This window comes from Erythrobacter sp. (assembly GCF_039988855.1).
Taxonomy (GTDB): domain Bacteria; phylum Pseudomonadota; class Alphaproteobacteria; order Sphingomonadales; family Sphingomonadaceae; genus Erythrobacter.
In genome coordinates, this window is sequence record NZ_JBDXIY010000020.1 from 1 (window position 1) to 54150 (window position 54150).

General features: G+C 55.9%; 66 protein-coding genes, 1 tRNA gene and 2 rRNA genes (1 of these 69 only partly in view). 37 read left to right on the forward strand and 32 right to left on the reverse strand.

Annotated features, from left to right (window positions below; all coding sequences use genetic code 11):
• The 5 genes from ABJ205_RS15085 to ABJ205_RS15105 form a co-directional block, all read left to right on the forward strand.
• A 23S ribosomal RNA gene (locus ABJ205_RS15085) occupies nucleotides 1-186 on the forward strand; the annotation flags it as partial.
• Nucleotides 187-325: 139 nt separating this feature from the next.
• Nucleotides 326-440: ribosomal RNA gene (gene rrf, locus ABJ205_RS15090) — 5S ribosomal RNA — on the forward strand.
• Between the two features lie 116 nt (nucleotides 441-556).
• Nucleotides 557-633 (forward strand) — tRNA-Met (locus ABJ205_RS15095).
• 189 nt (nucleotides 634-822) lie between these two features.
• A complete protein-coding gene (locus ABJ205_RS15100; RefSeq protein ID WP_348158112.1) occupies nucleotides 823-1230 on the forward strand; it encodes an alpha/beta fold hydrolase in 408 nt (135 codons plus the stop codon).
• Entirely contained in the window at nucleotides 1231-1458 is a 228-nt protein-coding gene (locus tag ABJ205_RS15105) for a hypothetical protein (protein WP_348158114.1), read from the forward strand.
• Nucleotides 1459-1525: 67 nt separating this feature from the next.
• Here ABJ205_RS15105 and ABJ205_RS15110 read toward each other — a convergent pair whose 3' ends face one another.
• The gene (locus tag ABJ205_RS15110; protein WP_348158116.1) at nucleotides 1526-3370 is read right to left on the reverse strand and encodes an arylsulfatase; all 1845 of its coding nucleotides are present in this window, start codon (nucleotides 3368-3370) and stop codon (nucleotides 1526-1528) included.
• A 4-nt stretch (nucleotides 3371-3374) separates the two neighbouring features.
• Nucleotides 3375-3755 (reverse strand): hypothetical protein, encoded by a 381-nt coding sequence (locus tag ABJ205_RS15115; protein ID WP_348158119.1) that lies wholly within the window; start codon nucleotides 3753-3755, stop codon nucleotides 3375-3377.
• 137 nt (nucleotides 3756-3892) lie between these two features.
• Between ABJ205_RS15115 and ABJ205_RS15120 the strand changes: the two genes are divergently transcribed.
• The 7 genes from ABJ205_RS15120 (at nucleotide 3893) to ABJ205_RS15150 (ending at nucleotide 13214) form a co-directional block, all read left to right on the forward strand.
• Nucleotides 3893-5680 carry a long-chain-acyl-CoA synthetase gene (locus ABJ205_RS15120; RefSeq protein ID WP_348158121.1) on the forward strand — a complete coding sequence of 596 codons (1788 nt, stop codon included), beginning with the start codon at nucleotides 3893-3895 and terminating at the stop codon, nucleotides 5678-5680.
• A gap of 82 nt (nucleotides 5681-5762) precedes the next feature.
• The gene (locus ABJ205_RS15125) at nucleotides 5763-8321 is read left to right on the forward strand and encodes a TonB-dependent receptor (RefSeq protein ID WP_348158124.1); all 2559 of its coding nucleotides are present in this window, start codon (nucleotides 5763-5765) and stop codon (nucleotides 8319-8321) included.
• Between the two features lie 83 nt (nucleotides 8322-8404).
• Nucleotides 8405-10069 (forward strand): sulfatase-like hydrolase/transferase, encoded by a 1665-nt coding sequence (locus ABJ205_RS15130; protein ID WP_348158127.1) that lies wholly within the window; start codon nucleotides 8405-8407, stop codon nucleotides 10067-10069.
• Nucleotides 10070-10078: 9 nt separating this feature from the next.
• Entirely contained in the window at nucleotides 10079-10714 is a 636-nt protein-coding gene (locus ABJ205_RS15135) for a hypothetical protein (protein ID WP_348158130.1), read from the forward strand.
• Nucleotides 10698-11945 (forward strand): DsbA family protein, encoded by a 1248-nt coding sequence (locus ABJ205_RS15140; RefSeq protein ID WP_348158132.1) that lies wholly within the window; start codon nucleotides 10698-10700, stop codon nucleotides 11943-11945. Before ABJ205_RS15135 ends, ABJ205_RS15140 begins: the two co-directional genes overlap by 17 nt.
• A gap of 35 nt (nucleotides 11946-11980) precedes the next feature.
• Entirely contained in the window at nucleotides 11981-12604 is a 624-nt protein-coding gene (locus tag ABJ205_RS15145) for a TetR/AcrR family transcriptional regulator (protein WP_348158135.1), read from the forward strand.
• Between the two features lie 193 nt (nucleotides 12605-12797).
• Nucleotides 12798-13214, forward strand: a complete 417-nt coding sequence (locus tag ABJ205_RS15150) for a DUF1330 domain-containing protein (RefSeq protein WP_348158137.1) — start codon at nucleotides 12798-12800, stop codon at nucleotides 13212-13214.
• A gap of 15 nt (nucleotides 13215-13229) precedes the next feature.
• Here ABJ205_RS15150 and ABJ205_RS15155 read toward each other — a convergent pair whose 3' ends face one another.
• Genes ABJ205_RS15155 through ABJ205_RS15165 form a run of 3 tightly spaced genes read right to left on the reverse strand, consistent with a single transcriptional unit; the run spans nucleotide 13230 to nucleotide 15768 of the window.
• Nucleotides 13230-13694 carry a hypothetical protein gene (locus ABJ205_RS15155; protein WP_348158140.1) on the reverse strand — a complete coding sequence of 155 codons (465 nt, stop codon included), beginning with the start codon at nucleotides 13692-13694 and terminating at the stop codon, nucleotides 13230-13232.
• Entirely contained in the window at nucleotides 13691-14683 is a 993-nt protein-coding gene (locus ABJ205_RS15160) for a glutathione S-transferase family protein (protein WP_348158143.1), read from the reverse strand. The genes ABJ205_RS15155 and ABJ205_RS15160 overlap by 4 nt, the downstream gene beginning before the upstream one ends.
• 14 nt (nucleotides 14684-14697) lie before the next feature.
• Complete coding sequence (locus ABJ205_RS15165; RefSeq protein ID WP_348158146.1) at nucleotides 14698-15768, reverse strand: MBL fold metallo-hydrolase; 1071 nt, start codon at nucleotides 15766-15768, stop codon at nucleotides 14698-14700.
• A 111-nt stretch (nucleotides 15769-15879) separates the two neighbouring features.
• Between ABJ205_RS15165 and ABJ205_RS15170 the strand changes: the two genes are divergently transcribed.
• The 4 genes from ABJ205_RS15170 to ABJ205_RS15185 are packed head-to-tail and all read left to right on the forward strand — an operon-like array spanning nucleotide 15880 to nucleotide 19251.
• Complete coding sequence (locus ABJ205_RS15170; RefSeq protein WP_348158148.1) at nucleotides 15880-16887, forward strand: NADP-dependent oxidoreductase; 1008 nt, start codon at nucleotides 15880-15882, stop codon at nucleotides 16885-16887.
• On the forward strand, nucleotides 16884-17828 hold the full coding sequence (locus ABJ205_RS15175; RefSeq protein ID WP_348158150.1) for a haloalkane dehalogenase: 945 nt from the start codon (nucleotides 16884-16886) through the stop codon (nucleotides 17826-17828). Before ABJ205_RS15170 ends, ABJ205_RS15175 begins: the two co-directional genes overlap by 4 nt.
• Nucleotide 17829: 1 nt before the next feature.
• Entirely contained in the window at nucleotides 17830-18915 is a 1086-nt protein-coding gene (locus ABJ205_RS15180) for a DUF2855 family protein (RefSeq protein WP_348158152.1), read from the forward strand.
• Between the two features lie 30 nt (nucleotides 18916-18945).
• Entirely contained in the window at nucleotides 18946-19251 is a 306-nt protein-coding gene (locus tag ABJ205_RS15185) for an EF-hand domain-containing protein (protein WP_348312735.1), read from the forward strand.
• 15 nt (nucleotides 19252-19266) lie between these two features.
• Here ABJ205_RS15185 and ABJ205_RS15190 read toward each other — a convergent pair whose 3' ends face one another.
• The 12 genes from ABJ205_RS15190 to leuC form a co-directional block, all read right to left on the reverse strand.
• On the reverse strand, nucleotides 19267-20424 hold the full coding sequence (locus ABJ205_RS15190) for a glutathione S-transferase C-terminal domain-containing protein (protein WP_348157607.1): 1158 nt from the start codon (nucleotides 20422-20424) through the stop codon (nucleotides 19267-19269).
• Between the two features lie 118 nt (nucleotides 20425-20542).
• Entirely contained in the window at nucleotides 20543-21412 is an 870-nt protein-coding gene (locus ABJ205_RS15195; RefSeq protein ID WP_348157609.1) for a phytanoyl-CoA dioxygenase family protein, read from the reverse strand.
• Nucleotides 21390-22205, reverse strand: a complete 816-nt coding sequence (locus tag ABJ205_RS15200; protein ID WP_348510078.1) for an NUDIX domain-containing protein — start codon at nucleotides 22203-22205, stop codon at nucleotides 21390-21392. The genes ABJ205_RS15195 and ABJ205_RS15200 overlap by 23 nt, the downstream gene beginning before the upstream one ends.
• A 333-nt stretch (nucleotides 22206-22538) precedes the next feature.
• Nucleotides 22539-22871, reverse strand: coding sequence for a Grx4 family monothiol glutaredoxin (gene grxD, locus ABJ205_RS15205; RefSeq protein WP_348157614.1), 333 nt, complete (start codon nucleotides 22869-22871; stop codon nucleotides 22539-22541).
• Between the two features lie 39 nt (nucleotides 22872-22910).
• Nucleotides 22911-23144: a BolA/IbaG family iron-sulfur metabolism protein gene (locus tag ABJ205_RS15210; RefSeq protein WP_348157616.1), complete on the reverse strand. Its 234-nt coding sequence runs from the start codon at nucleotides 23142-23144 to the stop codon at nucleotides 22911-22913.
• A 5-nt stretch (nucleotides 23145-23149) separates the two neighbouring features.
• Complete coding sequence (locus tag ABJ205_RS15215; RefSeq protein WP_348157618.1) at nucleotides 23150-23473, reverse strand: DUF1476 domain-containing protein; 324 nt, start codon at nucleotides 23471-23473, stop codon at nucleotides 23150-23152.
• Between the two features lie 77 nt (nucleotides 23474-23550).
• On the reverse strand, nucleotides 23551-24549 hold the full coding sequence (locus ABJ205_RS15220; RefSeq protein ID WP_348157620.1) for an NADPH:quinone oxidoreductase family protein: 999 nt from the start codon (nucleotides 24547-24549) through the stop codon (nucleotides 23551-23553).
• A gap of 30 nt (nucleotides 24550-24579) precedes the next feature.
• Nucleotides 24580-25197 (reverse strand): 3-isopropylmalate dehydratase small subunit, encoded by a 618-nt coding sequence (gene leuD, locus ABJ205_RS15225; RefSeq protein WP_348157621.1) that lies wholly within the window; start codon nucleotides 25195-25197, stop codon nucleotides 24580-24582.
• Nucleotides 25197-26012 (reverse strand): N-acyl homoserine lactonase family protein, encoded by an 816-nt coding sequence (locus tag ABJ205_RS15230; protein WP_348510079.1) that lies wholly within the window; start codon nucleotides 26010-26012, stop codon nucleotides 25197-25199. The genes leuD and ABJ205_RS15230 overlap by 1 nt, the downstream gene beginning before the upstream one ends.
• A 61-nt stretch (nucleotides 26013-26073) precedes the next feature.
• A complete protein-coding gene (locus ABJ205_RS15235; RefSeq protein WP_348157627.1) occupies nucleotides 26074-26286 on the reverse strand; it encodes an isopropylmalate isomerase in 213 nt (70 codons plus the stop codon).
• A gap of 37 nt (nucleotides 26287-26323) precedes the next feature.
• The gene (locus ABJ205_RS15240) at nucleotides 26324-26728 is read right to left on the reverse strand and encodes an aldehyde-activating protein (RefSeq protein WP_348157630.1); all 405 of its coding nucleotides are present in this window, start codon (nucleotides 26726-26728) and stop codon (nucleotides 26324-26326) included.
• 2 nt (nucleotides 26729-26730) lie between these two features.
• The gene (leuC, locus tag ABJ205_RS15245) at nucleotides 26731-28158 is read right to left on the reverse strand and encodes a 3-isopropylmalate dehydratase large subunit (protein ID WP_348157632.1); all 1428 of its coding nucleotides are present in this window, start codon (nucleotides 28156-28158) and stop codon (nucleotides 26731-26733) included.
• 125 nt (nucleotides 28159-28283) lie between these two features.
• Here leuC and ABJ205_RS15250 point away from each other — a divergent pair, with 125 nt between their 5' ends.
• The 3 genes from ABJ205_RS15250 to ABJ205_RS15260 all read left to right on the forward strand — a co-directional run bounded on the left by ABJ205_RS15250 (nucleotide 28284) and on the right by ABJ205_RS15260 (nucleotide 30120).
• Entirely contained in the window at nucleotides 28284-28676 is a 393-nt protein-coding gene (locus ABJ205_RS15250) for a thioesterase family protein (protein ID WP_348157634.1), read from the forward strand.
• A gap of 131 nt (nucleotides 28677-28807) precedes the next feature.
• On the forward strand, nucleotides 28808-29587 hold the full coding sequence (locus ABJ205_RS15255) for a fatty acid desaturase (protein ID WP_348157636.1): 780 nt from the start codon (nucleotides 28808-28810) through the stop codon (nucleotides 29585-29587).
• On the forward strand, nucleotides 29584-30120 hold the full coding sequence (locus ABJ205_RS15260; protein ID WP_348157639.1) for a sterol desaturase family protein: 537 nt from the start codon (nucleotides 29584-29586) through the stop codon (nucleotides 30118-30120). The genes ABJ205_RS15255 and ABJ205_RS15260 overlap by 4 nt, the downstream gene beginning before the upstream one ends.
• Before the next feature lie 20 nt (nucleotides 30121-30140).
• On the opposite strand, the gene ABJ205_RS15265 is transcribed toward ABJ205_RS15260, so the two are convergent.
• From ABJ205_RS15265 to ABJ205_RS15325, 13 genes are all read right to left on the reverse strand, one after another.
• Complete coding sequence (locus ABJ205_RS15265) at nucleotides 30141-30512, reverse strand: YbaN family protein (protein ID WP_348157642.1); 372 nt, start codon at nucleotides 30510-30512, stop codon at nucleotides 30141-30143.
• Between the two features lie 40 nt (nucleotides 30513-30552).
• Complete coding sequence (locus tag ABJ205_RS15270) at nucleotides 30553-30972, reverse strand: SufE family protein (RefSeq protein WP_348157645.1); 420 nt, start codon at nucleotides 30970-30972, stop codon at nucleotides 30553-30555.
• Between the two features lie 58 nt (nucleotides 30973-31030).
• Nucleotides 31031-31282 carry a hypothetical protein gene (locus ABJ205_RS15275; protein WP_348158057.1) on the reverse strand — a complete coding sequence of 84 codons (252 nt, stop codon included), beginning with the start codon at nucleotides 31280-31282 and terminating at the stop codon, nucleotides 31031-31033.
• Nucleotides 31282-31662 (reverse strand): hypothetical protein, encoded by a 381-nt coding sequence (locus tag ABJ205_RS15280; RefSeq protein ID WP_348157648.1) that lies wholly within the window; start codon nucleotides 31660-31662, stop codon nucleotides 31282-31284. The genes ABJ205_RS15275 and ABJ205_RS15280 overlap by 1 nt, the downstream gene beginning before the upstream one ends.
• Nucleotides 31662-31961, reverse strand: coding sequence for a hypothetical protein (locus ABJ205_RS15285; RefSeq protein ID WP_348157650.1), 300 nt, complete (start codon nucleotides 31959-31961; stop codon nucleotides 31662-31664). Before ABJ205_RS15285 ends, ABJ205_RS15280 begins: the two co-directional genes overlap by 1 nt.
• Entirely contained in the window at nucleotides 31961-32320 is a 360-nt protein-coding gene (locus ABJ205_RS15290) for a hypothetical protein (RefSeq protein WP_348157652.1), read from the reverse strand. Before ABJ205_RS15290 ends, ABJ205_RS15285 begins: the two co-directional genes overlap by 1 nt.
• Nucleotides 32317-32628, reverse strand: a complete 312-nt coding sequence (locus ABJ205_RS15295; protein ID WP_348157653.1) for a hypothetical protein — start codon at nucleotides 32626-32628, stop codon at nucleotides 32317-32319. Before ABJ205_RS15295 ends, ABJ205_RS15290 begins: the two co-directional genes overlap by 4 nt.
• Nucleotides 32628-32984, reverse strand: coding sequence for a hypothetical protein (locus ABJ205_RS15300; RefSeq protein WP_348157656.1), 357 nt, complete (start codon nucleotides 32982-32984; stop codon nucleotides 32628-32630). Before ABJ205_RS15300 ends, ABJ205_RS15295 begins: the two co-directional genes overlap by 1 nt.
• Nucleotides 32984-33298 carry a hypothetical protein gene (locus ABJ205_RS15305; protein WP_348157659.1) on the reverse strand — a complete coding sequence of 105 codons (315 nt, stop codon included), beginning with the start codon at nucleotides 33296-33298 and terminating at the stop codon, nucleotides 32984-32986. Before ABJ205_RS15305 ends, ABJ205_RS15300 begins: the two co-directional genes overlap by 1 nt.
• A 31-nt stretch (nucleotides 33299-33329) precedes the next feature.
• A complete protein-coding gene (pspC, locus tag ABJ205_RS15310) occupies nucleotides 33330-33704 on the reverse strand; it encodes an envelope stress response membrane protein PspC (RefSeq protein WP_348157662.1) in 375 nt (124 codons plus the stop codon).
• On the reverse strand, nucleotides 33701-34000 hold the full coding sequence (gene pspB / locus ABJ205_RS15315; RefSeq protein WP_348157665.1) for an envelope stress response membrane protein PspB: 300 nt from the start codon (nucleotides 33998-34000) through the stop codon (nucleotides 33701-33703). The genes pspC and pspB overlap by 4 nt, the downstream gene beginning before the upstream one ends.
• Nucleotides 34001-34003: 3 nt before the next feature.
• Nucleotides 34004-34840 carry a phage shock protein PspA gene (pspA, locus tag ABJ205_RS15320; protein WP_348158060.1) on the reverse strand — a complete coding sequence of 279 codons (837 nt, stop codon included), beginning with the start codon at nucleotides 34838-34840 and terminating at the stop codon, nucleotides 34004-34006.
• Nucleotides 34841-35030: 190 nt separating this feature from the next.
• Nucleotides 35031-35210 carry a hypothetical protein gene (locus ABJ205_RS15325; RefSeq protein ID WP_348157667.1) on the reverse strand — a complete coding sequence of 60 codons (180 nt, stop codon included), beginning with the start codon at nucleotides 35208-35210 and terminating at the stop codon, nucleotides 35031-35033.
• Between the two features lie 196 nt (nucleotides 35211-35406).
• Here ABJ205_RS15325 and pspF point away from each other — a divergent pair, with 196 nt between their 5' ends.
• From pspF to rbfA, 11 genes are all read left to right on the forward strand, one after another.
• Nucleotides 35407-36459, forward strand: coding sequence for a phage shock protein operon transcriptional activator (gene pspF, locus ABJ205_RS15330; RefSeq protein WP_348157670.1), 1053 nt, complete (start codon nucleotides 35407-35409; stop codon nucleotides 36457-36459).
• Between the two features lie 133 nt (nucleotides 36460-36592).
• Nucleotides 36593-36916 carry a hypothetical protein gene (locus ABJ205_RS15335; protein WP_348157673.1) on the forward strand — a complete coding sequence of 108 codons (324 nt, stop codon included), beginning with the start codon at nucleotides 36593-36595 and terminating at the stop codon, nucleotides 36914-36916.
• 48 nt (nucleotides 36917-36964) lie between these two features.
• Nucleotides 36965-37360: a hypothetical protein gene (locus tag ABJ205_RS15340; protein ID WP_348157675.1), complete on the forward strand. Its 396-nt coding sequence runs from the start codon at nucleotides 36965-36967 to the stop codon at nucleotides 37358-37360.
• Nucleotides 37361-37448: 88 nt separating this feature from the next.
• On the forward strand, nucleotides 37449-37904 hold the full coding sequence (locus ABJ205_RS15345; RefSeq protein WP_348157678.1) for a PilZ domain-containing protein: 456 nt from the start codon (nucleotides 37449-37451) through the stop codon (nucleotides 37902-37904).
• A 180-nt stretch (nucleotides 37905-38084) separates the two neighbouring features.
• On the forward strand, nucleotides 38085-38663 hold the full coding sequence (gene rimP / locus ABJ205_RS15350; protein WP_348157680.1) for a ribosome maturation protein RimP: 579 nt from the start codon (nucleotides 38085-38087) through the stop codon (nucleotides 38661-38663).
• A complete protein-coding gene (gene nusA, locus ABJ205_RS15355; RefSeq protein WP_348157683.1) occupies nucleotides 38663-40315 on the forward strand; it encodes a transcription termination factor NusA in 1653 nt (550 codons plus the stop codon). Before rimP ends, nusA begins: the two co-directional genes overlap by 1 nt.
• Nucleotides 40296-41054 (forward strand): DUF448 domain-containing protein, encoded by a 759-nt coding sequence (locus ABJ205_RS15360; protein ID WP_348157685.1) that lies wholly within the window; start codon nucleotides 40296-40298, stop codon nucleotides 41052-41054. The genes nusA and ABJ205_RS15360 overlap by 20 nt, the downstream gene beginning before the upstream one ends.
• A 76-nt stretch (nucleotides 41055-41130) precedes the next feature.
• Nucleotides 41131-43686, forward strand: a complete 2556-nt coding sequence (infB, locus tag ABJ205_RS15365) for a translation initiation factor IF-2 (RefSeq protein WP_348157688.1) — start codon at nucleotides 41131-41133, stop codon at nucleotides 43684-43686.
• Between the two features lie 45 nt (nucleotides 43687-43731).
• Nucleotides 43732-44178, forward strand: a complete 447-nt coding sequence (locus ABJ205_RS15370; RefSeq protein ID WP_348157691.1) for a PaaI family thioesterase — start codon at nucleotides 43732-43734, stop codon at nucleotides 44176-44178.
• Nucleotides 44175-44723, forward strand: a complete 549-nt coding sequence (locus ABJ205_RS15375; RefSeq protein WP_348157694.1) for a DUF1697 domain-containing protein — start codon at nucleotides 44175-44177, stop codon at nucleotides 44721-44723. The genes ABJ205_RS15370 and ABJ205_RS15375 overlap by 4 nt, the downstream gene beginning before the upstream one ends.
• Before the next feature lie 18 nt (nucleotides 44724-44741).
• Complete coding sequence (gene rbfA / locus ABJ205_RS15380) at nucleotides 44742-45155, forward strand: 30S ribosome-binding factor RbfA (protein WP_348157696.1); 414 nt, start codon at nucleotides 44742-44744, stop codon at nucleotides 45153-45155.
• Between the two features lie 18 nt (nucleotides 45156-45173).
• Here the strand turns inward: rbfA and ABJ205_RS15385 are convergent, their stop codons facing one another.
• Both ABJ205_RS15385 and ABJ205_RS15390 read right to left on the reverse strand, forming a co-directional pair.
• Nucleotides 45174-45752, reverse strand: coding sequence for a YceI family protein (locus ABJ205_RS15385; protein ID WP_348157697.1), 579 nt, complete (start codon nucleotides 45750-45752; stop codon nucleotides 45174-45176).
• 60 nt (nucleotides 45753-45812) lie between these two features.
• Nucleotides 45813-47453 carry an AbgT family transporter gene (locus ABJ205_RS15390; protein WP_348157698.1) on the reverse strand — a complete coding sequence of 547 codons (1641 nt, stop codon included), beginning with the start codon at nucleotides 47451-47453 and terminating at the stop codon, nucleotides 45813-45815.
• Nucleotides 47454-47585: 132 nt separating this feature from the next.
• On the opposite strand from ABJ205_RS15390, the gene ABJ205_RS15395 reads away from it, so the two are divergent.
• The 7 genes from ABJ205_RS15395 to ABJ205_RS15425 form a co-directional block, all read left to right on the forward strand.
• Complete coding sequence (locus tag ABJ205_RS15395) at nucleotides 47586-48179, forward strand: thymidine kinase (protein WP_348157700.1); 594 nt, start codon at nucleotides 47586-47588, stop codon at nucleotides 48177-48179.
• A gap of 33 nt (nucleotides 48180-48212) precedes the next feature.
• On the forward strand, nucleotides 48213-48929 hold the full coding sequence (locus tag ABJ205_RS15400) for a site-2 protease family protein (protein ID WP_348157702.1): 717 nt from the start codon (nucleotides 48213-48215) through the stop codon (nucleotides 48927-48929).
• A gap of 11 nt (nucleotides 48930-48940) precedes the next feature.
• Complete coding sequence (locus tag ABJ205_RS15405) at nucleotides 48941-49474, forward strand: GNAT family protein (RefSeq protein WP_348157705.1); 534 nt, start codon at nucleotides 48941-48943, stop codon at nucleotides 49472-49474.
• Complete coding sequence (gene truB / locus ABJ205_RS15410) at nucleotides 49467-50417, forward strand: tRNA pseudouridine(55) synthase TruB (protein WP_348157708.1); 951 nt, start codon at nucleotides 49467-49469, stop codon at nucleotides 50415-50417. The genes ABJ205_RS15405 and truB overlap by 8 nt, the downstream gene beginning before the upstream one ends.
• Nucleotides 50418-50429: 12 nt before the next feature.
• Entirely contained in the window at nucleotides 50430-50699 is a 270-nt protein-coding gene (rpsO, locus tag ABJ205_RS15415; protein ID WP_348157710.1) for a 30S ribosomal protein S15, read from the forward strand.
• A 215-nt stretch (nucleotides 50700-50914) separates the two neighbouring features.
• Nucleotides 50915-53212, forward strand: a complete 2298-nt coding sequence (gene pnp, locus ABJ205_RS15420) for a polyribonucleotide nucleotidyltransferase (protein ID WP_348157713.1) — start codon at nucleotides 50915-50917, stop codon at nucleotides 53210-53212.
• Nucleotides 53213-53532: 320 nt separating this feature from the next.
• Nucleotides 53533-54150, forward strand: the 5' portion of a protein-coding gene (locus ABJ205_RS15425) for a spermidine synthase (protein ID WP_348157716.1). It continues 69 nt past the right edge of the window; the window shows 618 of its 687 coding nt (coding positions 1-618); its start codon is at nucleotides 53533-53535; its stop codon lies off the right edge, out of view.

Genomic DNA, 54150 nt, shown 5'->3' on the forward strand with positions numbered 1-54150 from the left:
CATTCCGCCAGGAGTGCCGCAGAGTAGCTATGTATGGACGGGATAACCGCTGAAAGCATCTAAGCGGGAAGCCTCCCTTAAGATAAGGTATTTTAGATCCGTCAGAGACCATGACGTTGATAGGCCAGGTGTGGAAGCGCAGTAATGCGTGTAGCTAACTGGTACTAATGATTTATTCGTGCTTGAGAATTCGCACTGTCAATGACAGGCCTGCTTACGCAGACCCGTCTTGCGGTGGAGAAACCTCTAGCCAGACGCCTCAATTACGACACTTCTCTTGAAGTGATCATCGATTTAAAACCCGCATAATTCACAAGCTTCATTGCTTGGTGGTCCTAGCGACTGTGACCCACCCGATCCCATCTCGAACTCGGCCGTGAAACCAGTTAGCGCCGATGGTACTATGTCTTAAGGCATGGAAGAGTAGGTCGCCGCCAGGCATTGTAGCTTGTGAATTGCGCGGGAAATAACCCATTCACTTGTCAAAGGGCTTTCCTCCGGGTTAAGCCCTTTTGGCGTCTCTATGGACTGAGTCCCAGACGCCTAAGCTAGGTAGCGCGGGATGGAGCAGTCCGGTAGCTCGTCAGGCTCATAACCTGAAGGTCGTTGGTTCAAATCCAACTCCCGCAACCAGCATCATATTGAAAACCCATGATTAATCAGCCTCACTGTCACCAGTGGGGCTTTTTTTCGTTTGGACGCAGACCGCTAATGATACGATCGAGGCACCAATGATAGTGAGAGTGCCAAGACCTAGTGCGGGTCCTAGCTGGCTGTCCTTGCTTCGGTCACTATTGCGGCCACAAGAGGTCAATCCTATTCATGAAAGAACATCGCGTCACGTTAGGTGATATCGAGCTCGCCGTCTTTGCTGCTTGCGCTGGTCCACCAGTGTTGCTTCTACATGGCTTTCCGGATGACGGCGAGGTTCGGGAAAATCAGCTCTCTGCGCTGGCTGTCGAAGTTTACCGTGTAATCACGCCAGACACGCGGGGCTGTGGGCAATCCACGATTCCAGCCGGAGTTTCCGATTATCGCCTCAAGTTTCTCCTCGATGGCATAATCTCGGTTCTCGATCATTTTGAGTTGGAGAGAGTGTCTTTGGTCGCACACGATTGGGGCGCAATGATTGCCTGGCGTCTGGTGATTGCTCGTCCCGAACGGTTCGAACGCTTCGCTGCGCTGGCCGTCGGCCATCCCGCGCCCCTTGGCGCAGGGGGCACGATGTAGATGCTCAAGAGCTACTACATCTTCTTGTTCCAATATCGCAGGTTGAGGGAATGGCTGAGGCGCGGGCCAGGTTGGCGCATGGTCAGGCGCATGTACCGAAGTCAGCAGGAAGTTGACCGGGCCATCGCTAGGCTTTCGCAGACGCGTTACCTAACAGCCGGGAACAATTATTACCGCGCCAATATGCGCATGTTCGCCCAGCGGCTCGAGCCACTGGTTGCAAAATGACGCGCCTGATCGGGTAAACGCGCTGCTGCTGGAATTTTTGGGCTCAGACGGCGCGGCCAACTAGGTGCTAATCGGATGGCAAAGTTCTTGTCGCTCTGGTGCTCTTGTAAGCGACATAGAATGGCACGAGCACCAGGAGTGTCAGCAAGAAGGCGATGACATTTTTCCGGCTTTGCAGCAGCGCGTTGAGGACTATTTGTCGCATCTGGCTGTAGCCCTCGGGCACAGGTGCCACCTTGTTGTCCCGGCGGTATTGTTCATAGTGGCCGAGCATTCTCTGAAAGCGCTGCGGCTCTGATGCAGCCAGGTCCTTGGTCTCGCCGGGGTCTTTGACGATGTTGAACAAGCGCCATTGGCCATCCCCTACCGGTGGTTGGTTCACGACCAATTTGTAGTCGGCTTGGAAGAGCACACCGTGGTCAGTCAATTCATAGCCGATCCAGTCATCAGGACCGTAGGCTCGGTCAGAGACCCCGGAAATCAAGGGCGTTAAGTTACGTCCGGTGATGGGTTGAACAGGGCGCCCGGCATAGCGCTCTGCTGGCTGCGATACCCCGGTCAGCGATAGAATGGTCGGAGTGACATCAGTCGCCCAGGCGAACGCGTTCGTCAGTCGCTGCTTAGGATCAACTGGTTCGCCCGCAATAATGAGGGGGACGCGCATTCCTCCTTCGCCAGCGTAAAACTTGTAATAGGCTAAAGGGCTTGCGGATGCACTAGCGAAGCTGGGACCGATTGTGCTGAAGCTCCCTTTCAGCCCCAGAGTCTCATAATCCAGATTATAGCCAAGATTTGCCGGGCCCAGCCTTTTGGGGAAACCCCGCGGGTCAGTAGGCCCACTGGCCTCACTGCCATTGTCCGAGGTGACGATGAAGATCGTGTTGGCGTATTGTCCGGTCTGCTTGAGGTGATCGATCAGGCGGCCGATATGGAAATCCATCGCCTCGATCATGCCGGCATAAACCGCCATGCGTTTGGCTTGGTAACGCCTTTCCTCGTCGCTCAGCGTGTCCCAGTCGTCGGTTGTTTCCATACGCACCATTGGCGTGTCCGCTGGCACAATTCCGATGGCCGCTGCGCGCTCCAGACGTTGCTCGCGTAGATCGTCCCAGCCCGTGTCGTAGACGCCCATGTAGCGGTCGATGAATTCCTGCGGAGCCTGCACGGGCGTGTGCACGGCCATGAAAGGAAGGTATGCGAAAAAGGGCTCCCCTTCGCTCGAACCGCTATCGATAAAGTCAATCATGCTATCGACTAGAAAACGCGAGGAGTAGAAATCGTCGGGAAGTGTGTATCGCTCACCATCTGCGAACCAGTTGGCTTGGTCGTATATGGGCAGGTAGGGCCGCTGTTCCCAATTGTCCGCGCCTGAATCCATCATGGCAACGGTCCGCTTAAACCCGCGGCGGCTAGGCAGCTTGTTCGGCTCCATGCCCAAGTGCCACTTGCCTGCCATGTAAGTGTTGTAACCTGCGTCCTCGAGCAAGGTCGCCACGGTCACTACATCATCGCCAAGCACACCTTGGTAATTGGGATGAGCGCGCTGCTCAGGGGCAATCATTTCAGGGATGTTGGGGACGCCAGCCAGATGACTGTCCACCCCTGTCAGGAGCATCGCTCTGGAAGGCGCGCAGTTGGGTCCGGTATGATAATTTGTGAAGACCAAACCCTGATCGGCCAGCACGCTGAGATTGGGAGTGCTTATCTCGCTTCCGTATGGAGCCAGATCGGAGTAGCCGAGGTCGTCAGCGAGAATGAAGACGATATTGGGACGGACGGGGTTTGCCGAAACTTGCCTTAAAGGTGCGCCTTGGGCGTCCACTGGTGAAGAGCTGCCAAGAAGTCCTGCGGCTATGATGCCTGCGCACAAGATGCCCATGCCGAAGATCCGATGGATAGCAGGCCGCATCATTGGCTCACCGCTCCTGCGGGAGGCGGCGCGAGGCGGCCAGCAAGATACCCGCCACGACCAGCTCAACCATGATCTGGGGAACGGCTAAGGCGGCATCATGGATGAGCCAAGCGATGGTCCGGCCCAAAGCGGTAATCCCTAGGAGCATGATCGGGGGGTAATACCAGGTACGCCGCTGCGTGATCAAAGCGATCAACATGCAGCTGCCCACAGTCAGGAAGAAGCCTGACATGTCTCCGATCAGTGAAGATCGCCCAAGGCCTTCGCCCAAATCCAGACCAAGAGTTGCAGCGACATCGCCGGGTGTTACTAGCCAGCGCACGCCAGTGAAGACGAAAAGCACCGCTGGCAGCAATACTAAGACTTTGATTATCCGATTGATCAATGCCACTCTCCCTGAATGTAATGTCCTGCATCATCACCTGTGCGGTTGCTCATGCGCATATATGATGGCAGTAATAGTGTCATAATAATGGCTGGGTCAATCTGAGACTGGCTAGAGACCCGTGGGGAGAAGATCGAATGGCAAACCCATTGAGGGCAGTTTGGCGCGATGCGAAGTTCGGTGTGCGCCTTTTGCGCGTGCTGCGTCTGTTCAGCGATCTCCAGCCAGACGATGCTAGAACCGTTGCCGATGATTTTGAGGATGTGATTGACGCCCATCCGGGCAAGGTGGCCTTCGTCTTCGAAGGCGAGGAAATGACCTATCGGCAGTTTGAAGAGCGAGCCAATCGCGTGGCGAATTGGGCTGTGTCTCAGGAATTGAAGGCCGGTGATGTTGTCGCTCTGGACTTGGAAAACTGCCCTGATTTTGCAGCGATCTGGTTTGGCCTGGCGAAAGTTGGTGTTGCCACCGCTCTCATCAACACCAACCTTGAAGGCGAAGGTCTGGCGCATTGCATCGGCATTGTGGATGCAAAAGCTGTGATCGCTGGCGGCCTTCAGGCAGAGCGCGTGAAGGCATGTATTCCCACTTTGGAGAGCAGCCTTGCGTTTTGGGACCTTGATGGTGAGCAGGGTCAAGATCTCTCACTTGCGCTCAAAGGACAAAGATCAACCCGCCCTGACCAGAGTGTAAGACAGAATCTGAAGGGCAAAGACACTGCCTTGTTCATCTACACATCTGGGACCACTGGCCTGCCCAAAGCGGCAAAGATCACAAATATGAAGATCAGAGGGACCGGCAGGACCGCTGATGGGTTGGTTCAAATCAGTTCGAACGATCGGATATACATCACCCTTCCGCTTTATCACATTACGGGTGGCGGATTGGGATTGGTCGGCGCTCTAAGCGTGGGGGCCACAATCATCTTGAGGCGCAAGTTTTCGGCCTCTGAGTTCTGGGATGACGTGGCGGACAATGACGCGTCCTTGTTCGTCTATATCGGTGAGCTTTGCCGCTATCTCCTCAGCGCACCAGACCATCCCAAACAAAACAGCCACGTTCTGCGCGCTGGGTTCGGCAATGGCCTTCGCGGTGAGGTTTGGCGGCCCTTTGTTGAGCGGTTTCATGTGCCAACAATGCGCGAACTGTATGGTTCAACTGAAGGGAATGTGACCTTCCTCAACCTCGACGGGACGATTGGGGCGATTGGTCAAATGCCGGCTTGGATGGGCTCAAAGATCGGCATGGAGCTGGTCAAGTTTGATGTCGTTGAGGAACGCCCCATTCGGGGAGCTGACGGTTTTTGCATCAGGGCAGATGTGGACGAGCCGGGCGAAGTCTTGGGCAAGATCACCGATGTTGGGCGCCAGTCGTTCAGCGGGTATCATGACAAAAAGGCGACGCAGGCCAAAATCCTGACCGATGTCTTCGAGCAAGGTGACAAATGGTTCCGCACCGGCGACCTGATCCGCCGAGACGCCGACAATTATCTCTATTTCGTCGACCGGATCGGCGACACCTACCGTTGGAAGGGAGAAAATGTCGCCACCAATGAAGTGGCAGATGTGATTTCAAAATACCCCGGTGTTGAATTGGCGAATGTCTACGGCGTCGAAGTATCGGGGTTTGAGGGCAAAGCCGGAATGGCGGCGCTGACGGTGGGAAGTGACTTCTCGATGCGCGGCTTTTCCGATCATCTGCGAGCAGGGTTGCCCGCCTATGCCGTCCCCTTGTTTCTGCGCATTCAGCCCGAAGCGGACACCACCGGCACCTTCAAGTTTCGCAAGGTCGAATTGGTCAAGCAGGGCTTCGATCCTAAGCACACGGATGACCCGATTTGGTTTTTGGAACCCGGGGCAAACGAATTCGCCGCTCTGGATGACGCCATGCACGCGCGCATCGCAAACGGAGACTATCGCCTCTAGAGCTACGCATTGACTCTCAAATCGACACTATATATGCCAATACAATATGGCACGATAGATGCTGATACATGGGAGAGAGTTTGTGGCACGTATTCAGCCGAGCGCGCTTGGTCGCGGTGGATCGAAATATGCAATGATGATCGCGCTGGGTTGGGGCCTCGCCGCTTCGCCAGCGATGGCGCAGGACCAAGCGGCAGATGATGGTCAAGCGCTAGAAGCGGACACATCTGTGATCATCGTGACGGCAACACGCCGCGCTCAGGATGTGCAGGATATTCCTATCGCTGTAACCGCAGTGGGCCCCGCTCAATTGGAGGCTCAAGCGGTTGACGATGTAACCGACCTCGGCAGCGTCGCGCCAAGCTTTAACGTATCGCGCGCGCAGGCCGCCTCCAATGGCGTAGTGCTGCGTATTCGCGGCGTTGGCACGACGTCTAACAATATCGGGTTCGAGAGCGCCGTTGGTGTTTTTATCGATGGTGCTTACCAGTCGCGCCCCGGCGTGGCTTTGTCGGAATTTGTCGATGTGGAGCGTGTCGAGGTCCTTCGCGGCCCGCAAGGGACGCTGTTTGGTCGCAACACCTCTGCTGGCGCGCTCAATGTCATCAACCGCCGTCCCGACCTTGGTGAATTTGGCGGCTTTGTGAACGCAAGTTATGGCAATTTCGACCAATTCAGCCTGCAAGGCGCGGTCAATGTTCCTGTGGTTGAGGATGCGCTCGCCCTTCGCCTCACCGGTGCTTACCGCGAACGTGAAGGTTTCATCACTGCCGTTGATGCAAGCGGGGCGGAGATTGGCGAGACCAATGATGTTGACCGTTATTTGGTGCGCGGCCAAATCGGCTTTGCAACGGACAGCGGCATCGAAGGCCGCTTGATCGCCGATTTTTCGAAAGACACCAGCTCTTGCTGCGGGGCGATTGAGCTCTTGCAGTCTCCGATTGAGGCCGCAGGACTGTTCACCCTGGTTGGCTTGGGGCCGCGTGGCGGAATGGCATCGCCAATGGTCGCAACCAGTGCCACTGACAACACGGCCGCGCGCGAAGCGCTGGGCAACCGGATTGTGTCCTTGAACCGCACGCCTTCGGCGGACGTTGAAAACTGGGGCATCACTGGCGAGATTGAAGTGCCGATTAGCGGCAATGTCGATCTGATCTATGTCGGGTCATACCGCGAGTATGATGCGAACGAGGCGTTCGATTCCGACTTTTCTGCCATCGACGTGTTCAATGTCGTGGGCAACAACACGACGATCGATACCATGACACATGAATTGCGCTTGCAAGGCGATGCCTTTGGTGGCCGTGTCGATTGGCTTGTCGGTGCGTTCTATTCAGATGAAGACATTTTGAGTGACGCCATATTGTCTCTGGGTCAGGACTTTGATGCGCTGGTCGGGGCCACATTGTTCGGTCCAACGGGCGGCATGTTTGGCGCCAGTCCTTTACGCGCGTTGTCTGGGGGCTTCGATCCGGCTGACACCATTTCAAACAATCAGTTTGGGCAGTCGGCTGAGAGTTTCTCTGTCTTCACGCACAATGTGTTTTCAGTGACGGACCGCCTCGATCTGACTCTTGGTCTAAGATATTCCGATGAAAGCAAAGACGGTTTCTTTGCGCAGCCATCCAACACCAATCCGGTCTGTACGTCGCTCGCGGCGCGCGCGGCAGCGGGGGCGATCCCTCCGGCATTGGTCGGCCCGGTCATTGGTCTTGGCTGTTTCCCTCTGACTGCGCCGGCAAACTTGCCGCAGTCGGTGGCTTTGCCATTGCCGCAAACCTTCACGGCCAACTTCGAAGATGACGAACTGATCTACACTGCCAAGCTTGGGTATGAGTTTGATACCGTGAACGTCTATGCCAGCTACACACATGGCTATAAGTCGGGCGGCATCAACCTTGACGCAACGGCGGGTGTGAATGCGTCCGATCCGACATTCGCTTCAGAAGAAGTCGATGCCTATGAAGTTGGTTTGAAGGGACGTTTCCTTGACGGGGACATCACCGCCAACCTTGCTTTCTTCTATGAAGATTTCAGTAATTTTCAGGTGCTCGAGTTTACCGGGACGCAGTTTCAGAGCTTTAACGTACCGAAAGCGAAAAGCACTGGCTTTGAGTTAGAGGCGGTTCTTCGTCCAACCGACGGTTTCACGATCAACACGTCGCTGGCTTATACCGATGCGCGTTATCCGTCCGATTGCGCGGGTGCGGCCGATGCGCTTTCGGTGCAAAACCTGTGCGGTTTCTCCCTTACGAATGCGCCTGACATCGTGGCGATTGTGGGTGCGAATTACGAGATGGCGGTCTCAGATTCGCTCGATTTCTTCGTGAACGGCCAAGTGCGCACGGTCAGCGACAGCCGGACATCAACGCAAGGGCGCGCAACGCCTGCAAGCGCCGCTGCCCTTGGTCAAACACCGCTTCTCCCGTTTGATGTGCAGGACGGGCTGACCACGGTTAACCTGCGCTTTGGTCTTAGGCAGGCGGAAAGCGGCTGGGCGATTGAAGCTTGGGCGACCAATCTGACCGATCAAACCGCACGCGGTGTTACCTTCAACACGGCACTACGCAGCGGTTCAAGATCTGCTTTCATCTCGCAGGAACCGCGCATGTATGGAGTTACCCTTAGGGGTGAATTTTGACCTTCTCTCCAGTCCGATCAAAAGGGAAGGGGCGGCCGCATGGAGGCTGCCCCTTCTTCGTTTTCGAAAACTAAGGTAAATCGATGAAAAGATGGCAAAAGGTCGTTGGCGGCGTGCTGGTACTGGTGGTGGCACTGGGAGCGCTCGCCTATACGTTCAGGACCGATCTCATCCTTTGGGGAGTCAAGAACCGCGACCTGCCGGACATTGCGGCCCAAACGCCCGATATCAATTGGGAGCAAGGGCCAGCGCAGGCTGAGCGGCCCATTGAGGAGCGCCCGCCTAACGTCATTCTGATCCTCGCCGATGACCTCGGGATCAACGACATCTCGGCCTTTGGCGGGGGCGTCGCAGACGGTCTTGTGCCAACGCCAAACATTGATCGTATCGCGGCAGAGGGCGTGAACTTCACCAATGGCTATGCCGGGAACGCGACCTGCGCGCCTTCACGCGCCATGCTGATGACGGGCCGCTATGCGACCAGCACGGGTTACGAGTTTACGCCAACGCCCGCTGGAATGGGGCGTGTCGTCAATATGGTTTCGGGCGATATCAGGCCTGATCTTCCGTCCGGCAACTATGACCCCGACAAGGACGCACAGCGCCCGGAATATGAGAGCCAAGGCCTCCCATCTGAAGAGATAACCCTGGCCGAAATGCTGAAGCCAGCGGGCTATCACAGCATTCATATCGGCAAATGGCATATGGGGGTTAGCCCCGAGCTCGATCCGCTTGGACAAGGGTTTGATGAAACCCTGACAATGAGTGAGGGGCTGTATCTGCCAGAAGATGATCCGAATGTTGTGAATGCAAAGGTCGATTTCGATCCCATTGACCGCTTCCTTTGGGCATCGCAGCGGTTTGCAGGCACATTCAATCGGTCTGAACCCTTTGCACCCGGCGGTTACCTTACCGATTGGTGGACACAAGAATCGCTCGAAGCGATCGAGGCGAATAAGAACCGGCCGTTCTTCATGTATGTCGGTCACTGGGCGCCGCATACTCCGTTGCAGGCGACCAAGGCGGATTACGAAGCTGTTGGCAATATCAAGCCCCATCGCCTGCGGGTTTATGCTGCCATGATCCGCGCGCTTGACCGCAGCGTTGGGCAAATTCTCGATAAGCTTGAGGAAGAGGGGATTGCGGACAACACCGTCGTGATCTTCTCAAGCGACAATGGCGGAGCGGGTTACATCGGCCTGCCCGAAGTCAATGCGCCCTATCGCGGGTGGAAACTCACACTGTTCGAAGGCGGCGTTCGGGTGCCTTACATGATGCGCTGGCCCGCTGGCATTCCAGCAGGGCATACGGTCGAGCAGCCGGTCACGCATATCGATATCTTCCGCACAATTGCCTCAATGACGGGAGCGCAGCTGCCTGATCGTGCAATTGACGGGGTTGACCTCTTGCCTGTTGCCACCGGCAGCGGCCCGATTGAGCGCGCTGATGATGCAATCTATTGGCAAAGCGGCTCCTATTGGGCGGTGCGCGCAGGCGATTGGAAGTTCCAGATCGATCAACACCAAGGCAAGAGCTGGCTTTTCAACTTGGCCGATGACCCGACCGAGCAAGTCAATCTGGTGGATCAAGAACCTCAGATGGCTGAGCGCCTTCTTGGTTTGCTCAATGCACATCACAAGGACCGCAAATTGCTCTATCCATCCACGACCTTGATGCCGGCAATGGTCGATAAATCGCTCGCCGAAGAGTACGAAGAGGGCGATGAGCTCATTTACTGGCCAAATTAGGGGGAATTCATGAACCGTGCGAAATGGATTTGGCTCGTCGGCCTCGGACTGATCTATGCCGGCTTTTGGATCTGGTACGGGGGCAATGGCGATCCGCTTTCTGAAGAAGAGGGATTGGCGATGTTGGCCGAGGTTGAGCGGGTTCACGGCGTCAAGCTGGAGGACACACCCGAAGGAAGCATGAGCCGGAACCTGCGCGACATGCTGCCCCATGATGACGGCAAGGAATTCTACGCCGTCAATTTGGAGACGCGTGCTGAGGGCCCGGCGGCGCTTGAGGTAGAGGCGGATTATGCCGCTATCGTGATGCCGCTCCTACTTGAACGAGGCGGCCATCCTGTGTTCGTCAGCGAACGCGTAGGTCTGATGCTTGGCAAATATGGCGGAGAGGTCGATAGAGTGGCGGTTGTTCGATATCGGAGTTTGCGCGACCTTCTCGATATGATTGCCGATGAGAAAATGCTCGAAGGCAATGCCTTCAAGACCACCTCGCTTGCGCATACAGAAGTGTTCATCACACGCCCGACGATCACCTTTGTGCAGGTTCGGCTTATGGTGGGGATGGTATTGGCATTGATCGCAATTGCGGGTGTGGCTGTGATCGGCTCAATTCAAGCGCGGAGGGCACATGCCGCTACTACCTGAACCGGAGAATAATCCCAACGGGCGGATGATGACCGATCCACCTGCCGTCTTGCGGCACCTTATGCGGCGGATGTTTGACCGGGTGATTGTGCCAGAGAAACGCGCAAAGGCCCGCGCCAAAGCGGAAGGCCAGCGGGTAAAGGACGATGCGTCTCACGTTGTCGATTACTTCCACCAGCATGATGATCCCTATTCGCGCTTGGCTGAGCAGGTGTTGGACCGTTTTGCTGAGCGTTATGATGTTGAACTTGTGCGCCATGAGGTGCGGGCGAGCGGCGGCAAGAACCAACCGGAGCTGCAAAAGCTCGGCACATGGGCTAGCCGCGATGCGGAGCTGATCGCGCCATACTATGGGCTAATTCGGCCATCTGAATTGCCCTCTCCTCCCGCTGAACCAAGTCCTGAAATTCTCGATGCGGGCAGTGCGAGGTTGGCGGAACTGGGCCACTATTCAGGTGCCATGTTCTACTATGGCGGCGAATGGTATTGGGGCGTTGATCGTTTGTTCTACCTTGAACAGCGCCTGCGCGATCTTGGCCTTTGTCGCGATCCATCACTGCCCTTTATCTGCCCGCGTCCGGACATTGATGTGAGCTGCGTAGACGCCTCGGGCCTGACGCTCGATTTCTACCCTTCGCTCAATTCGCCCTACACATCGATCATCTATGACAGAACGATCGCGGTGGCGCGCGAATGCGGCATTACGCTCAATCACAAGCCCGTTTTGCCGATGATCATGCGCGGCGTTCCGGCGACGCGTGCAAAGGGCATGTATATCATGTTCGATACCAAGCGAGAGGCAGAGTATCTTGGTGTGGGCTTCGGTCCAGTGATGACACCTATTGGGGAACCCACTCGGCAAATCTATTCGCTGCTCCCTTGGGCGCGAGAGCAAGGGCGCGATACGCATCTGCTGTCGGCAGCTCTGGATCTGGCATTCCGCAAAGGCATTGCGCTTCACCGCAAGTCCGGGCTCAAGCAGGCGGTCGAACAAGCAGGTCTCAATTGGAGAGAAGCCAAACGGCATCTTGGCAGCGAAGGCTGGAAGGACGAGACAGCGCGGCACCAAATCGAGATGAGCGAAGAGCTGGGCCTTTGGGGGGTGCCGAGCTATCGCTTGCGGGGCAGCGAGGCGCACGAAGATCTGTGCGTCTGGGGCCAGGATCGCTTGTGGCTCGTCGCTGCGGAGATACGAAGGCGCGGCAAAAGCGCTGGAATTGTGGCACAATGAGTGCCACTGAGTGGCCCGTACAGATAGGGGAAGGCATGAGCCAGTCCAATATTGCAATAGTTGATGCGTTAAAGGCCGAGGCGCCCTCAAGCGATGGTCGCCGCGCCCGCAGCCAGGCGAGCCGTTCGAAGATCATTCGGGCGATTATGGACCTGATAGAGGCTGGTGATCCGGATCCCAGCACTGCCAATGTAGCGAAGAAAGCTGGTGTCGGCCTACGCTCCCTTTTTCGTCACTTCGAGGATAAAGACGCGATCTATCGCGAATTGGATTCGATCCTGATGAAGGCCTATCGGCCCGTTATTGAAGCGCCATACAGCTCTGATGGTTGGCAAGATCGTCTGAAAGAGATGATTGAGCGCCGCTGCGAAGTGAACGAAGCAACGGCTCCCTATCGGATTTCCACCACGGCTATGCGGCGGCGTTCGAAGTTTCTGAAAGAGAACTTTCAACGGCTGCACGATACGGAGAAAGCCAGGTTGAACTCCATCCTGCCTAGCCAATTGCACACAGACACACCTTTGGGCCGGACGATCCTCGTGGCAATGAGCTTCGACACATGGCGCATGCTGAGAGAAGATGAGCATTTGTCGGCGGGCGAAACGGTCGAGGCAGTCAAGCAAATGGCCGGAGACGTTATCGCGCGCTTGGACGACTGATCGTGCAGCGCTTTCACCATGGGTGAAAAGCTCAAGTACCGCGAGGAAGGGCCGCCGCGAGAGGTCACTGTCGCCGGGTTCCGGCTGGTTGATAAGCAGCGCCAGTCTCCGTCAAATTAGATTACTTTCAAACTAGACAAAACCGCCCACTCCATACAATGACACCAATAGTGCTATAATATGGAGTGGGCGCATGCAGGTCGTAAACCAGACAATACCATCGCAAGAGCAGATGAATGAGTTCTTTGGGTCTGGAGAGGATGGCCCATTCGTGATGGTCAACCTGCTCAAGTTTAAAACCAAGGCGGAATATGCCGATAATCGCGAGACCGATTTGAGCGGTGCTGAGGCCTATGCCATCTACGGCGCCGCGGTCGGGAAATGCATTGCCGATGTCGGAGGGACACCGGGCTTTGCAGGTCAGGTGACGGGACTGCTCTTGGGCGAGGTTGAGGAAAATTGGGACATGGTTGCGCTGGTCGAATATCCCTCGCTCGAGGCATTCCGGACCATGATGACCTCGCCCGAATACCAGAAAATTGCAGTGCACCGTTCGGCAGGTCTTGCGGGGCAACTCAACATCAAAACCAAAGCGCGTGCTCTGGGTTAATCTGAGAGCCAACGCTTAAGCCGCCTTCTTCTCCGGCCAAAGCGCCAAGACCAGCATCACCCCAGCGACAATTGGCAAGACCGTGGCGGCTGTTGCACCCGGCGCGGTGCCGACGGTTTCAAGCGGCTTGTAAATGCCGACCAGCTTGCGCCCGCCATATTCCAGGAAAATGGATAGCCACAAAAGCGGCACCATCGATTTATAGCGGACAGCGGCAAGGAGCATGACCAGCCCCATTGCCAGTTGAGCGAGACCCCACAAGGCAAAGATCGTGATGATGCCCTGCGCGCCGCCTTGTGTGTAGGTGTCGAGCGGAATGGTGGCGATGCTTTGCGCGCCTCCATCTGGCGCCGTGATGTGGTGCTGACTGCGCCATAGTGTCAGGGCGGTCAGCGGATAGAATAGCCAAAGGGCGATTTTGTTCCCTCGATAATTGTTGTCGAACTGAGCCGGGAAGAGACGTTCGATAATGTGCTTCATTGGAACAGCTCCCTTAGACCAGCGGCGTCCAAAATCGGGTCGACAGCAAGGCGGACCGTATGTTCCAGCGCATCATATCGCCCGCGAAGGTCAGCAAGGCATTTGAGCTGATATTTGAAGGTGCCTTGTTCGTAAGGCATGCCGTCAACTTCGATCTGGAAGGTTTCTTCACCAGCCTGCATGGCGGCCTCATTGGCGAGAAGGAAGGGCACATAAACACGTCCCACTTCGGCGAGCAGGCTCAAAACCACAGGCTTTAATGGCGCGTCTGCTTCGTCCCATTCGCCTTCGATCCCCGATGCATCGTCTATATGGAGGAGCCAGCGAAAAGCGTAAGGGAAATCGGCGCGCATCATGGCCTGCGCGGTGGGATCAACACCAAGCTGTGAAAGCTGCCCATAAAGGCTGAACTCGGCCAAGGAGGGCTGCGTCCCGAACAGCCAATGTTCGCTCACAACATGGTCCTCAAGCGCTTGCAAAATGCGCCGTGTGGAATCCTCAATCAACGGGAAGTTTGCGGCCGTGCAGCCCACGATGGCCATGCGCCCGACTTGGCGTTCGCGGAACGTCTTAGCCATGCCCTGGCTTGCCTCCACGCTGCCGCCTTTCATCGCGTCAAATGATAGCCAGCGGCTCATTTGCACCTGATCGACCTCTTCCAACCAGCGATAGCCAAACATCGCCTTTGTCACCCATTCATCGGCGAAATCTTCAAGGATATGCGCGATAAAGGCTTTAGCAGGATCGGTAGGCACGATGCTGCGCTTTGGATGGCGCGCCTCCAGATCGTAGAGCACTGGGGTTGAATCATTGCGGAAACTGCCATCGGGATATTCGATGACGGGAATGACCGGCGGGAGCGACTTTTCCGCGGCCAATTGCTGAACATATGCGCCAGAGGACCACGCATGAGAGATCCTGCGATAGCGCATTAGACTGCGCATTTTCATCGAGTATGGTGAGCCCAAAGCTCCGTGGATCGTGTACATTTTGTGCCCGTCCTTCACATCAGTTGTGATTGTTCGATTGTGTCGCCATTTGCGGGAAGGGAGAAGAACATCCCGTCCTCTCCCACCACAATCGGCCCGTCAAAATGGTCTTCGGCATCGCCCAAAAACGCAGGATACAGAAAGCTCGAGGGCAGCGGCGGCACGAGGTGAGAAAGCACAAGCATCTTTGTGCCTGCAACTTGCGCACTCTTCGCCGCGTCCTCGGGCGAGGTGTGATAATCTTTTATGTCGAACATGACCTTGGCTGTGTTTGCATTGCCCTGCGCTTCAAGAGTCTCTTGCATTTGTGTGACCATGGCCGTTTGCAAAGCCTCGTGGACGATCACATCGGCGCCTGTGCAAACGCGTTCGAGATTGGGGGAGCGGATTGTATCGCCGCTTATGCAAACTGAGCGGCCCGCATAGTCGAACCTATATCCAACCGAAGGGTCAATCGGCTCATGGGCAACGCGGAACGCGGTAATTGTCAGACCGCTTGATTCAAGGATGACGGAGCTGTCGCCTTCCATCTCAAATGGCCGCGCCTCTGCGCCCCCTCCAGCGGAAGGCGCGACCTCTTCGCCGTGATGGGCGGTGCGATAGGTGTCGTCCGTCGCGTAGGCGGCATTGAACCCATAGACAATCGCCTCAACTCCCACAGGGCCATAGACAGGGAGCGGCGCGGCATTGGAGCCTCGGATCCAGTGGTTGAGCATCAAAGGGCCCATTCCATCGAGATGGTCGGAATGAAAATGGGTTAGCAATAAGGCGTCCGCATCACCCGCATTCACACCCATAAGGGAGATATTACGCGCACCGCCTTCGCCGACATCAACGATGAACATTTGCTTGCCTGCAATGACAATATTGCACGGGCCTGCGCGGTCAATATTGGGCATGGGGGAGCCTGTTCCGCAAAGGCCGATGTGCAAGCCATCATCAAGCTGTGCCGCTGTGTCACGGCTGGCATTGGCCTCCACTGCGCGCCCAAAAACCCACGCCCCTATCGGCTTTTGGAAGAGCACTGCGCCGGCGACACCCAACACGGCGAACACCGCCAGCCCGATTGCGAATTTCCTACCCAAATTTTCTCTCCCAGCCCGACAAGAACTGACACTTTGTGTGCCGAAAAGCAATTGCCAAGCGTGTGTCACTCATGCATTATGGCACTATAAGTGTCAATATAGGGGGCAAAGATGGAAGCAGTTCAGATCCGGATGCGGGAATATCCCGGCACCGGCCCAGCGCGAGATGTTTGGCAGCTGACCCGTGATCCGCTGCGGGCGCTGGGCGATGGCGAGGTGGCGTTGGCGCTCGATACGATCTCCATTGATCCCGGAATGAGCGGCTGGATCACCAACAAACGCAGTTACATGCCTCCGGTGAAGCCTGGCGGGGTGATGCGTGCCTTTGGCGTTGGGGAGGTTGTCGAAAGCAAGTCAGAACGATTCTCGCCCGGTGACTGGGTCACGGGCTTTACCGGCGTTCAGACACACGGTGTTTTTCACGGTGAAAATCTGCGCCGGATCGATGCCTCGCTTGCTCCCCCTGCAAAGTTCCTCAGCGGGTTTGGTATGACCGGCTACACCGGCTTTTTCGGCATGAGCGATATCGGCCAACCAAAGCCGCGCGAAACCGTCGTTGTCTCGGCTGCATCAGGGGCGGTGGGCTCTATCGCTGCACAAATTGCCAACGCGGCAGGTGCGCGGGTGATTGGTATCGCAGGCGGGCCAGAGAAATGTGCGTATTTGCAAAGCGAACTGGGTCTCGGTCACGCGATTGACTACAAGAATTGCAATGTGGGTGATGCGCTCAAAAAGGCATGTCCCGATGAGATCGATCTCTATTTCGACAATGTCGGCGGGGAGACGCTTGAGGCGGTGTTGGGCTTGATGAAACATCAGGGCCGGATCGTCGTGTGCGGTGCAATTTCGCAATATGCCGATTTTGCAGGCGCGCAGGGTCCGGCCAATTTCATGGCGGTTGTCACTCACAGTCTGTCCATTCGCGGCTTTACCATGCGCGACTACATGCACCGCATTCCCGAGGCGCTCGAATGGCTCGTACCTGCTTGGAGAGAGGGACGGCTAAAAATGCGCGAACATGTCGTGGAAGGCATCGAGAAATTCCCCGACGCTTATGACATGATCTTCCGAGGTGAAAACCACGGCAAACTGCTTTTGAAAGTGGGCGGAGAAAAATGAACCTTTTGCGCACACCGGACGCGTGTTTCGAAAGTCTTGCAGATTTCCCCTTTGCGGCGAACTACGTCGATGTTTCCGACCAAGAGGGCGGTAAGCTCCGCATGGGCTATGTCGATGAGGGACCGCGCGATGGGCAGCCGGTTGTGATGATCCATGGCAATCCGACGTGGTCCTATATGTGGCGAAAGCTGATCCCAGTTCTGAGCAATGCCGGATACCGCGCGATAGCCATAGACCTCATCGGGATGGGGCGTTCGGATAAGCCAAGTGAAATGTGTGATTACACCATAGCGCGCCACGAAACGTGGGTGAAAGAAGCGCTGTTTGAAAAGCTGGGCCTTAGGGATGCGCATTTCATCTTGCACGATTGGGGCGGGATTATCGGTCTTCGCGCGATTGCCGACTATCAAAACCGTGTATCCAGCATCATCATGTCGAACACCGGTTTTCCATCCCGCGATCCTGAGGAGCCGATAAGGCATATGGCGCGCAAGGGAGCGGGACTGATGCGCCGGTTCCAGCTCTACATCCGGCTGCGCAAGAACTGGAAGCATTGGAAGATGGTGCGCAAAATAGTGCGATCGCAAATGCCCGATGCGGATGTTGCGGGTTTTGCCGCGCCATACCCGCACAAGAAGTACCTAGTTGGCAATCGGCAATTCACCCAGATGCTTCCAACGCGAAACGACAATCCGATATTGACCGAAAACTGGCACGCGCTCCAGAAGCTCAAAGGCTTCGAAAAGCCGTTCCTAAATCTGTTTTCGGACAAGGATATCATTGCCCCCAAGGGCTATGTCAGTGTTCGCCCAGCCATTGCTGGAACCCGCAATTATGAACCGATCATCCTTAAAGGCGGATCGCATTTTCTGCTTGAGGATGTTCCCGAAGAATACGGCCAAGCGGTGATAACTTTCCTCAATTCGATCGAAGAGAGCTGATATGACTAAACGAACGGAAATTTGGGTTGACCGGCAAAACCTTCGCGAGACCAAGATCGTCGAGTTGGATCAGCAGCCTCTTGAAGAGGGGCAAGTCCGCGTTGCCATCGACAAAATGGGACTGACGGCGAACAATGTCAGCTACGCCGTTTCGGGCGATTTTATCGGCTATTGGAAGTACTTCCCGGCCGAGGGGGCTTGGGGCAAAGTGCCTGGCTGGGCCATGGGCGATGTGGTGGAATCGCGCAGCGGTGACATTGCCGTGGGAGAGCGCCTTTACGGCTTTTTCCCCATGGCCAGCGAAGTCGTTCTTGAGCCGGGGCAGGTGGCAGATGGCTTCTTCATAGATGCGGGCCCTCACCGGGCCGAGCTACCCGCGCTCTACAACCAATACCTTCGCACTCAGGGCGAGCCAGACTTCCTGAAATCCTTGGAAGACGAACGCTGCCTTCTTTTCCCGCTCTTCATCACCTCCTTTGGTCTCTACGACTATCTGATCGACAATGCGTTCTTCAATGCGCAGCAAGTTGTCATCGGATCGGTGTCCTCAAAGACTGGGTTTGGTCTTGCACACCTCCTTAAGAATGATCCCAAGGTGGGCCAGAAGGTCATCGGGCTTACGTCGCCGCGCAATGTGGAGTTTGTTGAGAGCCTTGGCTGCTGTGATCAAATCGTGACCTATGGCGAGGAAAGCGAAATTGATGCAGAGCTCACCACCGCATGGGTTGATATGTCGGGCGATGGACCGCTTACCACTAGGCTGCATCATATGCTGGAGGAAAACATGGTTGAAAGCTGCATTGTGGGAGGAACCCATTGGGATTCCGACCGCCGCCGGGACAAAGAGCTGCCTGGCGCTGCGCCCACCTTCTTTTTTGCCCCCGGCCATATCGCCAAGCGTGATGGGGAATGGGGACAAGGTGAGATGTGGCGGCGCGGTTCTGAAGCGGGCGCAGCGATAGCCAATTCAGTATCTGGACAGCTTGCGGTTGAGAAGTTTTCGGGCGCAAAAGAGGTCGAAGCCATTTGGCGTGATATGCTCGACAACAAAGTGTCACCTTCGCGCGGGATCATGATCTCGATCTAAGCCTGCCTATTCAAACGAAGGATTACAGCCATGAAGCCACTATTGATTGCCCTTGCACTTGCGTCAGCAATGCTTGCAGCGCCGTGCGCCGCGCAAACCAGCGAAGAAACGCAGCAGCGTGCCCGCGAGAATTTCCAGCAAGCTGACAAGAATGATGATCGCAAGTTAAACCCACGCGAGTTCAAAGCGTTCATCAATGCCAATGCCGAAGATGACATCGGCCGCGCATCAATGGTCCGCCGCTTTGGAGCGTATGATCGAGCCTTTGCACGGTTGGATGCCGACAAGGATGGCGAGATTACACGAGCGGAACTTCTCGCTGCGCGGCAACAGTAGATTGATGACCCTCGCTTATGACTGCCGCTCGCCCCATATCTCTTGATTGTCTTGTCGTTCGATCCTGCGATCGGTGCGCAGGTTGAATAGGCTTTCGAGCCCCGTGCTTTCGAAAACGGTGAGGGTTGCGCTTTGGTCCTCATCTGACTGGCGATCAAAGGCATCTTGCAGTCGTTGCAGCAGGTAGAAACGATAGGGGGCGACAACCGTTTCGATTTGTGTGCCTCTCCATTCAAATGGGGTCAATCCCATGCCGCTCTTCATCGATTTATTGTGTGTTTGAGCCCCTGTTTCGACCTCTGGATGACGTTCCAGCCAGCTGTTGGCGCGTGCCACATGCGCGGTGATTTCAGGGAGATAATCGTCTGAAATGAAGCGCATGACTTGCAGCAGGCTTTCGGGCGGGTTTGCGCTATCGAACAGTTTGCCATCAGAGCCTGCCGTGGCTGCATCGAAAAAGGTTTCCGCCATATTCATCCGCTCAACCCAACGAAACACATTGGGCGCGCTGACTTGCATCAAATGGAGAGGCGCTGGGTCGCGGCCAAGGTGCGCATACATCGCGCCGATTAAACCATAATCGGCGATGGTTGCGTGGCCCCCAAGGATGAAGGGATGCTCGCGCAAATGTTGCTCCATCAGCGACAGGAACTGAGCATAGCTTTCCTCGATTAGTGTGTAGGTGTCAGGCTTTACTCCGAAAACCACAGCAGCCTGCCTCATACGGCCGCTGGCGTGGAGGAAGGCTGCGTCCTCGGCGTCTTTCGGCAGGCCTGATGGGAGCACGTCGCGGAAGGTTTCCCGCAAAAAAGGCAGGTTCACTTCGTCGAAATTCCAGCGGTAATGCATCGCCGGACGCAGCAGGCCGTGGGAACCGAACAGTTCGAACAGGTGCGCAACGGCCAGCAGCTTTGGATCAGCGGGATAAATCGGGCTCTTGCTAAAACCAGCGGCATCAAGATGGTCGATTATGTCCGCGCCATCCTGAATGATCGCGCCTTCAGGTGTTTTGATCACCGGGATGATCCAACGACCGATTTGCGGGACGATCTCGCCCGTAAATTCCTCACTGCCGGCCTTCACTTCGGCAAAGGGAACGGCGTTCATCCGCATGTAGGAGCGGGCCCTAGCCGTATAGAGCGATCCGGCCATTCCAAAGAGAGTATATGTCAATTGCTACCTTTCACATTCAAGCGCATATATTATGGCACTAATAGTGCATATATGTGTGAGCGGCAATGCGTGGGTTCCTCCGGCCAACCGGGGGCAATGGAACCTCCAAACCACTTATTTATGCAAAGCCTCTTACGCGAAGTTCAGGACCGCGTTGGATCCAGTTTAGATCGGAATACTCGCATGCCCCGTCCGTCACGTGCAGCGTGTAGGCGTGTCTCGGCCTGTCTGAACGATTGGGCGGGCTGTAATGCGGCAAGAGCCCATGAAAGAGGACCAATGTGCCTGCCTTCACCTCAAGCGGGAGAGCGCAGTTATCGTTGGGCCATGGGGCATTAGACAGATCGTCCATTTCCGTCGCGCCATCCCTTAGGCAAAACCGTTGCCGCAAAGGGGTGTCGATGCCATCCTTACTCACCCAAAGACAGCCATTTTCTACGCTCGCATCGTCGATCGCAAACCAGAAAGTGAGCACAGAAATCGGCGTAGTATAAAAGAAGGTTGCGTCTTGATGCCAATGCACTTCGCCGCCAATGCGCGGTTGCTTGAAGATATACATCGACTGCCAAATTTGCGGGTCTTGCAGTCCCAATGCACGCGCCAGTTCGCCGCACTTGGGATCACGTGAGAATTGCTCAAACACCGGATCAAGGTCGTGCATCGCATGACCGATCTTATTGATCGAGAGGGCTTTTTCCTGCGCAAGCTGACCGTTCGCGTCAAAGGCCTCTTCTTCAAAAAAGCACCGAATTTTGTCGCCGGATGTTAGGAAATAATCGTCGCGCGGGCGGGTTTCTTCCTTGGTAGTGAAGATCGATCTTTGCCCTTCTGCGTCGAATTCATCGATGATCTTTGCCGCTGCCGCACGCAGCCCTTCGAGTTCTTCTCGCGGCTTGAAATTTTCAAGCACAACATAGCCCTGCTGACCGAAATCCTCGATGTCGCGCTGCGTGATCAAGGGGGTCTTACCCGCGGGCCACTGTTTCAAGCAGTTCAGCGGTCACCGGATACCCCGCATCTTGCATGATTGTGAGCATCGGCTTTGCACCAGAGGTGTCGATTTGCGGGACAATCGTTTTGACAGGGATCGCCTCGGCTTGGGCGCGGGCTTCTGCGAAGCTGGCAAACAGGGCAAGCCGTTCAAGGTTTCGCCGAGTTGGAAAAATCAGTTTGATCTCACCTTGCTCGGCCATCTCAAGCGCTCCCTTTGCGCTAACCCAGAACAGGCGTGTGTTCTCCGCTTGATCGGTGGAAACTTCCACATCACCCGTGCCCAGATTGGCAAGGTAGAACCGCGTGTCATACACGCGCGAAAGTTTTTCATTCTTGGGATACCAGCGAGCGAAAGGTACGATCTGATCAAGGTCCAAGGCCCAATCGAATGCCTTTAGAACTGGGGCGAGAGTTTTCGTTTCATGGAGCATTGTCCGGGAGGCAACAGCTTTGTCAGCGTCAATTTCGCCCTTTAACCCTAAAGCAAGTCCGGTTTCTTCAAGCGTTTCGCGCACTGCGGCGATCTGGTGTCCGACCTCATCAAGGGTAAGGTCACCTCGCATTGATGGAGGGACTTGCTTAGCGAGCTCAAAATCGGCGTCATCCACTCGGCCGCCAGGAAACACAGCCATGCCGCTTGCAAATGTCATATTGCGTGAACGCACGGTCATAAGCACCTGAGGTTCACCGCCTTGAGGACAATCCCGATAGATTATGATGGTGGCTGCCGGAATGGCTTCGCTTGCTGTGGATTCGCTGGTCATTGTTTGCGGATGATGCAGGCTCATCGCGGTCTTGCCAAGAGCCGGGCAGCAATGATCCGGCAATCGGAGCAAGCGAGCACTTGTCGAAAAACTTTACAGCTCATTTTACGTTAATTGCTGGGTAACCATTGCATGCCGCAGAAATCCAAGAAAACGCGTTTTTGGCACGGTGGATGCATATGTTACGATGAAGAATGTGGTCTTCGAATTGAGGCAAGCCCTTCCTGGTCTCTGGGTGATGCCTCCCCATCTTAAAAAAGCCGTTTCGCATTTACCCGGTGCGAGGCGGCTTTTTAATTGTAGGCCTGCTTTATGCACTCGCATCCGCGAGCGCTTCCTCGTTAAATGAGGAAAGCGTTACCCTTCGATTTTGGCGACTTTGCTGTCGTCCATCATCTGTTGAAGCTCACCAGCTTCGAACATTTCCATCATGATGTCGCTTCCGCCGACGAACTCGCCTTTGACATAAAGCTGCGGGATGGTGGGCCATTCCGAATAGGTTTTGATGCCCTGACGAATTTCCATGTCTTGAAGGACGTCAACACTCTCATATTGCACCGCACAATGATCGAGGATGGCAACGGCCCGGCTTGAGAAGCCGCATTGCGGGAACAATGGTGTGCCCTTCATAAAGAGAACCACATCGTTCTCACCTACAACAGAAGCGATACGGGTGTCAGCATCAGACATTGCGAAAAACCTTCAAATTCTTGTGAGTTTGTATGCGAGCTATTTGGGGACCACAGTGATCACTTGCAAGGCATGGAGTTCGCCGCCCATTTTCTCACCGAAGGCGGCATAGACCATCTTGTGTTGCTGGACGCGGCTTTTGCCTGCAAATTGCGGTGCAGTGACCTTCGCCGCCCAATGGTCATCGTCGCCGGCCAGATCGGTCAGCTCGACAATAGCGCCGGGAAGGGCAGCTTTGATCGCTGCCTCGATTTCATGGCCGGGCATGGGCATGAGCTTTAGTTACCGCTCATAAACTGGCGCTTGGCCTCAACCGCCATTTCTTCAAGCTTGGCGCGGATATCCGCCTCGCTGACGTCGGTGTCAGCAGCGGTGAGATCGCCTAGAAGCTTGCGAATAACGTCTTCGTCGCCCGCTTCTTCAAAGTCGGCTTGAACGACGGCCTTTTTGTAGGCTTCCGTCTCTTCCTCCGTCAGCTTCATTTCGCCAGCGGCCCATTCACCAAGCAGGCGGTTGCGGCGTGCGGCGATTTTGAAGGCGGTTTCTTCGTCCATCGCAAACTTGGCTTCTTCGGCGCGTTGACGGTCACTAAAATCGGTCATTGGGCTGATCCCTTTGGAAAGTATGTTCTTGGCGCAGATAGGTCGGAGCGCCGCGTGCCGCAAGCGCTCCTCCCGAATTAGTCCATCGTCACCACGACCTTGCCCACGGCCTCGCGCGCCTCAAGTTTCGCGATAGCATCGCCTGCGCGTTCCAGCGGGAAGGTTTCGGAGACCAGCGGGTCGATCTTGCCTTCCTTCATGAGAGCAAAAAGCTCATTCACCTGTTCGACGAATTTCGCAGGCTCGCGCGCGGTGAACGCGCCCCAAAATACGCCGCACACATCGCAAGATTTGAGCAGGGTGAGGTTGAGAGGAAGTTTGGGGATACCAGCTGGGAAACCGACCACGAGGAATTTACCCTCCCACGCGATGGAACGCAGCGCTGGTTCTGAATATTGGCCACCCACGATGTCATAGACGATGTTTGCGCCGCCCGGCCCACACGCCGCTTTAAACGCATTGGCGAGCTCCTTAGAGGCGGCCTTATCCATTTCATCGCGGGGATAGATCACCACGTCATCCGCGCCTGCATTGCGCGCAACTTGCGCCTTCGCTTCGGAGGACACTGCCGCAACAACCTTGGCGCCATATGCCTTGGCAAGCTCAACCGCTGAAAGGCCAACCCCGCCAGCCGCGCCAAGGATCAGCACCACATCGCCTTCTTTGATAAACCCGCGGTCTTTAAAGCCGTGGATCGTGGTGCCGTATGTCATCAGCAGCGAGGCCGCTTTTTCGAACGGTACGCCGTCAGGGATTGGGAAGAAGCGGCCATCGGGCACGATTGCCTTTTCGCGAAGGCCCCCATTGCCCAGCATTCCGATCACGCGGTCGCCGGGTTTGCAGCTCGTGACACCTTCGCCAACGGCCTCAACAACGCCAGCGATCTCGCCGCCGGGGGAATAGGGACGCTCTGGCTTAAACTGATAAAGATCGCGGATCATCAATGTGTCGGGATAGTTGATCGCGCAAGCCTTCACATCGACGAGCACTTCGCCTTTGCTTGGGACCGGCGCATCAATTTCGTCCAGCTTCAGCGTCTCTGGGCCGCCCACTTCATGGGTCTGAATGGCTTTCATCTGGTATTCTCTCCCTGTGCCTTTGAGGTCTTAAGCAGCGTTCGTGCCTGAAAAGCGTGTGCCTGCCATGACCCAATTCTGTGTGTTTGTGCGTTTGTCTTCGTAAGTGCCGATCGAGGCACTGCTTTCGAGCGTGAGTGAAACCTCATCGAGCCCGCCAAGCAGACAGTGTTTGCGAAACGGGTCAATCTCGAAGGTGAACCGGTCTTGAAACTGCGTGGTGACCGTTTGCGCTTCCAAGTCGATATGGATGGGATCACCGCCGCGCGCGACTTCCATCAAACGGTCGATTGCCTCTTGCGGCAGGACCACCGGCAGAATGCCGTTCTTCACCGCATTGCCCGAGAAAATGTCGGAATAGCTCGGTGCGATCACCGCGCGAATGCCAAGGTCACCCAGCGCCCAAGCCGCGTGCTCACGGCTGGACCCGCAACCGAAATTGTCGCCTGCAAGCAGGATCGGCGCGCCTTGATTTTCAGGCGCATCAAAGATGTTGTCTGAGTCCTGACGGATGCTTTCAAACGCGCCTTTGCCAAGTCCATCGCGGGTGATGGTTTTGAGCCATTTGGCAGGGATAATGATGTCAGTGTCGACATTTTTCGCACCAAAAGGGATGGCGCGGCCTTCGACGTGAGAGAGTTTGTCCATTAGCGTGCTGATTCCGGGAATTGAGGGAGACGATCCAGATGTCGCGGATCATGCCCAATGACAACCGTTGCATCCAAGGCTTTCGCCATGGCATCGAACCGTTCGAAGGATGCGAGCGTATCTGCCCGGTCTGTGTTAAACTCAGGCACTCCGCGATTGGTGGCCTGCTCTTCGAAATGATACAGATCCCCGGTCAACAGGACATTGCCCATTTGCGGCATTCTGACCAAAAGAACCGTGTGGCCAGGCGTGTGTCCAGGTGTCGCCTTCATCACCACACTGCCATCGCCAAAAACATCGTGATCTTTCGCAATTGCCGTGACTTGCCCGCCATCTTCTCCAAGCCAGGCGGCAAAGGGACGCGGATCAAGTAGCGGGTTGGGATCGGTTGCCGCCTTGACCACTTCCCAGTCCTCGGCCCCGATCAGCAATGTGGACTCAGCGAAATCAGGAAGCTGCATCACATGGTCAAAGTGGAAGTGGCTGACACCTGTAAAGGTTACTTCGCTGGGAGAAACCCCAATAGTTTCAAGCTGCGTTTCAATGGATTTTCCCATCGACAGTGTGGCACCCGATTGGGTGAAACTTGTCCCTGCCAATGCTTTGTCTAGCCCCGCATCCCACAGCAGATATTGATCGCCATTGCGGATGAGATAGCAACTGACCGTAAGGGTGCGCGGCTGTCCATCGTAAAGATGCGCATCGGAGAACGCCGCCATATCGCTAATCTCAAGAGTACCGCAATCAAGGCGCCACATTTCAAGATCCGCATCTGACTTTTTATCCTGCGCAGTGGCTGATGCACTGAGGGCCATAGCCGACAATAATCCCAAAAAAGCTCTCATGATGTCTCTCCTGTGCAGAGCCAGATCTGATCTAATCTGTTTCTGGTGGTTCACCAGAAGGTGTGCCGGGCGGCGATTTATCTTCGCTCTTTTGGCGCATGCGTTTGCCTGCATAAAGCAGCGCCGCGGCAATAGCTGCGGAACCGATTGTCGCCGCAGCTCCGATAGCAGCTTTGCGGCCGGTGGAAGACTTGCCCTCTTCTGGGCCTTCGGGGGGAGTGGTTTCGTCAGTCATAGTCTTCATTTGAGACCCTCTTGCGCGCATTGCAAGGGAACATCCTTCATAGAAAGGCGTCTACACCCAATTTCCCGGGCGCGCGGCGATGCTTGGCTTCAGTTTTCCCAAACCAATTGCGGCCATCGAGAAAACGCGCTTCGATGCCGTCTAATTCGGCAGGCTCAAAAATGCGGACATTGACCCCTGCGCGGTCTCCATCGAAATGCTCTGTCGTCACCCAATGGGTCGTGGTCGCGCATTGGGGGCAGAAGTGCACTTCAACGGCGGGCTCTTCATAGTCTGCGCGGCGGTAGCTGTCGGTCTTGCCATCGACCGTCAATTCTTCGCCTGCATAATAGCCCCAAACACCGCCCGATTTGGCGCATAAAGAGCAGTCGCAAAAGTTCACATATTCGGGCGGTTGGGGCACAGTTACGCTAACCGCGCCGCAGTGGCATCCTCCCTTCACGATTACAGTTCCCTCACATCGGTCAACCGCCCGGTGATCGCCGCTGCTGCTGCCATAGCGGGGGAGACGAGATGGGTGCGTGCACCAGGCCCCTGACGGCCTACGAAGTTGCGGTTGCTGGTCGAGGCGCAGCGTTCGCCCGCAGGCACTTTATCGGGGTTCATGCCCAGACATGCCGAACACCCCGGCTCGCGCCATTCAAAACCGGCGTTGATGAAGACTTGGTCAATCCCTTCGTCCTCCGCCATGGCTTTCACAAGGCCAGAGCCCGGAACCACAATCGCCCAGCGCACATTGTCCGCTTTGGTTTTGCCTTTGAGGACTGCGGCCGCGCTGCGCAAATCTTCGATACGGCTGTTGGTGCACGAACCGATAAAGATGTTCTCAACCGGAATATCGGTCAGCGGCGTGCCTGGGGTTAGCCCCATGTAATCGAGGCTCTTTGCGGCGGCTGCCTGCTTGTTTTCATCCGCGAAGCTGTCGGGGGCAGGCACGAGGCCCGTGATCGGAAGCACGTCCTCAGGGCTGGTGCCCCAAGTAACGCTGGGAGCGATGTCGGCGGCATTAATGACAACGTTTTTGTCGAACACTGCACCTTCATCGGTGTGAAGCGTCTTCCAATAGGCAAGCGCCTCATCCCAAGCCTCATCCTTTGGTGCCATGGGCCGGCCCTTGAGATAGCGTAAAGTGGTTTCATCAGGCGCAATCAGGCCAGCGCGCGCGCCGCCTTCGATGCTCATATTGCAGACCGTCAGGCGCTCTTCGATGGTCATAGTCTCGAACACAGAGCCGCGATATTCGATCACGTAGCCTGAGCCGCCAGCAGCGCCAATCACGCCGATGATGTGCATGACCACATCTTTTGCCGAAACGCCCGCGCCAAGTTCGCCCTCGACGCGCACTTCCATCGATTTGGACTGTTGGAGCAGCAGAGTTTGCGTGGCGAGCACGTGCTCTACTTCGCTTGTGCCGATACCAAATGCGAGCGCGCCAAGCCCGCCGTGGCTGGCCGTGTGCGAGTCGCCGCAAACGATGGTGGTGCCGGGAAGCGAGAAACCTTGTTCCGGGCCCACGACATGGACGATGCCTTGCTCCGCGTCCGCATCCCCGATGTAACGAATGCCAAACGCTGGTGCGTTCTTTTCGAGCGCTTCCAATTGCGCGGCGCTTTGTGGGTCTTCGATTGGGATTTTGTCACCACCGGCATCGCGGCGTGCGGTGGTGGGCAAATTGTGATCGGGTACAGCCAAGGTCAGCTCAGGACGGCGCACCGGCCGGCCAGCGAGGCGCAGCGCTTCAAAAGCTTGCGGGCTGGTGACTTCGTGGACGAGGTGGCGGTCGATATAGATGATGGCGGTCCCATCATCGCGGGTTTCGACCACGTGATCGTCCCAAATTTTCTGATAAAGCGTGCGGGGTGCGTTGGACATGAAAGGGGTCTCTTGTTTCTCTTTGACCATGCCGATAGCCGCCTTGGTGACGAAGTGGCAAGATTAGGTGTGTTCACTCAGCGAATAGGACTGGAAATTTCACGCGAAGCTGCTAACTGACAATAATGTCAGCAATGCCCTTCCAATTTCCGATCACCGTGCTCCCCGAAGATATCGACTTTATGGGGCATGTGAATAATGCGCGATACCTTAACTGGGTGCAGGATGCGGTGCTTGCCCATTGGCAGAAAGTCGCGCCTGCTGACGAGGTTGCGTCCAAAGCTTGGGTCGCGCTGAAACATGAAATCACATACCGCAAACCGGCCTTTCTTGACGATGATGTGATCGCGCAAACGGTGTTGGAGCGGTATAATGGCGCGCGTGCATTTTACCGCACGGTGATTAGCCGGGGCGAAGATGTGCTCGCAGAAGTTCAATCAAGTTGGTGCTGTATCGATGCAAAGACCCTGCGTCCGGCCCGGATCGGCGAGCATTTGCGCGAGTTCTTCTTCGCGTAAGCCCAAGGCCAGGATGTATTGATCCCGCCTTCGATGTCTAAAGCAAACTATCCTTGGCGGTGGACGTGCTTAGGCTCTATACAAATCGGCATGCTTGAACCTGAGTGCATGAATAGGGCCAACCTTTCAGGATGACGCCTGCAACTTTCTCACTACCCTCGCAATCCATGCAAGGCGTGGTCGGAATTGCTTTGGCTGCGCTGATTGCGGGAAGTTGGCTTGGCATTCACGCCTATGCGATGTTTGTGTTTGAGCTGAACTGGCAAACCCTGCCGCTCGCGCTTGGGATGGGGGTTGTTCAATGTTGGCTTTCAGTGGGCGTCTTTATCGTGTGCCATGACGCAATGCATGGGACGTTGGTGCCTTCAAAACCCAAGGTTGGCAGCGCGATCGCGACTGTCCTTTTGTTCCTCTATGCTGGCTTTGGCTGGAAGGCTTTGCGCGACGCGCATCATACGCACCACCGGCTCGCTGGGCATGTAGGTGATCCGGATTTCGACGAAGGCAACCCCGACAATTTCTTGAGATGGTATTGGACCTTCTTTAAACGTTATTTTGGCTGGCAGTCGCTGGTTTTCGTGCATGCAGTGGTGGGTGTTTACTGGCTGATTATCGGCATTCCGATGGTCCAAATTGTGCTGCTATACGGAGCGCCGGCGCTGCTTTCTTCATTACAGCTTTTCTACTTTGGAACATTTCGCCCCCATGCCCACCGCGAAAAGGAACCCTTTGCCGATCACCACAATGCGCGCAGCGATAGGTTTGGCGCGTTTGTGAGCCTCGCGACTTGCTTTCACTTTGGCTATCATTTGGAACATCACCGCAGGCCCGATGTGCCTTGGTGGGCGCTTCCAGCGGCCCGAAAAGCAGGGGTTGGAGACGCGCCCGTTGGGGAGCGTGCCGCGATATGACCTGGTTCGAAGCCATCGCAATTACACTTGGCGCGCTTGTCTTTATGGAGCTGTTTGCATGGTGGACGCACAAATACATCATGCATGGGCTGGGCTGGGGATGGCACCGCGACCATCATGAGCCGCACAATAATACGTTTGAGAAGAACGACCTTTACGCAACCGTCTTTGGGACGATTAACGCTGGCATGTACATCTTCGGCTCGCTCTATTGGGAGTGGCTGTGGTGGGCAGCGCTTGGCGTGAATCTTTACGGCGTTGTCTATGCGATTGTGCACGATGGCCTCGTGCATCAACGCTTTTTCAAATGGGTCCCGAAAAAGGGTTATGCCAAGCGTTTGGTGCAAGCCCACAAGCTGCACCATGCAACCATCGGTAAAGAGGGCGGGGTGAGCTTTGGCTTTGTCATCGCCCGTGACCCAGCCAAGCTTAAGGCGGAATTGAAAGAACAAGCCAAGGCTGGCATTGCGGTGGTGCGCGATAGCTCAAATGCGCATAAAGATAGCGCCAATCGGGTCACTAGCTTGCCATAGGCGGCGGCCTAGCTTGGGCCTCATTCCGGCCGAGTTGCTAGCCAGGTGCCGGATACAAACAGCACCGCAATCGATATCCACACCCACGGAAAACCAACGGTCACCCAAGTCAATACCGCGCCGGCTGCAATCGAGGTGATCGCCACGATCTTCGACCGCCGCGAAAGCGTGCCGTGTTCTCGCCAGTTGCGTATCTGCGCGCCAAATTTGGGATGGTTGAGAAGCCGTTCTTCCCATGCTTTGTTGCTGCGGGCAAAGAAAAAGACGGCGAGCAGCCAGAACGGGACCGTCGGTAAAAGCGGCAAGGGTATTCCCGCAGCGCCCAGTGCAAAGAAGATCAGACCAGCAGCAAAATAGAGCCGTTGCTTCATCTCATCATGCCCGCGTTCCACGCAAAGAGCGCCTTATACAAAGGGGTGATGGACGTGCGTTTCATCCGCCTGTTTGTGCCAGCCGCGCTGCGTGCTCTTGGACGAGCGCAATCATATTGGGGACACCTTGGGTGCGGTTGCTGGAAAGCTGGTTTTTAAGATCAAAGGGAGCCAGCGCTCCCATCACGTCCATCTTGGCGACCTCTGCGGCTGGCTTATCTTGAACGGCAGCAATGACAAGGGCGACAATCCCCTTGGTGATCGCAGCATTGCTGTCAGCCAGAAAATGCAAATCGCCTTTGGCCTCTGCATCCATGGGATAGACCCATACAGCAGCAGAACACCCTCGAACTAACGTCGCGTCGGTTTTGAGAGCGTCGGGCATGGCTTCGAGTTCGCGCCCGAGTTCGATTAGCAATGAGTAACGCTCATCGCCTTCGAGAAAATCGTATTCTTCAAAGATGTCATCAAGAGTTCTCATGCACGCGCATTTAGGGACGCTCGGCACTAAGGGGAAGGGGGCAAAGCGAAGGTTCTGCCTAAAGCTCTACACCACTGGCAATCGCTTCCAGTTTTTTGATGCGTTCTTTCATATCGGCAAGTTCGATGCGTGCTGCGCCCGATGATGCGCCGCCTTCGATTTCAGGAGCTTCCATTGATTTTCGCAATTGGCGATCAAGCTCTTGACGCTTGAGCTCCAACCAGCCTTGCCAGCCGTGGAGAAGGGCAAAGGCAACCACGCAAATACCTACGAGGCAAGCCGCGGTGATAACAAAGGTGGGGTCCATAATCATTGGCTCTGCTCCTTCTTACTTACGGAGGATGGGAGTGGGGTGCCGCTGTCTTTGTTCGGGCTGTTTGAATTATGTGTCGAAGCGGGTTCATCGGCCCTGCGAAGCGCTTCTATCTCGGCCGAGATGCGGGCCCTTTCGCGCGCGTCCATGGTGTTGTTATCGGTGGCAATACGTTCGAGTACATGGAGCCGGTCGCGCAATTGCTTCATTTCGCGGCGCATTTCTTCGTTCTCGACATGCGCATCGGCGCCTTCAGCTTTACCAACAAATGTCTCATTGCCATCTTCATCTGAGATGATGCCAGCTTTGGCTTTGGCCATCTGAACGATGCCCCAAACAACGATGGCGACAATTGCAACAATAGCCCAACCGTTCATCAGCTGTTCTCCTTTTCGCGGCGCTCACTTACATCTAGCCGCAAAGCCTCGATCTCATCGGAAAGCAGAGTGCCTTTGTCGGTCGCAAGGCGTTCAAGCACAGCCAAGCGGTCTTCAATCATCTGGTTGCGTTCACCAAGCTCGCCGACGTTTGCCGTACCCTTTGACCGTGCATGCTGGCGCTCATCCTTTTCGAGATAGTAGGCGGTCGCTTTCGAGATAATGCCGTTCACTGACGCACCAATCACGATCAACATCACGATGATGCTTGGAAAGATTATGAGAAGCTCGGAATTCATCAGGCGTTTCCTGCATCTTTCTGATTCTCAAGGGCGCGCAATCCATCAATCTCGCTCGAGAGTTGATAGCTGCCGTCTGTTACAATGCGCTCGATGTTGGCAAGGCGATCCTTAACCGAGCCAAGCTCTGCGCGAAGTTCGGCGTTTTCCTGCGTAAGCAAGGTGACGCGCTGCTTTGCTTCGTGGTCGGTTGCAGGCTTTAGAGACTGGCCCCACGCTCCTTCTAAGGGATAGCCGTGCTTAATTCGCAGGCGGGTCGTATGAATCCAACCCGCAATCCCGGCGGCGCCTAGCGCAAGACCACCACCGATGATCCAAGGCAGGTTGGGGACAATAATAGCGGCAGCATCGACGCTCATGAGTGGACTTCCTTAGATTTCACGTTCAATGGGACGCCAGCGTCAGATGGGATACTGGGCGTGTGGCGAAGGTCTTCGATTTCTTCGGCGACGGTATAGCCGCGGGAAGTCACGATGCGTTCGAGGACGCGAACACGCTCTTCCAAAGCGGATTTTTCTGTCGCGATCTTCGCGGTTGTATTCTGTCCACGCTCTTCTGCCAGCTCTTGCTGAAGCGTATTGATCTTACGCCGTACCAAGTAAAATGGCGTGCCAATCACCGCGGTCATGGGAATCGCAATCAGCAGAAATTCTAGAAAATCACCCATCAACCTTTTTCCTTCTGGCCAAAGTTAAGCGGTACGCCGGCATCACTGTTTTGGGAGACGTCGCGGACTGGCTTGTCTCTGAGCGCTTCGATTTCTTCTGAAAGCGAATAACCACGGTCAGTCACGATTTTCTCAAGTATAATCATGCGATCTTGCATTGTATCGAGCTTGTCATTGAGTTCGCGGTTTTCGGCCTTGATGCGCTGCGTTTCGGCGGTGTCTGCGCGCTCAGTCTTGCCGCCCCACTCATCTTCGAGTGAGTAGCCATGCTTGGCGCGGATCCAATTGTTGATGATCCAGCCACCGGTGCTGATGGCGACAATAATAACAACGAAGGATGGTCCACCCCAATCCATTAAGCGTTTTCCTTGTTTCCGAGGTTGAGAGGGACGCCAGCGCTGTCGCCTTCCACTTCGCGAGTGTCGCGCAGTGCTTCGATTTGGGTCGCCACATCATAGCCGCGATCGGTTACGATGCGTTCCAAGACCTGAACGCGGTCTTCCAACTTTTGGATGTGCGACGCGTATTGCGCAGCCTTTTCAGCAGTTGCGTCCGCAGTTTTCTCTGACTGGATCTCAGCCATTTTCTGCTGGTGCTTTGCCCAGATCGCAACGATCGGGATCATCACGCCGATGATAGGAATTAACAGTGCTAGTTGTCCCGGTTCCATCTGATTTCTGTCCCTGTTTTTTGTTTCGAGGTTAGCGCAGCTGTTCGATTTCTTGTGTCAGACGCGGATTGTTGCTCACGTAGTATGTCTCAACGTCGGCCAACCGGCGGTCGATATCGCGGAAGCGCGAGCGAATTTCGCGAGCGGTGCGGTGAGGACTTTGACGAACGCGCTGCCAGTACTGCTCTTCCTGATTATCGCTATAGAGATGCGGCGGCTTCTTCTGGAGCAGGAAGCCTGCGGCGAAATAGGCAGGCAAGACCAGTGGGCTCACCGCAAAGTTAAGAGCAACGGCTCCCAAGCGGACCCAAAAGACATCAACTCCGGTGTAGTCGGCAATCCCAGCGCAAACGCCCAACAATTTGGCGTTGTGCTTGTCGCGGTAAAGCGTGGTGCGGCTGTTCATGCGCTTGTTCCTTTTTTCTCAGCGATAAGCTGTTCAAGCTCACGCAATTGCTGGTTGTCTTGCTCTTGGTCGGCCTGAAGGCGCTTGACCGGATTGAAGCTGGGGTCGTCGGTCGCAACAAGGCGCTCGACTGTGTCCATGCGTTCATCAAGCCGCTTTGCGAGGTTATAAAGCTCTTCCAAAAGCACTTCGTCATCCGAAGTGATGGTGGCGGCAGTCTTCCATTTGGTCACATAGTGGAGGACGATCCACGGCAGTGCGATGAAAAGTGTCATCACAACAATGACTGGTTCCATGGCTTAATTTCCTTTGTCTTCCTCGGGCTTACCGAGCAGTTTCTTCATTTCTTCAAGCTCGTCATCGATGGCGTCTTGGCCTTCGAGGGCGGCAATCTCATCCGACAGTGATGGCGGCCCATCATTGCCAATCGCAATCGCATCAGCCCGGCCTTCGGCATAATCGACGCGGCGTTCGAGCTGGTCGAATTTGCTCAAAGCTTCATCGGTGCGCTCAGTGCTCATCAAACTGCGCAGTTTTACGCGGTTCTCAGCGCTCTCAAGGCGGGCTGCGATTTGTGTCTGGCGGCTGCGCGCTTCACGCAGGCGATGCTGAAGCTTTTGAATGTCCTCTTCATAAGCCCGAAGCGCATCGTCGAGCACGGCAATTTCTTGCTTAAGCTGTTCAGATGTCCCATCCGCCTTTTTCTTCTCAACCAGAGCGGCCCGCGCCAGATCTTCGCGATCTTTCGAAAGGGCAAGCTGTGCCTTGTCAGCCCAATCGGCCTGCAGACGATCAAGCTTCACCACATGGCGATGCATCTCTTTTTGATCGGCAATCGTGCGCGCTGCGCTGGCGCGGACTTCGACCAGCGTATCCTCCATCTCGAGGATGATCATCCGGATCATCTTTTGCGGATCGTCCGCTTTGTCGAGCATGTCGGTAAAGTTCGCAGCGATAATATCGCGAGTGCGGCTGAAAATGCCCATAAAGGCTACTCCATCAAGGAACGGGTTTGTTCTGTTTTGCGTGTCCGAGTCGTGCTCGTCATGCGTTCGTTGCTGACTTTGCGTCGGAGTGGGGCTTTGACGCAAGGCTTCGATTTCAGCATCCAGGCGCGAGAGCTTCTTTCCAAGGATGGGGATGTACTCTGCATCCTCTTCTTTGGTGTGGACCGGAGCGCTCTTTTGAGAGTGATCGCGTTCAGGGGATAACGCGCTGTCTAAGCTCTCAGCAGACGCTGGGGTGGGCGTCGCATTAGGGGCCGTTGGGGTAGCCGCGCGCTCCGGTCCAAAGGGAAGTTTATCTCGCTTGGTCACTAGGCTGGCCTCAAGCCATCTCAATGAGTGCAACAGAGGTTGCTGTTGGCCCAAGATCGGGGTGGGCGAATTGTGCATCGCCAGCAACCATGTTCATTTGAGTTGAAAGAGCGATCATCGCAATCATTGCAGCGATGCTGGCAAGAGAAGCTTGGCCAAGTTTGGTGCGAACGAAGGATTTATTGTACATGTTTTCGGCCCTTAGGAGTGTGTTTGAGTGTTGCAGCCTACATTGCAGATGCCGTGCCAAACTTTATAACATAATGAAAATAAAGGGATTCCTGCAAACTCCACGAATTTACACATGGCGCAGCTTGCCAAGCATTGGGAAAAATTCCTATATGTTGGCAAGCTAGCCCAATAGGCGACTTATTGAGAGGGAATGAGTGGAGCGCGAGAGCCAATTTATCGGACAGTCCGGAGCATTCCTCGACGCGGTGGAGCGCGCCAGTCGCGCAGCTCCTATGAGTCGTCCCGTGCTTGTCATCGGGGAACGCGGCACGGGTAAAGAACTAATCGCTGAACGTCTTCATCGCTTGTCCAACCGCTGGGACGAACCGCTCGTTACTATGAACTGTGCCGCCCTTCCCGAAACTTTGATCGAGGCTGAGCTGTTCGGTCACGAAGCGGGCGCGTTCACTGGCGCGACTAAAGCGCGCGCCGGGCGGTTTGAAGAAGCGGATAAGGGTACGCTTTTTCTTGATGAACTGGGCACGCTTTCGATGGGGGCGCAAGAAAGGTTGCTGAGAGCAGTTGAGTACGGAGAGGTAACCCGCATTGGTTCATCGCGCCCTATCCGGGTCGATGTTCGCATTGTCGCAGCGACCAATGATGACTTGCCTGCGCTCGCGGAAGCGGGCGAGTTTCGCGCTGACCTGCTCGATCGATTGAGCTTCGAAGTGATCACTTTGCCGCCCTTGCGAGTGCGCGAGGGAGATGTGGCTGTTCTAACCGAACATTTCGCGCGCCGTATGGCCGGCGAGTTGGAGTGGTTTGGTTGGCCGGGCTTTGCGCCGCATGTGATGGAACATCTCGAAAACTATGCATGGCCTGGGAATGTACGCGAGCTGAAAAACGTCGTTGAGCGCGCGGTTTATCGCTGGGATGACGCCGAAACGCCGATTGCTCATGTGCAGTTCGATCCGTTTGAAAGCCCATGGAAGCCTGTGACACCGTCGCATCGGCGCTCTGATGGAGCGGGAAATGCACCTGCTGAAAGGGGGGCTGCGCCAACGCAAGAACCGCCGCCAACAAGCGCCCAATTTGAAGCGGTGGATGACCTTCGCGCCGCCGTTGACGCCCACGAGCGGGCGATTGTTGAGCATTCGCTGGGTAAGCATCGCTGGAACCAGCGTCAGACGGCGAAGGCGCTTGGTCTCAGCTACGATCAACTGCGTCATGCGATCAAGAAGCACGGTTTGATGGAAGGGCAAGAGTAGCTCTCCGCCAATCAAAACAAGCTCTGGCCCAAAAAATGTTCTCACTTTTACAGGTCGTTTACGCGTGAAGGCTATTCTTCACTCTTATTGAGCCGGTCTTGCGAAAGGGCTGGTGTTTGTGAGGGAAGCTAAAATGCGGGCTCTTATTGATCTGGTTGACAGTTTTACCGGGATAGTACGCTTTATCATCGTGGCAATTATATTGGTGGGGCTTAGCCTCGCCTTGATGCTCACCGCTGGCGTGTCTTACGTCGCACCCAAAGTGGCGAACGGCGCGACTGAGCGCGCGGCCCAAATCGGCGAGTTGGCGATTGAGGAGGCGCGCAATGCGCAGCGCGATCGCGATTTGGCCAAGGATGGTTGGGGTTATGACAGTGGGAATAGCCGGCAGGATCGCTCCGCAAATTCGCGCAATCGTGACTCTGATGGAGGGGGTTGGGGCGACGATTCCCAATAATTCGACTCGTTTCCACTTTCAGCAAAATGTGATTTTCAAAGCAAAGCGATGAAGATGGCAAGTCATGCCGAAAACAACTTTGAGGCCAGTTTCGATAAAACGATCCGCGTGGCTCCGCGCCTTCCCTTGAGCCTGCCTGGCACTTTCATTTCAACCATGGGTAACCCCAGTTGCATTGTGACAAACCTCTCGCGAACTGGTGTGTTGATCGCAATTCGTGAGCCGCTCCAGGCGGGAAGCGTTGGATATCTGCGTTGCGGCCCGATTGATCACTTTGTCATCGTGAAACGCAAGGGGGTAGGGCTCGATGCGGTCGTTTTTGAACTTCCCGTTTCTGACGCATTCGTCGCGCGAGTTCGCGATTATAAAAACAGTTTCGCTGAAAAAGAGCTCAACGACATGCGTTTGACGGCGCAGGAATGGGCTGGCGCTGAGCTCTCATAATTGGGTGCACGGCTATGGCGACATAGGTAGTTTTCCCATTGCCAGACTTTAGCTGGATTTGACCGCTTGGAGTTAGCCCCGTGTAACCATGAGCGCGGCAAACCCCATTTCAAATTTTAGTTCGGATGCTGCCGATCTTAAACGGTTGAATTGCACGACCGATCTCGGCGTTCCGGTCGGTCGGAGGGCCGCTGCCCGGTTAAGACTCGCGATCCCGGCCAGACTCGTCTCGTTGTATGGAACACACCGCTGTATCTTGATCGATCTGTCCTCCACCGGTGCGCAATTGGGCTTGGAAAAGCCATTGGCGGCAAAAGAAGCCGGCTTCTTGCAAATTGCCGGACAGGAGCTTTTCTGTGAAATTGTGCGCACGGATCAAGGGCCCAACGGCGGGATCAATGGGCTCGTGTTTGATCCTCCTTTGATTGAACAAGATGTTCTCGATATGCGACGCTTCGCCGAGCACTACGAACTTGACGAACTGCGCGGACTGAAATCAGAGGTGAAGGATTGGGTGGAGGGCGCCGTCAGGGCCCGGCCCTGATCCCAGTTTTCTGGGGTTTGCCTTCTTTTTGTTGTTGGTCTTGCCAAGCTTACGCTTTGCGCCTAGATGACCGCCATCCCGACATTGTCGAACACAACAAGGGCTGGCGCCAACGGGGCCGGCACAAACCGGCTTTGTCAGACCTATTGTGTCCCATTTGAAGAGTAATACGCAGACTGCATGACCGATCTTACCCGCCTTACCTCTCTAATCGAGCCAGAAGCCAACGCGCTCGGCTTTGAGTTGGTGCGTGTGGCAATGATGCCGTCTGAGGCAGGCGACGGCGGTGATGCTTTGCAGATTATGGCCGAAGACCCCGCGACAGGACAGCTCATCATCGAGCAATGCGCCGCGCTTTCGCGCAGCGTGTCTGAAATGATGGATGCGCGTGAAGAGGCTGGCGAAATCTTGATCGAAGGCGCGTATCACCTTGAGGTGTCATCGCCGGGAATCGACCGCCCGCTGACACGCGAAAAAGACTTTGCCAATTGGGCAGGGCATGAGGCCCGTATTGTTATGACAAAAGGCTGGTCGGGTGATGCGGAAGGCAAGCGCGTATTTAAAGGTGAGCTAAACGGCATTGATGCTGGTACAGTGGCACTCACCGACTCCAAGACGGGCGAGGTTGCTCTCCCGCAAGACCAAATTCACAGTGCCAAGCTTGTCCTAACAGACGCGCTGATCGCTGCGACCAAGCCGCTTGATACAAGCGGTGCTGACGAAATCGAAGAAGAAACCAAAGAGAAGGCAGACGACTGATGGCCAGTGCCATTTCCGCCAATAAAGCAGAATTGCTCGCAATTGCGAACGCCGTTGCATCTGAAAAGATGATCGATAAATCCATCGTGATCGAAGCGATGGAAGAAGCGATCCAGAAGAGCGCGCGTAACCGTTATGGCGCAGAAAACGACATTCGCGCAAAGCTCGACCCTGTCACCGGCGATTTGACGCTGTGGCGTGTGGTTGAGGTGGTCGAAGAGGTCGAGGACTACTTCAAGCAGGTGGATCTGAAGCAGGGCCAGAAACTGCAAGATGGCGCGGCGCTTGGCGACTTTATCGTCGATCCGCTGCCTCCGGTTGATCTGGGCCGTATTGATGCACAATCTGCAAAGCAGGTGATCTTCCAAAAGGTTCGCGATGCAGAGCGTGAGCGTCAGTTTGAAGAGTTCAAAGACCGCGACGGCGAAGTCATCACGGGCGTGATCAAATCTGTCGAGTTTGGCCATGTGATCGTCAACCTTGGCCGCGCAGAAGGTGTCATTCGCCGCGACCAGCAAATCCCGCGTGAAGCCGCCCGTGTGGGTGAGCGTGTTCGCGCTCTCATTACTAAGGTTGAGCGGAACAATCGCGGACCGCAAATCTTCCTTAGCCGTGCAGCGCCTGATTTCATGCGCAAGCTTTTCGCGCAAGAAGTGCCTGAGATTTACGATGGCATCATCGAGATCAAAGCCGCCGCCCGTGATCCGGGTTCACGCGCCAAGATCGGTGTGATCAGCCACGATAGCTCGATCGATCCGGTCGGTGCCTGTGTGGGTATGAAGGGTTCACGCGTTCAAGCCGTGGTGCAAGAGCTCCAAGGCGAGAAAATCGACATCATTCCGTGGTCCGATGACACCGCGACCTTCATCGTGAACGCACTTCAGCCTGCAACGGTTGCCCGTGTGGTTCTCGACGAAGACGATGGCCGTATCGAAGTGGTTGTTCCTGACGATCAGCTTTCTCTTGCGATTGGTCGCCGCGGTCAAAACGTCCGCCTTGCAAGCCAGCTGACCTCGCAACAAATCGATATCATGACCGAGGAAGAGGCTTCCGAGAAGCGTTCCAAGGAATTTTCTGAGCGTTCAAAAATGTTCGAAGAAGAGCTCGATGTTGATGAAACCTTGTCTCAGCTTCTCGTGGCCGAAGGCTTCGCAGAACTTGAGGAGGTTGCTTACGTCGAACTGGCTGAACTCGCATCCATCGAAGGTTTTGACGAGGAACTCGCTGAGGAACTCCAAAGCCGCGCGCTTGAGGCGATTGAGCGAGCAGAGGCCACACATCGTGAGGCTCGCCGTGAGCTCGGCGTTGAAGATGCGATTGCTGAATTGCCGCATCTTACAGAAGCGATGCTGGTCACACTTGGTAAGGCGGGTCTCAAGACGCTCGACGATGTCGCTGATCTTGCGACCGACGAACTGATCGCGAAGAAGCGCGAAGCACCGCGTCGCCGCAATAACGCTGATGGTCCGCCAATGCGCCGTCCGCAGCGTGAGCAGGATAAAGGCGGCGTTCTGGGTGAGTATGGTCTCACCGAGGAACAAGGTAACGAGATCATCATGGCTGCGCGTGCGCACTGGTTCGAAGATGAGGAGCCAGCTGCCGCAGTTGACGCCGCAACTCAGGAGGCCGCCGATGCGGACTCCCCACAATGAGTGCGTAAGCTCCGACACCACTGAACAAAAAGCTCCCGGAAGCGATTCTGGGAGCGCCAAGTCCTGCGCTGAACGTCGCTGTGTTCTTTCGGGAGCGACCCTCCCGCGTGAAGAACTCATCCGGCTTGCTATTTCGCCTGATGGTGAGGTCTTACCTGATCCGCAAGGCAAAGCTCCCGGGCGCGGCGCATGGATTGCGCCTGACCGCGCGGCTCTTGAAACCGCTATGGGGGATGGCCATCTCAAGAAGGCGCTTATGCGCGCATTCAAGGGTGGTCCAGAAGGCGCAAAGCTTTCCTACAGCGACAATTTGCCACAACAGATCGCGGATGCACTCAACCGCACCCTTCTCGATAGGCTCGGCCTCGAACTGCGGGGCGGCAATATCGTGATGGGCTCTGCCAAGCTTGGCGAACATGCCCGTTCTGGCCGGATCGCGCTGCTTTTGCATGCTAGCGACAGCAGCGAGGATGGCCGCAAGAAGCTTGATCAAGCTTGGCGTGTGGGCACTGACCAAGAAGGCACAGGTGTGCGCGGAAATGTCTTGCCACTGGACCGAGAGGCTCTGTCTGTGGCATTGGGCCGGGAAAATGTCGTGCATTTGGGCGTTTCGGCCCAAAATGGCGGGCGCGGTGGGGGTTTTGGATCAAGCAAGTCAGCCCCCAAATTGGCTTCGGCCCGAGTGGGTCAAGCCGTGACTCGCCTTACGCGCTTTTTGGGAAATGACCCGCCCACATAAGCGAACAATGCCACGATGAATAAGGCGCCTGAATGCCGCGCCGAAATATGAGATTTTTGAAGGACTAAAGAGCTAGATGAGCGACGAAGAGAAAAAACCAGCACGCAAGCCGCTTGGACTGAAAAAGGCGGTCGATGCTGGCGAGGTCAAGCAGACCTTTAGCCACGGCCGGACCAATAAGGTCGCGGTTGAGGTGAAGCGCCGCCGCAAGCTTTTGAAGCCCGGTGAAACACCTGCACCTGCGCCAGAACCAACGCCGGCACCAGCGCCAGAGCCAACCCCTGCGCCAGTCGCAGAAAAGCCCGCGCCCAAGAAGCCAGCGGCTGCTGCTGAAACGCCGCAAGAACGGGTTGCTCGCCTTCAACGCGAGGCTGAGGAAGAACGCCTGCGCCTCACGCAAGAAAACCGCAAACGCGACGATCAACGCGCCAAGCAAAATGCCGAAGAGGCCAAGAAGCGCGAAGAGGAAAATCGCAAGGCTAAGGCAGAAGCCGAAGAGCGCGCCAAGCAAGAGGCCGAGGCGGCTTCACAAGCGGAGGCGGAGCCAGAAGCTCAGCCCAAAACCCAGCCGGATGCACCAGCGCCCGAAGCAAAGTCAGGTACGCCAACACCTGCTGCACGCAAATTTACGCCCGTCTCGCGTCCTGAGCCCAAGCGGCCTGAGAAGAAGGCAACGAAGAAGAAGGACGACAAGGGCGCGCAGCAGCAGCCCGGCGGCGGCAAGGATAAGCGCCGTTCTGGCAAGCTGACTGTTACCAAAGCGCTGAACGAGGACGAAGGGCGCCGCGCGCGTTCACTCGCCGCGCTCAAACGTGCGCGTGAAAAAGAACGCCGGTTGCAAGGCGGCGGTTCATCCAAGCCGCGTGAAAAGCAAGTGCGCGACGTTATTGTGCCAGAGGCCATCACCGTTGGCGAGCTTGCCAAACGGATGGGCGAAAAAGGCGCGGACCTCGTCAAAGAACTGTTCAACCTTGATATGATGGTCACGGTCAACCAGACCATCGATCAGGACACAGCAGAACTGCTCGTCGAACAATTCGGCCACAATATCGAGAAGGTCTCAGAGGCCGACGTTGATATTCAGGTTGAAGAGGACGTCGATCCAGAAGAGACATTGAAACCGCGTCCGCCGGTTGTGACCATCATGGGCCACGTCGATCACGGCAAAACCTCGCTGCTTGACGCCCTTCGCGGTGCCAATGTGACCAAAGGCGAAGCTGGCGGCATTACGCAGCACATCGGCTCGTATCAGATCACGACCAAGGACAAGACCAAGATCACCTTCCTTGATACGCCGGGCCACGCAGCTTTCTCAGAAATGCGTCAGCGCGGTGCGAATGTGACCGATATCGTGGTGCTTGTGGTGGCAGCAGATGATGGGATCATGCCGCAAACGATTGAGGCGATTAAGCACACCAAGGCCGCCGGCGTTCCGATGATCGTTGCGATCAACAAAATGGACAAGCCAGAGGCGAACCCGGACAATGTCCGCACCCGTTTGCTTGAACACGAGGTGATCGTTGAGAAAATGTCGGGCGATGTGCAGGATGTTGAAATCTCTGCGACCGCGAAAACGGGCCTTGATGACCTGCTTGAGGCGATCAATGTTCAGGCAGAATTGCTTGAGCTGAAAGCGCGCCCTGACCGTGATGCCGATGCAACCGTGATCGAAGCGCAGCTTGATAAGGGCCGTGGTCCTGTCGCAACCGTTCTGGTGACACGCGGCACATTGAAACGCGGCGACACCTTTGTTGTTGGCACGCAAAGCGGCCGTGTGCGCGCCGTGGTCAATGATCAGGGCAAGCAGATCAAGGAAGCTGGCCCATCGATGCCAGTTGAGGTTCTGGGCCTTGGCGGTGTGCCATCGGCGGGTGACCGCCTCACCGTAGTTGAAAACGAACAGCGTGCCCGCGAGGTTGCGTCCTATCGTAAGGAGAAGGCAACGGAGAAGCGCACCGCGCTTGCACCCACCAGCTTCGACACGATGTTCAACAACCTGGCGAGCAATGTCATCGAATGGCCCGTTCTGGTCAAAGCCGATGTGCAAGGCAGCGTCGAGGCGATCGTCAACTCGCTCCACAACATCTCTACCGATGATATCAAGGCGCGCGTCCTGCATGCAGGCGTTGGCGCAATCACGGAAAGCGATGTGACCCTTGCTGCGGCTTCCAATGCGCCGATTGTCGGTTTTGGGGTTCGTCCCAATGCAAAAGCGCGCGAGCTTGTGAAACGCGACGGTGTGCGGATGATGTATTACGATGTGATCTATCACCTCACCGCTGACGTGGCGAAAGAGATGGCAGGCGAGCTTGGTCCAGAGCGGATCGAGACCGTTGTCGGCCGTGCGCACGTCAAAGAAGTGTTCCGTTCAGGCAAGCGCGACAAAGCGGCGGGTCTTCTCGTCGAAGAAGGCGTCATCCGCAAAGGTCTGTTTGCACGTCTCACCCGCGACGATGTTATCGTTTCGGCGACCACCATCGCATCGCTTCGGCGCTTTAAGGACGACGTGGACGAAGTCCGCTCAGGCCTAGAGTGCGGTGTGGTTCTGGAAGACACGAACGATATCCAGCCGGGCGATCAGCTTGAGGTCTTCGAAGTCGAAGAGCGTGAACGGACGTTGGAGGTTGGCTAACCAAATACCCTCTCCCACTTGGGAGAGGGCAATTGGGAAACCGTCATGAGTTCTGAAGAATACCAACATCCCGAGGATGCGGAAACATCTCCGCACTCTGGGCTTTTGGGGTCTGAGTTTGTCTCTTACGACGCAGCCACCCAAACCGCGACTATGCGCTTCACTGTCCGGCGTGAGATGATTACTCACCGCGGCGGCGTGCAGGGCGGACTTGTTGCGGGCTACCTCGATGATGTGATGGGCTATGCCTATGTCGCCTCCACGCAAGGCGCCCAGGCGCCGCTGAACCTTGAGATTTCGATGAGCCTTATCCGCCTCATCCCGGAAGGTCCGCTGATCGGCAAGGGGAGAGTGGTGAAGGGAGGACGCAAGGTCGTAATCCTTGAAGGCGAACTCTTCTCCGAAGACGGCAAACTTATGGCGCGGGCAACATCGACGGCCATACCTTCGGGCAGGCCGAGCGCTACCAGCACTGGCATGGACCTCAAGTGACCCGTTATCTCGCCCTGCTTGGCTCGATCAATATCGGCGGTAACCGGGTGAAGATGGTCGATGTGAAGGCGGCCTTTGCCGATGCAGGATATGGCGACGTCACCACAATCGCGGCGAGCGGGAATGTGGTTCTCGACAGCGACCAAGACCCCGCCATGCTCGAAATCGGACTTGAGGATCTCATCAAAACCCGCTTTGGGTTCAACTCCTGCGTTATGGTGCGAGCCCGCGGTGAAGTGCGCGCGGCTGTGCATGAAAACCCCTTCCACGGAACGGGCCCCGAACATGGCAGTGATAAAATGGTGCACTCAATCTTCCTTAGCCAACAGCCCGAACAAACCGCCGTCGATGCTTTGATCGAAGAGCACCGCTCCAAAGGCAGCGAGCGCCTTGCCATCGGCGACCGGGTGTTGTTCCTCGATTATGTCCACGGGGTCGGCGTATCAGACCTGTCGAGCAAGTTTCTGGAGCGCCGCCTCAAGGTCAAAGGCACGGCGCGGAATATGAACAGCCTCAAGAATATCCTTGGCAAGATGGGCGAATAGCCAGTAACGGCTCCCCCCATGGCCAAACGTCAAGACCACACCGCCGAACAGCAATCGGTCCGCGTCCTCAAAGTGGGGGAGCGGGTGCGCCATATCCTCTCTGAGCTTCTTGCCCGGCAGGAAGTGCACGATGATGTGGTGAGCGCCTCCAATATCGCAGTAACCGAGGTGCGCATGACGCCGGACCTTCGCAATGCGACCGCTTATGTGAAGCCGCTATTGGGCAATGCGGAGGATGATGTGGTGAAGGCGCTGCGCCAAAACACCGCATTTCTCCAGCGCGAAGTTGCCAAGCGATTGGGCCTCAAATTCGCGCCTAAGCTTAAATTTCGCAAGGATGAAAGCTATGCCGAGGCGGACCGGATAGAGATGCTCCTGCGCGATCCGAAAGTCGCCAGAGACCTCGAAGGCGATCTTGAGGATGAAGACTAGCCGAGGCGGGAATAGGTCTTACTGAGGCACAATCCGCGCATCGAATGTGATGTCGACTTTATTGCCGACGATCAGCTGAAAGCTCTTCATTCCGAACTGGCGCCGATCAATCTTCGTCTTTGCGGTGAATGTAATCGGAGCGTTGGCGCCAGCCTTCAACGGGTCCTGATCAAAGGTAACGCTCAATGATTGATCACGGGTCACGCCGCGCGCGGTGAGCTGGCCTGTGATCGTGCCCTTGGTTGCGCTTGTCATGGCGAGCCCTTGGCCCTTGAAGCGGATGCGCGGGTACTGTTCTACCCAAAAGAACTTCTCACCCTTGAGACGGCCTAACGTCACGCTGTCAGGCGCAGTAATTGCGGTCGCATCCCATGCTATGTCAATTTCAGCCTTTGACGGGTCGCTACCCACGATCGTTGCGGTGCCTCTCACCTTAGGAAAGGTCGCAGTTTTGCTGGAAAGGCCAAAGAACGGCACTTTTGCGCTCAAAAGTGAATTGCTCTCATCCAGAGTATAACGCACCGGCGCGCTGCTGTTCGCGGCCAGCAATGCGGCGAATACTGGAAGCAGGAAAAGGCGTTTGAGCAAGGTCGTCATTTGGGATCTCCTTCCCCTTAATACGCCGATCGCGCCTTAATGGTTTCACCCGGTCAAATTTTAGCCCGAGCCTGATCCAGAAACTGGCAAGGTGTACCCTACCGGCGCATCTGGTCCCAAAGGAACGCCAAGGTAGAACCAGATAACGATCAAAAGCGTGCCCGAGATCAGCAACCAGATCGAATAAGGCAGCATAATCGCTGTCAGACTGCCAAGGCCAAAGCTGGGCACCCAGCGCTGTGCAAAGATCAGGATCAGCGGGAAGTACACCATCAAAGGTGTGATGATGTTGGTCGCACTGTCACCCACACGGTAAGCGGCCGTGGCGCCTTCCGGGCTAATGCCAAGCAGCATAAGCATGGGCACAAGGATCGGTGCAAGCAGCGCCCATTTGGCCGAAGCTGACCCCACAAACAGGTTCAACATCCCTGCAAAGATGACCATCAGGCCAAGCACAATTGGAAGCGGCAACCCGGTTGATTGAATGGCCGCAGCACCGTGCACGGCAGAGATCAGGCCAAGGTTAGACCATGCAAACATTGCGACAAAGTGCGCCGCTGCAAAGGCAAGGACGAGGTAATATCCCATGTCCTTCATCGCTTCGGCCATCATATTCACAAGGTCGCGGTGGTCGTTGATCGTCCCGACTGCCTTGCCGTATGCCCAACCACACGCAAGGAAAAGCACGAAGAAAGCGGCGACCAGCGATTGGTAGAACGGGCGCAGTTCCCCGTGGATTGAACAGTCCGGAATGGGTTGACCCGCTTCGGTCAAACAGGCCGCTTCGTTGATTAGAGGTGTGCCCGGCGCAAACACCATGGCCGCCCACAATGCGATCACTGCAAGCGCGGCAAAGCCTGCGTTACGCAAACCGCGTCCAGCGTTCTCAGGCGAGGCCTCGGTGATGGCTTCATCATCGTCAGCACCCGCCTTGGTACCGCTTGTCCACGGGCCGAGCTTGGGCTCGATTACTTTGTCGGTAACGTACCAAATGATCGGCAAGTAGAGGAACGTCATGGCGGCGATGAAGTACCAATTGCCGGCAAGGTTAGCGCTCCACGAAGGATCAAGCGCGCTTGCGGCGACGGCTTCCTCGGTGATGCCAAACAAAAGCGCATCGAGCTGTCCCGGCGAGATATTGGCGGAAAAGCCTCCAGAGACACCAGCGAAAGCCGCTGCGATACCTGCCAGTGGATGACGGCCAGCAGCGGCGAACAAAATGCCAGCAAGCGGGATCAATACCACATAGCCAGCGTCGGCTGCGTGGTTTCCGATCATCGCAACGAGCGCCACTACGGGGGTTAAGAGACTGGTAGGCGCGCTTCGAACCGCGCTCGACATGCCTGCTGCAAAAAAGCCCGAACGTTCTGCAACGCCCGCACCCAGCATCACCACAAGGACATATCCCAGCGGATGGAAGTGGGTGAAGGTCTTGGGCATGTCGACCCAGAGTTTTTGGATATTGTCAGGCGAAAGCAGGCTCACCGCCTTAATGACAGCCGGGTTTCCAGCTTCATCAACTGTGGTTGGGTGCAGTGCCGATACGCCCAAGGTCGCAAGTAATACGGAGACCGCGACGAGCGCGAGGATCAGATAGAAAAACAAAAAGACAGGATCGGGCAATTTGTTGCCGCTGCGTTCAACCCAGCCAAGAAAGCCGGTCATGCCCTGATGTGTGTTCGCCTCAGCTGACGATGCCATGTACTTTGTCCCCGCTCGATATGAATCGCGATCTGGCTAGCATTACGCATCCCGCCTGTCACACCGATTAATAATAGGGATTACTCAACAGGCCCTCTAGCGAGATATGCAAGCGCCCTTTAGGCAGTCGCGATGGCCAAGCTTTACTTCTACTATGCCAGCATGAACGCGGGCAAAAGCTCCTCGCTTCTCCAAGCGGACTTCAATTATCGTGAACGCGGGCAAGCGACCATGGTGTGGACCGCAAAGCTCGATACACGATCAAAGGGCCAAGTGCGTAGCCGTATCGGGCTTGAGGCGGGCGCTCATTTATATGAGCCTGATACCGATTTGAAAGCGGCTATTCTTACCCAGCATAGCGAAGCCAAACTCGATTGTGTCATGGTGGACGAGGCGCAATTCTTGACGTCGGATCAAGTATGGCAATTGGCCGCCTTGGCCGATGAACACGGCATTCCGGTGCTGTGTTACGGGCTGCGCACAGACTTCCAAGGCGAGCTATTCCCCGGTTCTGCGGTCCTTTTGGGGATTGCAGATAGCTTGGTTGAGATGAAGGCGGTGTGTTGGTGCGGGCGCAAAGCTTCGATGAACCTTAGGGTTGATGAATCTGGCTCTCCCGTAAACGAGGGTGCGCAGACCGAAATCGGGGGCAATGACCGTTATGTGGCTCTATGCCGCAAGCACTTTAGCGCAGCATTGCGAGGCGATATGGGAGCGCTTGGGTAGCGGGTCGCTGCCTTCGTCCCTACATTACACTTGATGTTTGACACACTTAGCTTTGCGCTCGTCTTTATTCCTTGCCTCGTTATCGCCATCGTCTTTCACGAAGTGGCGCATGGCTGGGCGGCAAAGGCGCTGGGCGATCCCACCGCTAGCGAGCGTGGGCGGCTAACGCTTAATCCCATTCGCCATGTTGATCCGGTTGGTACATTGCTGGTGCCGGGCGGATTGCTGTTGCTTGGCGCGCCTGCGTTTGGTTGGGCAAAGCCGGTCCCTGTTAACAAGTGGCGGCTTAACAATCCGCGTTTCGGCATGATGGCGGTGGCAGCTGCGGGTCCTTTGAGCAATTTTGTGCTCGCTTTTGTGGGGGCTGTGCTTTTGGGCCTGTTCGGCACTTTGGGGGCGGGCTTTGCTGAAAGTGCGGCAGGCTTCCCAATGCTCGTTGGCCCACAAGGAGAGCCCCTGCCGGCCGCGACCGGGCTTTACTTCTTCATCCTCATCAATGTGTTCTTGGGGCTTTTCAACCTGCTGCCGATCCCGCCTTTTGATGGCTCGCATATCGTTGGCGGGCTTTTGCCAAGGCCACTTCGCGCGCAGTGGGAGAAGATCCAGCGCTTTGGCATGGTGCTGATCCTTGGCGTGATTGGCTTTAGCTGGATTTTTGGCACTGGCTGGATGGAGGCAACGGTCCTGCCGTTGGTGGCCGAGGTGATGAGCTATTATGAAGGGCTCGCAAACGCGATTGCGCTGGCCTAAGGGGCGTTCCTATGGAAGCGCTTTCTTGCATTTTGGAGCATGACCCGGTGCGGCTGGTGCCGCTCACCGATGATCATATCGAACCCTTGCGTGCGGCGTGCCGTTTGGACCAAGAGATTTGGGAGATTTACCCGGTCAACCTTGGCGGCGATGGCTTTGATGGAGCGATTGCCTTGTGGCGCTCTTCTGACTGGGTGAACTTTGCTGTGATCGATACGCGCAGCGACAGCCTCGTCGGCACCACCAGCTATATCAGGCCCACGCAATTTGGTGTGGTCGAGATCGGCGGCACCTACATTGCTCCTGAGGTGCGCGGTGGGCCGTTTAACCGTGCGATGAAAAAGCTCTTGATCGAAAACGCATTTGCCTGCGGATTTCACAAGGTGGAACTGCGCGCGGACAGCCGGAACAAACGCTCCATGGCGGCCATTCGCAAACTGGGCGCGAAACACGAGGGAACCTTGCGGGCCAATTTGGTGACGTGGACCGGATACAGGCGCGATACGGCGGTGTTTGGGCTGCTCAAGGACGAATGGCATGGCTGATTTGAAGCCTGCCCCTAAATTCCCGGCGCCCAGCGGCTGGATCATCCTTGATAAACCGCGCGGGCTTGGTTCGACGCAAGGGGTGGCAGCGGTAAAGCGGAACCTGCGGCAAGGCGGCTATACAAAAACTAAGGTGGGGCACGGCGGGACGCTGGACCCTCTGGCCGAAGGGGTTCTGCCGATTGCGCTGGGCGAGGCGACAAAGCTTGCCGGGCGGATGCTCGATGCCAGCAAGATTTACGAGTTCACGGTTCAGTTTGGAGCGGAGACCGAAACGCTCGATACCGAAGGTGAGATCGTGGAGCGATCCGATGTGCGGCCCAGTCTTTCCCAAATCACAGCGGTTCTGCCACAGTTCACCGGACGCATTGAGCAAGTGCCCCCTGCCTATTCGGCGCTGAAGGTGGATGGCAAGCGTGCCTATCATCTGGCGCGGGCAGGGGAGACGGTGGAGCTAAAGACGCGCGCGGTGACTATCTATGCGTTGACCATCACGGGCCATTCGCTCTTGGGGGGCGAAGGCGGGGATGAGGTCACTCTTACTGCCCATGTGTCCAAGGGCACCTATATCCGTTCACTTGCCCGCGATATTGCCCGCGCGCTTGGCACTTGCGGCCACGTTACCTATCTGCGCCGAACCAAAGCCGGGCCATTCCTCGAAACTGACGCGATTTCGCTGGACAAGTTGAACGAAATCGCTAATGGCGCGCAACTATCTGACCTACTCCTGCCGTTAGAGGCGGGGCTGGACGACATCCCGGCCCTCTCCCTCACCCAGACAGACGCGCAGGCGCTCCAACAAGGGCGGGTCGTGTCTGGATTGCCCCAATCACCTGGGCTCTACTGTGCGATGCTGGATGCACGTCCCATTGCGCTAGTCGAAATTCAGGAGGGGACCGCGAAAGTGGTCAGGGGATTTAACCTACCCGATGTCGCTGAGTAGAAAGAGAATACAATGTCAGTAGCACCTGAACGTAAAACAGAAATCATCACGGACAACGCGCAAGCCAAAGGCGACACCGGTTCGCCAGAAGTGCAAGTCGCGATCCTTACCGAGCGTATCAAAAACCTCACCGAGCACTTTAAAGCCAACCATAAAGACAATCACTCACGTCGTGGTCTCCTTATGATGGTGAACAAGCGCCGCAATCTTCTTGCCTACCTCAAGAAGAAAGATGTGGAGCGTTATAACGCGCTGATCCAGAAACTGGGTCTTCGTAAGTAAGAGATTTTGGAGGCGGCCCCCAGCGGGCCGCTTCTTGCATATGGGACGCACAAAGTTGTGTCCGATTGAATGGGGGCAGACCCTCGCAATTCGGCGAGGCAACGCCTTGGGGCATATGTTTCAAAAGCCCCACACGCCGTGCCGAGCGGCAATCTCTCGGCAATTGTAGGCCCCGCCTGAGCAATAAGGCCAAGCGGGTCATTTAAGGAAAATCCATGTTCGACACGAAAACCGTATCGCTAGAGTGGGGCGGAAAGACCCTCACTCTGGAAACCGGCCGCATCGCCCGTCAAGCTGACGGCGCAGTTCTGGCCACTTATGGCGAAACAGTGGTGCTTTGCGCCGTGACCGCCGCCAAATCAGTGCGCGAAGGCCAAGACTTCTTCCCGCTGACCGTACACTACCAAGAAAAATTCTCAGCCGCTGGCCGTATCCCGGGCGGCTTCTTCAAGCGCGAAGGCCGCGCGACGGAAAAAGAAACGCTCACATCGCGTTTGATTGACCGTCCTTGCCGCCCGCTTTTCCCAGAAGGTTTCTACAACGAAATCAACGTAATCTGCCAAGTCCTGTCCTATGATGGCGAGACCGAACCAGATATCCTTGCAATGATTGCTGCCTCGGCTGCTCTCACCATTTCCGGCGTTCCATTCATGGGCCCAATTGGTGCGGCGCGCGTTGGCTTTAACAACGATGGCGAATACATCCTCAATCCGAAGGTTGACGAAGCGCTTGGTGAAGATGGCAATCTCGACCTTGTTGTTGCTGCGACGCAAGACGCGGTGATGATGGTGGAATCGGAAGCCAAAGAGCTTACCGAAGAAGAAATGCTCGGCGCTGTGATGTTCGCCCACGAAGAGAGCCGCAAGGTTATCGGCGCGATCATCGATCTGGCTGAAAAAGCTGCGAAAGAACCATGGGTTGTCGACGTTTCTGACGACACCAGCGAGATCAAAGAAAAGCTGCGCGGCATCGTTGGTGATGACATTGCAGCCGCTTACAAGCTGACTGACAAATCGGCTCGCTCGGACGCTCTCAACGAAGTGCGCGCCAAAGCGAAAGAAGCGTTTGCTGACGAAGAGCCACAAACGCAAATGGTCGCCAACAAAGCGGTCAAGAAGCTTGAAAGCGAAATCGTTCGCGGCGCAATCATCAAAGACGGCACCCGTATCGATGGCCGTAAGCTTGATCAGGTTCGCCCGATCGAAGCCATGGTTGGTCTGCTTCCACGCACTCACGGTTCGGCGCTGTTCACGCGCGGTGAAACGCAGGCAATCTGCACCACCACGCTTGGCACGAAAGACGCTGAGCAGATGATCGACGGGCTCGAGGGCCTCTCGTACACCAACTTCATGCTGCACTATAACTTCCCGCCCTATTCGGTCGGTGAAGTGGGCCGTTTTGGCTTCACCAGCCGCCGCGAAACCGGTCACGGTAAGCTCGCCTTCCGCGCGCTTCGTCCGGTTCTGCCAACGGTTGAGGACTTCCCTTACACCATCCGCGTTCTGTCAGACATCACCGAATCTAACGGTTCGTCTTCGATGGCGACCGTATGCGGCGGCGCATTGTCGATGATGGATGCGGGCGTTCCATTGGCACGTCCGGTATCGGGTATCGCTATGGGCCTTATCCTTGAAGGCGACGATTTTGCGGTTCTTTCAGACATCCTTGGTGACGAAGATCACCTTGGCGATATGGACTTCAAGGTTGCTGGTTCTGAAGAAGGTATCACCTCGCTTCAGATGGACATTAAGGTTGCCGGTATCACTGCGGAGATTATGACCAAAGCGCTTGAGCAGGCGAAAGCTGGCCGCGCGCACATCCTTGGTGAAATGGCGAAAGCTCTCACCGGATCACGCACCGAAGTGTCCAAGCACGCACCGCGTATCGAAACCATGCAGATCGACAAATCGAAGATCCGCGACATCATCGGTACAGGCGGAAAAGTCATCCGCGAAATCGTTGCTGAAACCGGCGCGAAGGTCGACATTGACGATGAAGGCACGATCAAGATCAGCTCTTCTAATGCCGATGAAATCGAAGCGGCAAAAGCTTGGATCGCTGGCATCGTTGAAGAGGCCGAAGTCGGCAAAATCTACAACGGTAAAGTCGTCAACATCGTCGACTTTGGCGCATTTGTGAACTTCATGGGCGGCAAGGACGGTCTCGTCCACGTGTCCGAAATGAAGAATGAGCGCGTTGAAAAGCCAACCGACGTTGTTTCCGAAGGCCAAGAGGTGAAGGTCAAAGTTCTCGAGATCGACAATCGCGGCAAAGTCCGTTTGTCGATGCGCGTTGTTGACCAGGAAACCGGCGAAGAATTGGAAGACACACGCCCACCACGCGAAAAGCGTGAAGGCGGCGGTGGCCGTGGCGGTGATCGCCGTGGCCCACGTGGCAACCGTTCACGCGGCGGTGACCGTGGTGGTCGCCGTGACGGCGGCGGCGATAAAGGCGGTGACAAGGGTGGGAACAATGATGGCCCGGCCTCAATGCCCGACTTCCTGAAAGACTAAGCGTCTTTTGAACTGAATTACGAGGCCCCGCTAAGAGTGATCTTGGCGGGGCTTTGTTTTGGGTTGCTTGCGCGTTGCAGAAGCCTTTGAACGAGGTTCGGCCTAGCGTTTTCCTACCACTGGGAATTGCGGTATGAACCCGCCCATGTTCCATCTGTCCTATCCGCCCCATCCATCACAGCCTCTTTTCCGGCCTCTTGCCTAGGCATTTTAGCCGCTACAGGTTTTTTGCCTTTGGACAGTGTGTCATGTGTGTCAAAACTTGTCTTAAAGCCATGAACTTCAATAATTTAGCCAGAACCCCAAAAGGACGACCCTAAATGTTAAAACGCGAGCTTCTGGACACGGCGCAAATCGACGATGGCGAGCTGTTGGAGCTTTTCAGTCACGGTCGCGATTTTATGATTCTGCTTGGACGCAATGAGTTGATGAGCACGCGGATGCGCTTTTCGGAAGAGCAATTGGCGGAGATGACGCTGGATCGGCTGAGCAAAACGGCTCCGCGCATTCTCATTGGCGGTTATGGCATGGGTTTCACCTTGCGCGCTGCGCTCGCGCGGCTGCCTGAGGATGCGCAAGTTGTGGTCGCCGAGATCAGCGAGAAGATTATCGAATGGGCGCAAGGTCCAATGGCGGATCTTACGGGCGGCACAATGTCCGATCCGCGCCTCGACCTCAAAATCTGTGATGTGGCGGCGCTAATCGATGATGCGAACGATGGCACCTGCGCCAAATTCGATGCGATCTTGCTCGATGTCGACAACGGCCCCGATGGCATGGTGCGCGCCGATAACAACCGCATCTACTCGCGCACCGGTCTTGGCAAAGCGCGCGATGCTCTGAAACCGGGCGGGATCGTGTCTGTGTGGTCAGCGGCGCGCGACTATGGCTTCACCAAAAGGATGAAAGAGGCAGGGTATGATGTCGACGAAGTGGGT

Bases quoted from the DNA above. Each gene is read 5' to 3' on its own strand.
- ABJ205_RS15100 (WP_348158112.1), top strand. From the start codon at position 823: ATGAAAGAACATCGCGTCACGTTAGGTGATATCGAGCTCGCCGTCTTT.
- ABJ205_RS15105 (WP_348158114.1), top strand. From the start codon at position 1,231: ATGCTCAAGAGCTACTACATCTTCTTGTTCCAATATCGCAGGTTGAGG.
- ABJ205_RS15110 (WP_348158116.1), bottom strand. From the start codon at position 3,370: ATGATGCGGCCTGCTATCCATCGGATCTTCGGCATGGGCATCTTGTGC.
- ABJ205_RS15120 (WP_348158121.1), top strand. From the start codon at position 3,893: ATGGCAAACCCATTGAGGGCAGTTTGGCGCGATGCGAAGTTCGGTGTG.
- ABJ205_RS15130 (WP_348158127.1), top strand. From the start codon at position 8,405: ATGAAAAGATGGCAAAAGGTCGTTGGCGGCGTGCTGGTACTGGTGGTG.
- ABJ205_RS15135 (WP_348158130.1), top strand. From the start codon at position 10,079: ATGAACCGTGCGAAATGGATTTGGCTCGTCGGCCTCGGACTGATCTAT.
- ABJ205_RS15140 (WP_348158132.1), top strand. From the start codon at position 10,698: ATGCCGCTACTACCTGAACCGGAGAATAATCCCAACGGGCGGATGATG.
- ABJ205_RS15145 (WP_348158135.1), top strand. From the start codon at position 11,981: ATGAGCCAGTCCAATATTGCAATAGTTGATGCGTTAAAGGCCGAGGCG.
- ABJ205_RS15150 (WP_348158137.1), top strand. From the start codon at position 12,798: ATGCAGGTCGTAAACCAGACAATACCATCGCAAGAGCAGATGAATGAG.
- ABJ205_RS15155 (WP_348158140.1), bottom strand. From the start codon at position 13,694: ATGAAGCACATTATCGAACGTCTCTTCCCGGCTCAGTTCGACAACAAT.
- ABJ205_RS15160 (WP_348158143.1), bottom strand. From the start codon at position 14,683: ATGTACACGATCCACGGAGCTTTGGGCTCACCATACTCGATGAAAATG.
- ABJ205_RS15170 (WP_348158148.1), top strand. From the start codon at position 15,880: ATGGAAGCAGTTCAGATCCGGATGCGGGAATATCCCGGCACCGGCCCA.
- ABJ205_RS15175 (WP_348158150.1), top strand. From the start codon at position 16,884: ATGAACCTTTTGCGCACACCGGACGCGTGTTTCGAAAGTCTTGCAGAT.
- ABJ205_RS15180 (WP_348158152.1), top strand. From the start codon at position 17,830: ATGACTAAACGAACGGAAATTTGGGTTGACCGGCAAAACCTTCGCGAG.
- ABJ205_RS15185 (WP_348312735.1), top strand. From the start codon at position 18,946: ATGAAGCCACTATTGATTGCCCTTGCACTTGCGTCAGCAATGCTTGCA.
- ABJ205_RS15200 (WP_348510078.1), bottom strand. From the start codon at position 22,205: ATGAGCCTGCATCATCCGCAAACAATGACCAGCGAATCCACAGCAAGC.
- grxD (WP_348157614.1), bottom strand. From the start codon at position 22,871: ATGTCTGATGCTGACACCCGTATCGCTTCTGTTGTAGGTGAGAACGAT.
- ABJ205_RS15210 (WP_348157616.1), bottom strand. From the start codon at position 23,144: ATGCCCATGCCCGGCCATGAAATCGAGGCAGCGATCAAAGCTGCCCTT.
- ABJ205_RS15215 (WP_348157618.1), bottom strand. From the start codon at position 23,473: ATGACCGATTTTAGTGACCGTCAACGCGCCGAAGAAGCCAAGTTTGCG.
- ABJ205_RS15220 (WP_348157620.1), bottom strand. From the start codon at position 24,549: ATGAAAGCCATTCAGACCCATGAAGTGGGCGGCCCAGAGACGCTGAAG.
- leuD (WP_348157621.1), bottom strand. From the start codon at position 25,197: ATGGACAAACTCTCTCACGTCGAAGGCCGCGCCATCCCTTTTGGTGCG.
- ABJ205_RS15230 (WP_348510079.1), bottom strand. From the start codon at position 26,012: ATGGCCCTCAGTGCATCAGCCACTGCGCAGGATAAAAAGTCAGATGCG.
- ABJ205_RS15235 (WP_348157627.1), bottom strand. From the start codon at position 26,286: ATGAAGACTATGACTGACGAAACCACTCCCCCCGAAGGCCCAGAAGAG.
- leuC (WP_348157632.1), bottom strand. From the start codon at position 28,158: ATGTCCAACGCACCCCGCACGCTTTATCAGAAAATTTGGGACGATCAC.
- ABJ205_RS15250 (WP_348157634.1), top strand. From the start codon at position 28,284: ATGTCAGCAATGCCCTTCCAATTTCCGATCACCGTGCTCCCCGAAGAT.
- ABJ205_RS15255 (WP_348157636.1), top strand. From the start codon at position 28,808: ATGACGCCTGCAACTTTCTCACTACCCTCGCAATCCATGCAAGGCGTG.
- ABJ205_RS15260 (WP_348157639.1), top strand. From the start codon at position 29,584: ATGACCTGGTTCGAAGCCATCGCAATTACACTTGGCGCGCTTGTCTTT.
- ABJ205_RS15270 (WP_348157645.1), bottom strand. From the start codon at position 30,972: ATGAGAACTCTTGATGACATCTTTGAAGAATACGATTTTCTCGAAGGC.
- ABJ205_RS15280 (WP_348157648.1), bottom strand. From the start codon at position 31,662: ATGAACGGTTGGGCTATTGTTGCAATTGTCGCCATCGTTGTTTGGGGC.
- ABJ205_RS15285 (WP_348157650.1), bottom strand. From the start codon at position 31,961: ATGAATTCCGAGCTTCTCATAATCTTTCCAAGCATCATCGTGATGTTG.
- ABJ205_RS15290 (WP_348157652.1), bottom strand. From the start codon at position 32,320: ATGAGCGTCGATGCTGCCGCTATTATTGTCCCCAACCTGCCTTGGATC.
- ABJ205_RS15295 (WP_348157653.1), bottom strand. From the start codon at position 32,628: ATGGGTGATTTTCTAGAATTTCTGCTGATTGCGATTCCCATGACCGCG.
- ABJ205_RS15300 (WP_348157656.1), bottom strand. From the start codon at position 32,984: ATGGATTGGGGTGGACCATCCTTCGTTGTTATTATTGTCGCCATCAGC.
- ABJ205_RS15305 (WP_348157659.1), bottom strand. From the start codon at position 33,298: ATGGAACCGGGACAACTAGCACTGTTAATTCCTATCATCGGCGTGATG.
- pspC (WP_348157662.1), bottom strand. From the start codon at position 33,704: ATGAACAGCCGCACCACGCTTTACCGCGACAAGCACAACGCCAAATTG.
- pspB (WP_348157665.1), bottom strand. From the start codon at position 34,000: ATGGAACCAGTCATTGTTGTGATGACACTTTTCATCGCACTGCCGTGG.
- ABJ205_RS15325 (WP_348157667.1), bottom strand. From the start codon at position 35,210: ATGTACAATAAATCCTTCGTTCGCACCAAACTTGGCCAAGCTTCTCTT.
- ABJ205_RS15335 (WP_348157673.1), top strand. From the start codon at position 36,593: ATGCGGGCTCTTATTGATCTGGTTGACAGTTTTACCGGGATAGTACGC.
- ABJ205_RS15340 (WP_348157675.1), top strand. From the start codon at position 36,965: ATGAAGATGGCAAGTCATGCCGAAAACAACTTTGAGGCCAGTTTCGAT.
- ABJ205_RS15345 (WP_348157678.1), top strand. From the start codon at position 37,449: ATGAGCGCGGCAAACCCCATTTCAAATTTTAGTTCGGATGCTGCCGAT.
- rimP (WP_348157680.1), top strand. From the start codon at position 38,085: ATGACCGATCTTACCCGCCTTACCTCTCTAATCGAGCCAGAAGCCAAC.
- nusA (WP_348157683.1), top strand. From the start codon at position 38,663: ATGGCCAGTGCCATTTCCGCCAATAAAGCAGAATTGCTCGCAATTGCG.
- ABJ205_RS15360 (WP_348157685.1), top strand. From the start codon at position 40,296: ATGCGGACTCCCCACAATGAGTGCGTAAGCTCCGACACCACTGAACAA.
- infB (WP_348157688.1), top strand. From the start codon at position 41,131: ATGAGCGACGAAGAGAAAAAACCAGCACGCAAGCCGCTTGGACTGAAA.
- ABJ205_RS15370 (WP_348157691.1), top strand. From the start codon at position 43,732: ATGAGTTCTGAAGAATACCAACATCCCGAGGATGCGGAAACATCTCCG.
- rbfA (WP_348157696.1), top strand. From the start codon at position 44,742: ATGGCCAAACGTCAAGACCACACCGCCGAACAGCAATCGGTCCGCGTC.
- ABJ205_RS15385 (WP_348157697.1), bottom strand. From the start codon at position 45,752: ATGACGACCTTGCTCAAACGCCTTTTCCTGCTTCCAGTATTCGCCGCA.
- ABJ205_RS15390 (WP_348157698.1), bottom strand. From the start codon at position 47,453: ATGGCATCGTCAGCTGAGGCGAACACACATCAGGGCATGACCGGCTTT.
- ABJ205_RS15395 (WP_348157700.1), top strand. From the start codon at position 47,586: ATGGCCAAGCTTTACTTCTACTATGCCAGCATGAACGCGGGCAAAAGC.
- ABJ205_RS15400 (WP_348157702.1), top strand. From the start codon at position 48,213: ATGTTTGACACACTTAGCTTTGCGCTCGTCTTTATTCCTTGCCTCGTT.
- ABJ205_RS15405 (WP_348157705.1), top strand. From the start codon at position 48,941: ATGGAAGCGCTTTCTTGCATTTTGGAGCATGACCCGGTGCGGCTGGTG.
- truB (WP_348157708.1), top strand. From the start codon at position 49,467: ATGGCTGATTTGAAGCCTGCCCCTAAATTCCCGGCGCCCAGCGGCTGG.
- rpsO (WP_348157710.1), top strand. From the start codon at position 50,430: ATGTCAGTAGCACCTGAACGTAAAACAGAAATCATCACGGACAACGCG.
- pnp (WP_348157713.1), top strand. From the start codon at position 50,915: ATGTTCGACACGAAAACCGTATCGCTAGAGTGGGGCGGAAAGACCCTC.